Source organism: Paenibacillus ginsengarvi, from assembly GCF_003626695.1.
GTDB classification, from domain to species: domain Bacteria; phylum Bacillota; class Bacilli; order Paenibacillales; family NBRC-103111; genus Paenibacillus_AB; species Paenibacillus_AB ginsengarvi.
Genome location: NZ_RBAH01000039.1, coordinates 1 through 57523 on the forward strand (window position 1 = coordinate 1; position 57523 = coordinate 57523).

The 57523-nt window shown below is 55.5% G+C and carries 50 protein-coding genes and 1 riboswitch; of the genes, 14 read left to right on the top strand and 36 right to left on the bottom strand.

What is annotated here, in order from left to right; all coding sequences use genetic code 11:
- Positions 1-308: 308 nt before the first annotated feature.
- The 3 genes from D7M11_RS33045 to D7M11_RS33050 all read right to left on the bottom strand — a co-directional run bounded on the left by D7M11_RS33045 (position 309) and on the right by D7M11_RS33050 (position 3275).
- Entirely contained in the window at positions 309-1619 is a 1311-nt protein-coding gene (locus D7M11_RS33045; protein WP_120751544.1) for an ABC transporter substrate-binding protein, read from the bottom strand.
- 400 nt (positions 1620-2019) lie between these two features.
- The gene (locus D7M11_RS37830) at positions 2020-2145 is read right to left on the bottom strand and encodes a hypothetical protein (RefSeq protein ID WP_275671756.1); all 126 of its coding nucleotides are present in this window, start codon (positions 2143-2145) and stop codon (positions 2020-2022) included.
- Positions 2146-2324: 179 nt separating this feature from the next.
- Entirely contained in the window at positions 2325-3275 is a 951-nt protein-coding gene (locus D7M11_RS33050; RefSeq protein WP_240041416.1) for a DUF1861 family protein, read from the bottom strand.
- Between the two features lie 122 nt (positions 3276-3397).
- Between D7M11_RS33050 and D7M11_RS33055 the strand changes: the two genes are divergently transcribed.
- Both D7M11_RS33055 and D7M11_RS33060 read left to right on the top strand, forming a co-directional pair.
- A complete protein-coding gene (locus tag D7M11_RS33055; RefSeq protein ID WP_120751545.1) occupies positions 3398-4282 on the top strand; it encodes an AraC family transcriptional regulator in 885 nt (294 codons plus the stop codon).
- 546 nt (positions 4283-4828) lie between these two features.
- A complete protein-coding gene (locus D7M11_RS33060) occupies positions 4829-6550 on the top strand; it encodes a glycosyl hydrolase family 28-related protein (RefSeq protein WP_120751546.1) in 1722 nt (573 codons plus the stop codon).
- 228 nt (positions 6551-6778) lie between these two features.
- Here the strand turns inward: D7M11_RS33060 and glpK are convergent, their stop codons facing one another.
- Positions 6779-8263, bottom strand: a complete 1485-nt coding sequence (glpK, locus tag D7M11_RS33065) for a glycerol kinase GlpK (protein ID WP_205127145.1) — start codon at positions 8261-8263, stop codon at positions 6779-6781.
- Between the two features lie 221 nt (positions 8264-8484).
- Here glpK and D7M11_RS33070 point away from each other — a divergent pair, with 221 nt between their 5' ends.
- The gene (locus D7M11_RS33070) at positions 8485-8685 is read left to right on the top strand and encodes a DUF6199 family natural product biosynthesis protein (RefSeq protein WP_120751548.1); all 201 of its coding nucleotides are present in this window, start codon (positions 8485-8487) and stop codon (positions 8683-8685) included.
- Positions 8686-8709: 24 nt separating this feature from the next.
- Here D7M11_RS33070 and D7M11_RS33075 read toward each other — a convergent pair whose 3' ends face one another.
- From D7M11_RS33075 to D7M11_RS33090, 4 genes are all read right to left on the bottom strand, one after another.
- On the bottom strand, positions 8710-10443 hold the full coding sequence (locus tag D7M11_RS33075) for a glycerol-3-phosphate dehydrogenase/oxidase (RefSeq protein ID WP_120751549.1): 1734 nt from the start codon (positions 10441-10443) through the stop codon (positions 8710-8712).
- 220 nt (positions 10444-10663) lie between these two features.
- Positions 10664-11479 (bottom strand): hypothetical protein, encoded by an 816-nt coding sequence (locus tag D7M11_RS33080; protein ID WP_120751550.1) that lies wholly within the window; start codon positions 11477-11479, stop codon positions 10664-10666.
- A gap of 78 nt (positions 11480-11557) precedes the next feature.
- Positions 11558-13840, bottom strand: coding sequence for an AraC family transcriptional regulator (locus tag D7M11_RS33085; protein ID WP_120751551.1), 2283 nt, complete (start codon positions 13838-13840; stop codon positions 11558-11560).
- A 32-nt stretch (positions 13841-13872) separates the two neighbouring features.
- Positions 13873-15489 (bottom strand): extracellular solute-binding protein, encoded by a 1617-nt coding sequence (locus D7M11_RS33090; protein WP_158606965.1) that lies wholly within the window; start codon positions 15487-15489, stop codon positions 13873-13875.
- Positions 15490-15932: 443 nt separating this feature from the next.
- Here D7M11_RS33090 and D7M11_RS33095 point away from each other — a divergent pair, with 443 nt between their 5' ends.
- The 3 genes from D7M11_RS33095 (at position 15933) to D7M11_RS33105 (ending at position 18532) form a co-directional block, all read left to right on the top strand.
- Positions 15933-17243 (top strand): ABC transporter substrate-binding protein, encoded by a 1311-nt coding sequence (locus D7M11_RS33095; RefSeq protein ID WP_158606966.1) that lies wholly within the window; start codon positions 15933-15935, stop codon positions 17241-17243.
- Between the two features lie 329 nt (positions 17244-17572).
- Complete coding sequence (locus tag D7M11_RS33100) at positions 17573-18067, top strand: metal-dependent hydrolase (protein WP_120751554.1); 495 nt, start codon at positions 17573-17575, stop codon at positions 18065-18067.
- A gap of 123 nt (positions 18068-18190) precedes the next feature.
- Positions 18191-18532 (top strand): c-type cytochrome, encoded by a 342-nt coding sequence (locus tag D7M11_RS33105; RefSeq protein WP_120751555.1) that lies wholly within the window; start codon positions 18191-18193, stop codon positions 18530-18532.
- Positions 18533-18642: 110 nt separating this feature from the next.
- Here D7M11_RS33105 and acpS read toward each other — a convergent pair whose 3' ends face one another.
- The 5 genes from acpS to D7M11_RS36610 all read right to left on the bottom strand — a co-directional run bounded on the left by acpS (position 18643) and on the right by D7M11_RS36610 (position 23737).
- A complete protein-coding gene (gene acpS / locus D7M11_RS33110) occupies positions 18643-19032 on the bottom strand; it encodes a holo-ACP synthase (RefSeq protein ID WP_120751556.1) in 390 nt (129 codons plus the stop codon).
- A gap of 157 nt (positions 19033-19189) precedes the next feature.
- Positions 19190-21709 carry an O-antigen ligase family protein gene (locus D7M11_RS33115; RefSeq protein ID WP_120751557.1) on the bottom strand — a complete coding sequence of 840 codons (2520 nt, stop codon included), beginning with the start codon at positions 21707-21709 and terminating at the stop codon, positions 19190-19192.
- Between the two features lie 166 nt (positions 21710-21875).
- Entirely contained in the window at positions 21876-22685 is an 810-nt protein-coding gene (gene nadE / locus D7M11_RS33120; RefSeq protein ID WP_120751558.1) for an ammonia-dependent NAD(+) synthetase, read from the bottom strand.
- Between the two features lie 144 nt (positions 22686-22829).
- Entirely contained in the window at positions 22830-23567 is a 738-nt protein-coding gene (gene pyrH, locus D7M11_RS33125) for a UMP kinase (RefSeq protein WP_120751559.1), read from the bottom strand.
- The gene (locus tag D7M11_RS36610; protein ID WP_158606967.1) at positions 23564-23737 is read right to left on the bottom strand and encodes a hypothetical protein; all 174 of its coding nucleotides are present in this window, start codon (positions 23735-23737) and stop codon (positions 23564-23566) included. Before D7M11_RS36610 ends, pyrH begins: the two co-directional genes overlap by 4 nt.
- A gap of 181 nt (positions 23738-23918) precedes the next feature.
- On the opposite strand from D7M11_RS36610, the gene D7M11_RS33130 reads away from it, so the two are divergent.
- Positions 23919-25250, top strand: coding sequence for a beta/alpha barrel domain-containing protein (locus D7M11_RS33130; RefSeq protein ID WP_120751560.1), 1332 nt, complete (start codon positions 23919-23921; stop codon positions 25248-25250).
- 80 nt (positions 25251-25330) lie between these two features.
- On the opposite strand, the gene D7M11_RS33135 is transcribed toward D7M11_RS33130, so the two are convergent.
- From D7M11_RS33135 to D7M11_RS33170, 9 genes are all read right to left on the bottom strand, one after another.
- Positions 25331-27190 (bottom strand): right-handed parallel beta-helix repeat-containing protein, encoded by a 1860-nt coding sequence (locus D7M11_RS33135; protein ID WP_120751561.1) that lies wholly within the window; start codon positions 27188-27190, stop codon positions 25331-25333.
- A gap of 235 nt (positions 27191-27425) precedes the next feature.
- Positions 27426-28301, bottom strand: coding sequence for a carbohydrate ABC transporter permease (locus D7M11_RS33140; protein WP_120751562.1), 876 nt, complete (start codon positions 28299-28301; stop codon positions 27426-27428).
- A gap of 33 nt (positions 28302-28334) precedes the next feature.
- Positions 28335-29207 (bottom strand): carbohydrate ABC transporter permease, encoded by an 873-nt coding sequence (locus D7M11_RS33145; RefSeq protein WP_120751563.1) that lies wholly within the window; start codon positions 29205-29207, stop codon positions 28335-28337.
- Between the two features lie 13 nt (positions 29208-29220).
- A complete protein-coding gene (locus D7M11_RS37835; RefSeq protein ID WP_275671757.1) occupies positions 29221-29355 on the bottom strand; it encodes a hypothetical protein in 135 nt (44 codons plus the stop codon).
- A complete protein-coding gene (locus tag D7M11_RS33150) occupies positions 29352-30686 on the bottom strand; it encodes an extracellular solute-binding protein (RefSeq protein WP_120751564.1) in 1335 nt (444 codons plus the stop codon). The genes D7M11_RS37835 and D7M11_RS33150 overlap by 4 nt, the downstream gene beginning before the upstream one ends.
- Positions 30687-30923: 237 nt before the next feature.
- On the bottom strand, positions 30924-32117 hold the full coding sequence (locus D7M11_RS33155; protein WP_240041417.1) for a M20 family metallopeptidase: 1194 nt from the start codon (positions 32115-32117) through the stop codon (positions 30924-30926).
- Positions 32118-32166: 49 nt separating this feature from the next.
- Positions 32167-33282: an alanine racemase gene (locus D7M11_RS33160; protein ID WP_240041418.1), complete on the bottom strand. Its 1116-nt coding sequence runs from the start codon at positions 33280-33282 to the stop codon at positions 32167-32169.
- Between the two features lie 12 nt (positions 33283-33294).
- Positions 33295-34857 carry a response regulator gene (locus D7M11_RS33165; RefSeq protein WP_120751566.1) on the bottom strand — a complete coding sequence of 521 codons (1563 nt, stop codon included), beginning with the start codon at positions 34855-34857 and terminating at the stop codon, positions 33295-33297.
- A complete protein-coding gene (locus tag D7M11_RS33170) occupies positions 34838-36628 on the bottom strand; it encodes a cache domain-containing sensor histidine kinase (protein WP_120751567.1) in 1791 nt (596 codons plus the stop codon). Before D7M11_RS33170 ends, D7M11_RS33165 begins: the two co-directional genes overlap by 20 nt.
- Positions 36629-36908: 280 nt before the next feature.
- Between D7M11_RS33170 and D7M11_RS33175 the strand changes: the two genes are divergently transcribed.
- From D7M11_RS33175 to D7M11_RS33185, 3 genes are read left to right on the top strand one after another with little or no spacing between them, the layout of a single operon-like run.
- Complete coding sequence (locus D7M11_RS33175; protein WP_120751568.1) at positions 36909-37565, top strand: helix-turn-helix transcriptional regulator; 657 nt, start codon at positions 36909-36911, stop codon at positions 37563-37565.
- A gap of 46 nt (positions 37566-37611) precedes the next feature.
- Positions 37612-39219 (top strand): N-acyl-D-amino-acid deacylase family protein, encoded by a 1608-nt coding sequence (locus tag D7M11_RS33180; protein WP_120751569.1) that lies wholly within the window; start codon positions 37612-37614, stop codon positions 39217-39219.
- 33 nt (positions 39220-39252) lie between these two features.
- Positions 39253-39720 carry a RidA family protein gene (locus D7M11_RS33185; protein ID WP_120751570.1) on the top strand — a complete coding sequence of 156 codons (468 nt, stop codon included), beginning with the start codon at positions 39253-39255 and terminating at the stop codon, positions 39718-39720.
- A gap of 118 nt (positions 39721-39838) precedes the next feature.
- On the opposite strand, the gene D7M11_RS33190 is transcribed toward D7M11_RS33185, so the two are convergent.
- The 4 genes from D7M11_RS33190 to D7M11_RS33200 all read right to left on the bottom strand — a co-directional run bounded on the left by D7M11_RS33190 (position 39839) and on the right by D7M11_RS33200 (position 41817).
- Positions 39839-40273, bottom strand: coding sequence for a BrxA/BrxB family bacilliredoxin (locus tag D7M11_RS33190; protein WP_120751571.1), 435 nt, complete (start codon positions 40271-40273; stop codon positions 39839-39841).
- Positions 40274-40403: 130 nt separating this feature from the next.
- A complete protein-coding gene (locus D7M11_RS33195; RefSeq protein WP_120751572.1) occupies positions 40404-40826 on the bottom strand; it encodes a DUF3905 domain-containing protein in 423 nt (140 codons plus the stop codon).
- Between the two features lie 14 nt (positions 40827-40840).
- Positions 40841-40975 (bottom strand): hypothetical protein, encoded by a 135-nt coding sequence (locus D7M11_RS37840; RefSeq protein WP_275671758.1) that lies wholly within the window; start codon positions 40973-40975, stop codon positions 40841-40843.
- 68 nt (positions 40976-41043) lie between these two features.
- Complete coding sequence (locus tag D7M11_RS33200; RefSeq protein WP_193556339.1) at positions 41044-41817, bottom strand: prolipoprotein diacylglyceryl transferase; 774 nt, start codon at positions 41815-41817, stop codon at positions 41044-41046.
- A gap of 101 nt (positions 41818-41918) precedes the next feature.
- Between D7M11_RS33200 and D7M11_RS33205 the strand changes: the two genes are divergently transcribed.
- Together D7M11_RS33205 and D7M11_RS33210 are read left to right on the top strand one after the other, a co-directional pair.
- The gene (locus tag D7M11_RS33205) at positions 41919-43034 is read left to right on the top strand and encodes a metallophosphoesterase family protein (protein WP_120751574.1); all 1116 of its coding nucleotides are present in this window, start codon (positions 41919-41921) and stop codon (positions 43032-43034) included.
- 135 nt (positions 43035-43169) lie between these two features.
- Positions 43170-44441 carry a BaiN/RdsA family NAD(P)/FAD-dependent oxidoreductase gene (locus tag D7M11_RS33210; RefSeq protein WP_120751575.1) on the top strand — a complete coding sequence of 424 codons (1272 nt, stop codon included), beginning with the start codon at positions 43170-43172 and terminating at the stop codon, positions 44439-44441.
- Between the two features lie 69 nt (positions 44442-44510).
- Here the strand turns inward: D7M11_RS33210 and D7M11_RS33215 are convergent, their stop codons facing one another.
- The 8 genes from D7M11_RS33215 to D7M11_RS33250 form a co-directional block, all read right to left on the bottom strand.
- Entirely contained in the window at positions 44511-44891 is a 381-nt protein-coding gene (locus D7M11_RS33215) for a hypothetical protein (RefSeq protein ID WP_120751576.1), read from the bottom strand.
- Between the two features lie 89 nt (positions 44892-44980).
- Positions 44981-46198, bottom strand: a complete 1218-nt coding sequence (locus D7M11_RS33220) for an ABC transporter permease (protein ID WP_158606968.1) — start codon at positions 46196-46198, stop codon at positions 44981-44983.
- Positions 46199-46215: 17 nt separating this feature from the next.
- The gene (locus D7M11_RS33225) at positions 46216-46914 is read right to left on the bottom strand and encodes an ABC transporter ATP-binding protein (protein ID WP_120751578.1); all 699 of its coding nucleotides are present in this window, start codon (positions 46912-46914) and stop codon (positions 46216-46218) included.
- A gap of 206 nt (positions 46915-47120) precedes the next feature.
- Positions 47121-47294: an aspartyl-phosphate phosphatase Spo0E family protein gene (locus D7M11_RS33230; protein WP_120751579.1), complete on the bottom strand. Its 174-nt coding sequence runs from the start codon at positions 47292-47294 to the stop codon at positions 47121-47123.
- Complete coding sequence (locus D7M11_RS33235) at positions 47263-47946, bottom strand: HD-GYP domain-containing protein (protein ID WP_147433539.1); 684 nt, start codon at positions 47944-47946, stop codon at positions 47263-47265. The genes D7M11_RS33230 and D7M11_RS33235 overlap by 32 nt, the downstream gene beginning before the upstream one ends.
- 328 nt (positions 47947-48274) lie before the next feature.
- Positions 48275-50416: a LuxR C-terminal-related transcriptional regulator gene (locus tag D7M11_RS37615; RefSeq protein WP_193556340.1), complete on the bottom strand. Its 2142-nt coding sequence runs from the start codon at positions 50414-50416 to the stop codon at positions 48275-48277.
- Positions 50401-50652: a hypothetical protein gene (locus tag D7M11_RS33245; protein WP_120751581.1), complete on the bottom strand. Its 252-nt coding sequence runs from the start codon at positions 50650-50652 to the stop codon at positions 50401-50403. Before D7M11_RS33245 ends, D7M11_RS37615 begins: the two co-directional genes overlap by 16 nt.
- A 23-nt stretch (positions 50653-50675) precedes the next feature.
- Positions 50676-52085 carry an ATPase domain-containing protein gene (locus D7M11_RS33250; RefSeq protein WP_120751582.1) on the bottom strand — a complete coding sequence of 470 codons (1410 nt, stop codon included), beginning with the start codon at positions 52083-52085 and terminating at the stop codon, positions 50676-50678.
- Positions 52086-52288: 203 nt separating this feature from the next.
- On the opposite strand from D7M11_RS33250, the gene D7M11_RS33255 reads away from it, so the two are divergent.
- Positions 52289-53878 carry an S-layer homology domain-containing protein gene (locus D7M11_RS33255; RefSeq protein ID WP_240041419.1) on the top strand — a complete coding sequence of 530 codons (1590 nt, stop codon included), beginning with the start codon at positions 52289-52291 and terminating at the stop codon, positions 53876-53878.
- 163 nt (positions 53879-54041) lie between these two features.
- Here the strand turns inward: D7M11_RS33255 and D7M11_RS33260 are convergent, their stop codons facing one another.
- Together D7M11_RS33260 and D7M11_RS33265 are read right to left on the bottom strand one after the other, a co-directional pair.
- On the bottom strand, positions 54042-54944 hold the full coding sequence (locus D7M11_RS33260) for a C40 family peptidase (RefSeq protein WP_240041420.1): 903 nt from the start codon (positions 54942-54944) through the stop codon (positions 54042-54044).
- Position 54945: 1 nt separating this feature from the next.
- Positions 54946-55092: riboswitch (cyclic di-AMP (ydaO/yuaA leader) on the bottom strand.
- 61 nt (positions 55093-55153) lie between these two features.
- Positions 55154-56041, bottom strand: coding sequence for a helix-turn-helix transcriptional regulator (locus tag D7M11_RS33265; protein ID WP_120751584.1), 888 nt, complete (start codon positions 56039-56041; stop codon positions 55154-55156).
- A gap of 219 nt (positions 56042-56260) precedes the next feature.
- Here D7M11_RS33265 and D7M11_RS33270 point away from each other — a divergent pair, with 219 nt between their 5' ends.
- A complete protein-coding gene (locus D7M11_RS33270; protein ID WP_120751585.1) occupies positions 56261-57139 on the top strand; it encodes a phytanoyl-CoA dioxygenase family protein in 879 nt (292 codons plus the stop codon).
- The last annotated feature ends 384 nt before the right edge of the window (positions 57140-57523 follow it).

Below are 57523 nucleotides of genomic sequence, written 5' to 3' on the forward strand. Positions count from 1 at the left end.
TTAATAAACTCAAACACAATCGGCGCTTGGCAACCCGGTACGACAAATTGTCCTGTACCTTTGTTGCCTTTTTAAAGTTGGCTTCTTCCATGGTTTGGTTAGCCTAGTGGTTTGAATACACGCCCTAGTCCGAAACCCGGCAGTATCCCATTTCTTGAGGTCATTTGCTCTTGGTCTTTTCGATGTAAGCGTTGATCTTTGCTTTGGCTTCCTTCAATGCGGTGTTGACTGAAACAGAAGCTTCATCGGAACTACCCCCATTAAACGGATAGATTCGCTGCCTCGATAAGCTTATCTAGGGATACCGCTTACTTCGTGCCATCCGCGGCAATTGTCTTGTTCAGGTTTTCTTCCATATCGCGAAGCGCAGTATTAATGTCTTTTTCGCCCTTCACGACGGCTGCGATGCCTTTCCGCATTTCATCTTCGGCATTGCCATCGAATTTCGTGATCAGCTTCGGCTCGGACGCTTGCGATTTGAATACGGCTTCCAGGTGTTTCCCTTTCAATTGCGGCACGTTCTGCCCGAAAACCGTATTCAAAGTTGGGAACTGAAGTACTGGGAATCGCGCATTCTTGGCCATATCGGCCTGAACCTCTTCGGAAAGGATCGTGGAGATTGCCGCAAACGCCTCATCCTTGTGCCTGCTTGTCTGGGTGATGTGAAGAATCCAGGCGTCGGACCGCATGCCGATATTCGGCTTGTCTTTAAAAGACGGGTATTGGGCGATATCCCAGTTAAAGTCCGGCAGAGCGACCAAGGTGGGCAGCACATTGTTTGTCGGATACATGGCGATGTTTCGATCCTTAATAAATGGGTTAATGCCACCTTGGATCTTCTCGTTCCCTGGAATATCATAGAAGCTTTTCAGCATCGTGAATATCCGTTTCCATCCGTCATTATTGAAAGTTGCCTTGAGGGTCTTCGTATCAATTCCCTCAAGACCGAGCTGGTACCCTGACATCTTCGGCTGGTCGGGTTCCATGCCGCGATATTGGACGTCCCCGTCTTTACGCGTCAGCTTGATGGCAAGCGTTTGATAATCGTCCCATGTCATACCGTCCTTCGGATATGCAACCCCGAATTTATCGAAGATGTCCTTGTTGTAATACAGCGCGCTGAAATGCATCGTCCATGGCAGACCCGTCAAAACCGTCGAGTCGCTCGACACTTTAACCGAGTTCAAAGCAGCGGGATCCAGCTTCGACAAATCGAAGTTAAACTTCTTGATCAGCGGCTGAATGTCGTATTCCAGGCCCCGGCCTGTATACCGGTAGGGCAAGTTATTGCTCTGCATGACGATATCGGGTATGGTTCCTGCGGCGATCAATGCGTCAAGGGTAGTGTCCTTTTGCGCCTGATCATAAACCTCGAAGGAAATATTCGGATATTTCTTTTTGACCGGGTCTTCGAAATATTTTTTGAATTCATCCGGACCAATCCAACCGACATTGATTGCGATAGACAGCTTCACCGGATCGCTGCTGATCTTTACCTCCGGAGGCTTTCCGGTCTGATCGGTACCCGGAACCGCGGTCTTTCCGTTTCCCGAATTACAGCCGAACAACACAGAGACTGAAGTCAAAAGCATGAGCATGGAACGAGTTTTTACGAACATTCTACTAGCCACCCTTTCATCTCAGTTTATGTTTATAGCTGTTCCAATCATGAATCTACCTTGCTCCCGTTATCACACCGTCATGAATGGAACCGCTTACTTTCCCCCTTCCAAAGAAGGGATGCCCTCATCATAAAAAACATTGACATGCCGGCTTTTCGTATTTTCCGCCAAACCCCGTATATCTTCTGCTTTCATAAGAACCATTTCTTTGACAACCAATTCGTGGCCTTTTTTGTTCGGATGGTTGCTCCAGCTTAACAGCTCCGACGGGTCTGCGGTTTCTGAGTAACGCCCGAATGCGGCAAAGCTGTCAGCCAGTCCGACGCGGTATTCCGAAGCGAGCGAATTTGCTCCGCACTCCCCTGCAAGCGTCCATTCGGCTGCCCTCGAGTTGTCGTTAACGCTGTTTTCCCAAGAGCGAATGCTCGCCTCTTATCGCGGTGACGATCACGTCAATGACGACAAACGGGTGAACGGCTTTAACTTCCGCAGAGTATTGGGGATAGGTGTGCAACGTGTCCACGTTTCGGCATATCGTTACCCCGTACGGAAACCGCTTTCACAAATTCCGAAAAAGTTTGCTCCGTTTATGAAAGAACCCAATTCGTCTAGTACATTCCTTATCACCTTCCCCTCCACTGATCTTGACCTTTTACGTGGTTAACCGTTTAAAATCAGTCTATGCCTTCTTACAAGCTGCCTCTAGACAATGCGCCCATGCCCCTCGAACGGATTGTCGATCGTAATACGTCCCGTCTGGCAATCGCCGATGCCGCTGTAAAGATCGGCCTTGCCGTCCGAACGCATCACAATTCCAGAAGTAAAGGCGCAGTCGACCAATTGTGGTGCCTTGGCGGGTCCCGGCGGATAGCAGGTACGACTTCCGATCAATTGAAGGTCCGAAGACTCACGGGTGGTTGGATCGAAGATGAAGGCCATGTTCAGGTACACCTTCACTTTCCCGCCGTTCTCATCCTCATCGATGTAGCAGATGTGTCCGATGACGCCGATTTTGCCGCTGTCGAGCAGATAAGCCTGATTAACCCCTCCCCATTCGCCTTCCCCGAAAATACCGTAGATGTAAGGTGCGTTCTCGATGACGTCCGCAGTCAGCTCTTCCAGTCTGTCAAGGACCGTGAAGCCAATCATGGATTCACTCCCGTATTTGCCTACCATCCCCGCACTGCGCGGACGAGAAAAGACGCCAATCTTGCCGTCCGACAACCGAACAAGGCGAATATCCTTCATCTTGTTAGGTCCCGTAGTGAAGTAGTATAAATTGTGGAGGTCGGTACCCCGATAGAAATAACCGAAAAACGTGCTGTATTTTCCAGACTGATATTGTACATGTGTCCCACCCAAGACCAGCTCATCACCGATTTCCGAGATGTAAGGGTCTTCCAGCGTATAAATCATGCTATCTTTCACCACGGTCCATTCATCCTGTCCCGTCTCCTCGAACAGGCGAACCCAAGAACGAGCCCATTCCTCTCGACGCTCTAGCCGCCCGAACAAATAGCGCTTCCCACCCCGTATGAAAGGGATCGAAATATTGTAGACATCAAAACCGTCCACACCATAAAACACCAATGTCTCACTCTCATAAATTTTTTTTGTTTGTTCAAATTCAATTCTTTGCATCTTCCGGTTCAACTTCTCCCCCCCTGTTATAAGCATTTCCTTATCCTTCCTTTATTTATGGTAAAATAAATTAAAAATAAAAGCCTAACGCGTTTTTCGATAATTATCCCATTTTTTCTGAGGGGTCCTGCCATATGTCACAATTCCCAAGATATTTAAAAGACTATTCTACTAAGGACAGCCCGTTCCAGTTCGAGCTCTTAATTAATAGGCTGAAGAAAGGCTACCCTTCCCACCGGCAGGATTACCTGGAATTTTCATATGTCAAGAGCGGAACCGGCTGGGAAACGATCAATGGGGTAAAGCATCGGATGGAGGCGGGAACGTTTTCTTTTTTGCTGCCGTATCAAATTCATGAATTGTTCACCGATCCGGGATCGGAGCTAATTCTGTACAATTGTCGATTCAGTATGGAGTTGCTCATGGAACCGAACCAAGAAGAGTTGATGAACGGCATGGTCAATGGTACCGAAGGGCTGCCTTCCTTCGTGCAGTTCGAGGGGAAGGAGAAAGCGCGGACGGACAACCTGCTTGAGGAAATGATGGAGGAATACTCCGGCAGCGACCGATGGCGGAACAGCTACTTACAGGTTAAGCTGAAGGAGCTTCTCATTCGGTTCGACCGCTATCGGAGGAAGAATGGAATAACACCGAACGGGGAGCTCGCCTTAGGCAAATCAGCAGGAGCCGTCTGGCCGATCATCCACTATATAAACGGCAACTACCAGGAGGGTTTGACACTAGGCGGAATTGCCAAGCAGTTCTCACTGAGCATCTCCCGGGTCAGTGAAATCATTAAACAAGCTACAGGCCAATCGTACGTCCATTTCCTTCAGGATCTTCGCATCCGCCATGCGTGCAGCCTTCTCGTTTCAACGGAGATGAGCGTATCCGAAATCGCACTGGAAGTTGGCTACGGATCGTATAATACGTTCTCGCGGATTTTCCGAGGCACCAAGGGTATATCACCGTCAGAATATCGGAAAATGAAGACGAAAAAGTCAGAAACGGCACCTTAAATCACCTCGTATGCTCGCGATCCGTCTCTGGACGAAATTCATTCTGTAAGGCGCTGTTCCATAGCCACTTGACTAGCCTTGAAATATACGTCAGCAGAGCGAAATCGAAAGGCACCCGATAGTGGGGTGCCCTTCGTAAATCTTATTTATATCGTGGAAGCTTGGCGACTTAGAAACCATCTATAATATTCTGCCGAACGCTTAAAACCACGTTGCCTTTTTTATGGCCCTGCTCCACGTATAGCCCCGTTATCGCTATCAGGCGTATACCACACCGTTCGATGATCTAGCCGCTTGCTTTTTGAATGCATCACTCATCAAATTCATATTGCGCAGTCCCAATCCCAGAGTAGTAATACCGCACAGAGGTCTTTTTCTTTAGCATCTTTTTCGATATGACCTAATCACCAAGAAGGAAGTCCAAATCAACAATGGATCGATGCGTACGTCTTCTTTTACAATAGAGACTGTAAGCGCATACATAACGAAATAGAGGGATCTCTTTGCCTGAAAAACATTCAACTTTATAGTTAGGAGGACAAGGAAATGGACATGGAGACTAGCAAGCATGAACCGTCCCAAGAGCAGCAATCGAAGCTGAGCCGCAGAAAAGTGCTGGCAACGCTCGGGGCGGCAGGCGTAGCGATCGCCACGGCGGGAGTTTCGTTCAATCCGGCCGTCTACGCCAAGAAGAAAACGGCGGACAATTTCGTCGTTGCGGTCAATTCCGTCATCGATTTGCTTGAACTGGAAACGTCTTCTATCGCGGACGGACTGACAGTCCGCGTCCAATCGGTATTCGCGGTCGTTCCGGGAGGCGCGCCCGGTCCTTCCCGGCCGTTCGACGTGAGCGGGGGCGGAGACTTCATCTGGAAATCCGCCGAGCCGAAAGCGAATCACGACGGGGGCGTCGTCATCAGTCCGACCGTTCCTTGGAACGGACAGCTCGCGACTTTGGCCGGGTTTTTGGCCGGTACCGGCGAGACAGCTCCTACGGGAAACGGCTGCTGGGTGAGAACGTTTGGCGGCAGTATCAATCCGACGTGGTTCGGCGCGATTATGGACGGCGCGACCGACAACAGCGTACCACTTGCGGCGGCGATCGAGTGCGCCGTATCGAGCGGGAGACGATCGATCGTCCTGCCCAAAGGCGTATGCGCGACCTCGACAAGTCCGAACTTCGGGTATTCTCACATGTCCGTGAGAGGAGCCGGCAAGCACGATACCGTGCTGAAATATACCGGCCCCGGCCGCGGTTTTCAACTGAACGGGAGCCAGTTTGGACCCGCTGTCATTTATGGGATAACCGTGGAGGCGTTGACGGTCGAAGGCAACGGGGCGATCACCGACTTGTTCTATACGGAGAATGCATCCCACCTGGTTGTCCGCAACGTGAATTTGCGGGAAGCCAATTCGGCAACGGGAACGGCAATGAAGCTGCTTTGGACAGTGGCGAGCACGTTCGATGGCGTCACCTGTTCGGTTAATGAGCAGCCGATGACGAATAAGCCTTTCAACGGGATTTTTTTAGGCGCATCACCTTCCCGGGGTGCGAAAACGACCTGCAATACCTTCATCAATCCGATTATCGAAGGCATGACGGGGATAGGCATCCGGATCGAGGCCGCGGACCAGAATACGTTTGTTGGAGGCACGTCGGAGGTGATCGGTATCCACGGCGTCGTAGTTGCTCCCGGCTCCAGATGCAATACGTTTATCGGGCTTGGCTTCGAAGGCAATGGTACTGATGATTTAATGGACCAAGGGCAATCTACGAAGCTCATCAACTGCTATTCCGCGAGGAAACTGCATTTTGCGGTAGGCTCGCAAAATGCAGAAGTAAGCGGCGGTTTGCATGAACGGATTCAGACGGACGCGGGCGCGAGTCATACTTTGATCGAGAAGCTGACCGTCAATTACTGGAATACGTCGGCGGGCGGCGTGTTCGATAATGGTCAAGACTCGACGATCCGAGATATATACGACCACGATACGGCGCAATTCATTTATGTCAGAAAGCCTAGAACCGGCATCGCTGTAGGCGCTTCGCCGTTTTCGTTCAAGAACAGCACAGGATATATCGAACAAGTTGCCGTTCGGGGAGGTACGGTAACCCAGGTGCTGTTCAAGCGCGGCGGCGACCAGACGATTGTAGGAGGTGGAGCCAGTGGGCTCCCGGCCAACAATTTATACGCCTTGATGCCGGGCGACGAGTTGGTTGTCTCGTACTCCGCCTTGCCTGAAATGTTTGTAATCCCGATGGGCTGAAGAATAGCGTGAAACGTTGCTCCGCCGAGTATGCGGGCGCACGGGTTACTATTGGCGTCCATAACGTGTCCTGTAGAGGTTTACGACGATATGAAATGGACGTTTTCCCGTTATTACAAAGTAAGAAAAAGCCGCTCCCCGGCATCGCACTGCATACGATGCCGGGGAGCGGCCTTACTTAACGGCATTTACCTTTTACGCCAATAACCGAATAAAATCAAATCAACATTAAAGCTGGTAGCCGACCGCACGGCGCCATCCGCCATAGTTAGCGCTGCGAACGTCTTCGCTCATGGCCGGCTCGAATTGACGGTCACGTTCCCACAGCGACGCCAGCTCGCCGCAGCCGCTCCAGAAGCCGACGGCAAGCCCGGCCAAATACGCCGCGCCCTGAGCCGTAGTCTCCTGCACCTTCGGGCGCGTCACCCGGACGCCGAGCATATCGGCCTGAAACTGCATCAGAAAGTCGTTTTTCGTCGCCCCGCCGTCAACCCGCAGCTCGTTTAGGCGAATGCCGGATTCCCGCTCCATGACCCGCAGCACGTCCATCGTCTGGTAAGCGATCGATTCCAGCGCCGCCCGCACGATATGGGCTTTGCCGCTTCCCCGGGTCAGGCCGGTAATCATGCCGCGCGCGTCCGCATTCCAATACGGCGTGCCGAGACCGGTAAAAGCCGGAACGACGTACACGCCTTCCGTATGCTCGACAGACCTCGCCATTGCTTCCGTCTCGCCTGCAGACGTAATAAGCTGCAAGCCGTCGCGCAGCCATTGGATGACCGCGCCCGCCGTAAATACGCTTCCTTCGAGCGCATACGTCGTTTTATCGCCGACTCCCCAGGCGATCGTAGTCAGCAGCCCGTTTGCGGAAGCGATCGGCTTCGTTCCCGTATTTTTCAGCATGAAGCAGCCGGTGCCGTACGTATTCTTCGCCATGCCCGGCTCGTGGCAGCCTTGCCCGAACAGCGCCGCCTGCTGGTCGCCGGCCGCCCCTGCGATCGGGATCCGAATAGAGGCAGCCCCTCCGAGCAGCGCCGTTTCGCCGTAAACGCAGCTGGATGGCTTTACTTCCGGCAGCATCGCCGCCGGGATGCCGAATTTGGCCAAAATGTCCCGGTCCCACTCCAAGTCGTGAATGTTGAACAGCATGGTGCGTGACGCATTGGATACGTCGGTAACATGGGCCCGGCCTTCGGTCAAATTCCAGATAAGCCACGTATCGATCGTGCCGAACAGCGCTTCTCCCGCCTCCGCCTTCTCGCGCACTCCCGGCACATGATCGAGGATCCATTTCAGCTTCGTGCCGGAAAAATACGGGTCGGTGACGAGCCCGGTCTTCATCCGGATCGTATGGTCCCATCCTTCGCGGCGAAGCTGCTCGCACATCTCGCTCGTACGACGGCATTGCCAGACGATGGCGCGGTGTAGCGGTTTGCCGGTCGCCTTGTCCCACACAACCGTCGTCTCCCGCTGGTTCGTAATGCCGATCGCCGCGATATCCGCTGCATCGAGACCGGAAGCCGCCTCCAGCATCACCTGCCGCTGGGTGTTCCATATATCGTCCGCATCATGCTCGACCCAGCCGGCCTGCGGAAACCATTGCCGGAATTCCCGCTGGGCTTGGGCGGCAATCCGGCCGCCCTTGTCGAACAAGATCGCGCGGCAGCTCGTCGTCCCTTGATCGAGCGCCATCACATACCGTTTCATAACCATCCCTCCCATTCGTTTGCTCGTTATAGGAATCACGATACCATCCTTCGAGACGGTTGGAAATACGGGGGCGGAAAAAACGCCCCAGACGAAACTTTTAGGCTGCGCTTCACGTATCTAAATATATGAATTACTGCTGTGTGAAAGTATAATTAAAGCGCATACATCATGGACGGGCTTCTTGGCGCTACGAGAAATCAGCTTGCGAGTGCGAGGTGCCGCTAATGATTTTGCTGCAAATCGTCCCGTTTCTGTTTATCGGAATCGGGCTGCTCAGCCTATTTTTCCCGCAAAAAGCCTTGTTCTGGAACGCCGGCTGGCGGCGCCGGGATGCCGAGCCGGGCGAAGCCGCCCTCCTGATGAGCCGGATCGGCGGCCTGCTTGCCGTCGGCATCGGCATTTTCTTGCTGTTCGCCGATTCGTAAGGCCTGCCCCGCAGCAGGGCGGTGTTATAGCGCCGTATCGCTGAGCTCGGGGAACGTCGTCACCTGATGGATCGCTTCCTGCACCTGCTGACGCTCGCTCTCTTCCTCCTCTGCGCTCCAGCCGAGCAGCCGCGCCATCAGGCTCACGACCGGGTCGACCAGCGTTTCGGCCCGCTTCCGGTCAAACGTTACGAGCCCGGTCCGGCGTTGCAAAAAGTCCGATGCGGAAACCGTCATCTCATGCATCGTCGCGTAACGAAGCTCCGCCTCGAGCAGCCGCAGGTCGACCTTCGGCTGTCCCAAAACTGCCTGTTTCCCCGCCTTCGCGTTCCTTGCCTCCGAACCGGCCGCCGTTTCTCCGTCCAAACCGTCGTAGGTGCCGAAAATGACCGCTATGTTGGAACCGTATCGCCCTAGCAAATATTCGGTGTCCCTGGCGGACACGCCCGCCTTCGCGCCGCGCTCGATCCATTGTCGGCGATACTCCCCATAGGAAGCGGAGCCGCTGCAATCACCGCCGCTAATGTCGTCCCGATCCGTTTGGCAGCCGGTCTGCGGGCGTCCCTCTTCCTTGTGCAGCTCCCGTTCGACCAGATCGACCACCTTCTCGGCCATTTTGCGGAAGCCGGTCAGCTTGCCCCCGGCAATCGTGATCAAGCCCGAATCGGAGTGGAATATTTCGTCCTTGCGCGATATCTCCGACGGTCCCTTGCCTTCCTCGCGAATTAGCGGTCGCAGTCCAGACCAGGACGACTCTACATCAGCCGGTTTCAGCTTCACTCCGGGAAAGGCGTGATTGACCGCGTCCAGCAGGTAGTCCCGGTCTTTGCGCGTCGTCCGCGGCTCCTCGATTTTGCCGTCGTAGAACGTATCGGTCGTGCCGATATACGTTTTCCCTTCGCGCGGAATGACGAAGATCATGCGCCCGTCGGGTACGTCCAAATAAGCCGATTGCTTGACCGGCAGCCGGGCGTGATCGACAACCAGGTGAACGCCCTTTGTCAGCAGCAGCCGTTTGCCCTTCACCTCGTGATCGTCCGAGCGGACGCGATCGACCCACGGACCAGCCGCATTGATGATTTTTTTCGCATATATCGAATAGACCTGGCCCGTGCGCACATCCTCCACCCGTACGCCGGTTACCCGCCCGTTTTCGTACAGGAACCCGGTCGCCTTTGCGTAGTTGACCAGCTTCGCCCCGTGGCCGTGCGCCGTTTTGGCGATTTCGACGGTCAGCCGGGAATCGTCGGTACGGTACTCGTAGTAGAAGCCGGACCCTTTCAGCCCTTCGGTTTTGAACAGCGGCTCCATCTCCAGCGTTTTGTCGCGGCTGTACATGATGCGGCGCTCTCCGCGCTTAACGCCGGCGAGAAGATCGTAGACGTATAGGCCGACGGCGGACATGAAGTAGCCGTACGTGCCGCCTTTGTAGATCGGCAGCATCATCGGCGCGGGAATGACGATATGCGGCGCTTTTTGGTGCAGCAGCGCTCTTTCGCGGCCGACCTCCATGACGAGCTTCACCTCGCCCTGCTTCAAATAGCGCAGCCCCCCGTGAACGAGCTTAGTCGAGCGGCTGCTCGTGCCCCAGGAAAAGTCGCGCATTTCAATGAGCCCTGTATTCAGGCCGCGAAGGCTCGCATCCCAAGCGATCCCGGCTCCGGTAATGCCTCCCCCGATAACGAGAACGTCCAGCCGCTCGGCGGACATGATCTGAAGCTGCTGTTCCCGGCGGCTGGCGGAAAATGGTTGTTTCATGTCAGGTGCCTCCTAAAACGACGGCGCAGGTTCGGGTGCGAGGTTTTCGCGCGCATACGCAAAAACCCCTTCGCATGATAAAACGATCTGTTACGCGCGCGTAACAAAGCGTCTATCAGCAAAAGGGGTCTCCTCATCTCCGCCCGATTGTTGATGCCGTCCATTAATTGTTCTTGCTATCAAGAGTATCATACCCGATGCGGCACTGTAAAGTACCAGCCTATAAAGCCGAACCGCGCAAGGCGCTTATGAAGTCGTCACAATCATAAACGAACCCGTACAACAGCGCCACCTGCCAAAGAGCAATTTCTTTGGCTCGTTCCCCACGGGCCGTCTCTTTATTTTCGATAGCGGTTACCGCCTGCCGAATAGTCGAACACATAATTCCATGGCGAATCATATCGAACATCCCTCCAGGGGACGTCCAGAGGCAACCGTTGATCGTAAAACCGGTGTAAACAAGGTGATTGACGTTCAGGTGCCGGCACAAGTGGAAAAGCTCATGGGACGTTTCCGCAATCGGCTCGTCGCCGATCGGCCCAGCTTGCCGATGAAAGCTTATTGCCGCTTTTCCGTGTATAATGTCGCCCTGGTTGTGGTTACCGGGAAATACATTTGCCGCACGGAAAGCGTTCAGCTCTTTCAGCACTTCGTCTGCTTCCACGCGTTCACGGTCCGGCCCGGTGCCGGAAAGCTCTTTGACAAACCGATATCCGGGGTAAGAGCTGCTGTAATTCCCGCTCGATACGACGTGGATGAGCTTAATCGGGCTGCTGCGGACCGCCGCCAGCAGTTCCGGGAAGATGGCATCGCAAATATCGTATGAACGCGGCAAATATTCGACCGCCCGGTGCCAGCCCGGGAACTGTGCATTCGTCCCGCAATCCCATGCGTGCATAACTACGACGGCCGTGCGTCCGGGATTGAGCTTCAAGTTCGTTTTCTTCCAGCCACCGTAGCCTTCAGCGGGCACATCCCTATTGAAATCGGCATCGAACTGCTGGTAGTAGTTGGTTGGCACAGTAATAAAGCCCATAGAAACAAGATCTCCTTAGGAGCTATTACGTAACGGCTCCTTTAAGTTGGTGTTACTCGATCGGGATGTTTGCAGGCGTTATCGATACGGAACGTTGGACTCGGCTAAACTCTTCCGATAGTCCCCCGGAGTCGAACCGACCGTTTTTTTGAATGTGCGGATAAAAGCAATGGATGTTGTATAACCTACCTTGCCGGCAATTTCCTGAACGGGATCGTCGCTTTCGCGCAAAAGCTTTTTGGCATTCTCCATCCTTGTCCGAACCAGAAAATCCATAAAGTTTTCCCCAAACTCTTCTTTGAACAGCTGGCTTAAATATTTCCCGCTTATTCCGAATTTGTCGTTCAAGTAAATCAGCGAAAGATCGGGATTCCCATAATGATGTTTGATAAATCCCCTGACTTCCAATAATAGGATATGGTTGCTTTTTCGCGTACGGTCCAGTTCCATCTGATTCCAAAGTTCGTTCAGCAAATCCGTAAAGCCCGACGCGACCTCTTCCAGCGTCTCGGCCGAATCCATCATATCGAGAATATTCGGCATAAACTCCTGCTCCCATTTCTTTAGCCAGTCCGCAGACAGTTCCATCATGACGCGGCGCATGTAAAATACGGTGTAGTTGATCAGGTTGTTCAGGTCGTCCTTCGTAAAGACGCTGCTGCCAATCTGTTCAAAGAGCGCCCTGCATTTTTCGGCCCATTCCCTCTCGCCCCGCTTGAACGCCTGTACGAACGATTGCACAATCAGCACATGGTTGAAATTGAACATTTCCCCTTGCTTGACACGTATCAGATCGTGTGAAGCGATCATCCGATCTTTGCCTAAGGAAGCTTTGAATTTGAGGCAGTGAAGGGCGGACTCATAAGAAAACGATACCTGATATATCGTTTCCACTTCGGTGCCCATGCCGAAGGTGGCCGTAAACGGCAACCTCGATTTCATCCATTTCCCCGCGTGCTCGCATAGTCTGGAAAACAAACCGCTCGCCTTGCCGGATATTTGCAAAATTATTGCCAGCCGGCGATCGTCAACCCATTCCATCCAGATGGAAACCGCAAGTTCCGCGGCAAGCTCGCCGAGGCTTTTCTCCACGACGAATTTAAGCAGTTGCTGATCCTCGGGGGAATATCGCGAACAAAATGCAAGGTAACCATCGATTTCGGCTACGACTACCGCCGTAGTTTTCCGCCCGTCGTCCGTTCCGGAGCCTTGGCGAAACCCTGCAAACTGTTCCGCAAGCAAAGGCTGCTTCCCGGCCAGAAGGTCGAGAAAAATTGCACGCTTCGTATAGATCAGGCTTTCTTCCGCCTGCTTTTCAAATCTGCTTGTTTCCTCGGTCATCGCAACAATGGCCGACTCGATCGTTTTGAATTCGTCAAGCCGATTCGTGCGCAAGCCTTCCTTCGGTTCCTTGGTCTTTTTGAGCCGGTCTAGTATTCTCTCCATCGGCCTATAGTTTCTGCGACTGATGAAGATAATCCAAATAATTCCGATGATGACGGAAACGAGCCCGGCACCGATCAAGCCATAAGTAAAGGCAGACAAGGACCCGAGAAGCCCGATATATTTGAATCCGCCACGAATCTCGAAAGAAGTGTACCGCGAAGTCAGGCGGGTTAAGTCATCGCGGGAGAAACCATCCTTCGGATCCAGACCGGCCGCAACCATCTTTTGTCCCTGCGCGTCAAACAAACTCACATAATTCAGAGGGGATGCGGACATTTCCTCGATCAGCGACTGCAGCCGCTCCATGCTAACGTTCGCAACGATGAAGCCGGCAGGCGATAAATTGATCTTTCTTGCAAGCGAAATGACGTTTACCGGACGGCCGGACACGCCCTCATACACTCTCAAGCCGGACCAGCTATAAGGACGAGTTTCCTTCTGCAATTCTTCCAAATAAGACCTGTCGCTAAAATGCTCCATTTTCAAAATCGAATTTTCGAGAACCACATCGCCCTTGCGTTCCGGGTCGCGGACGACATAAATGGACTCGATCAAGGGGTGATCTTCCCGGATCTGCCTTAATTTAAGAGCTACTTCATAGGAGGAGAACCCGATTTTCCCTTCCTCCATAATAAATTGTTGAATATCCCGGTTTGCAAAAATTTCGCGCGTCAGAGTTTGATCGATTTCCCGCAGTGACTTGTCGATCGTCTGCAACACATCTCTAATAAAAGCTTCGTTTGCTTTCGAAGCCTCTTTTCTGGAAAGGTCGCTCACAGCCTTAAAAGAAATCAGCAGCAGTACCGTTACGATAATAATAAATACAGGCAAGTAGGATAACAGCAACCGATAAAACCAATTTCTGTGCAGACCGGACTCCTCCCTTGAAAGCTCCTCAATCCTGCGAACAAACATCCCGGGAACGGCATGACCACGGCTTCGCCCTGTTATTTAATAATTACACCGGCCGCTTTGATTTGTTCCACATACGATTCAAGGAGAGCTTTTCCGCCCATTTCACTCATAATGGTATCGAGTGTCTTTCTCCATTGTTCCGGGGGTAGCTCGCCCAAGGCGATTTTGGCCATCGTTTCATTTTCCAGCATTGCCTGAGCTTTGAGATCGACGCCTTCGGGCGGAGCAACATTGGTTCCGATGCTGTCGGAGATCGGATAGCTTTTGATCTTCTTAATGGTCTCGCGGTCTTTATCCGTTACCCTCGGGTCGACAACTTCCAGACCAATCGTTTGCGGTTCATCCTGATTGAACACCTGATAAAGCGCCAGCCAGTTTCCTTTGTCCTCGATATCTTTCTTTACATTGCCGGGCAAAATGGTGATTACATTGCCACTACGGGTGTAATGAACGCCTTCTATGCCGTAATGCGTCAACAAGTAACCTTCCTCGCTTGATAAATAGTCCAATATTTCAAAGGATTTCCTAACCTTTTCCGAATTTCTGGCTGCTGTTTTCGTAACGATGACTCCGAAAGAAGGAAGGCTTTCTTGGTAGAAGGGGACACCCTCGTTCGGGTTAAAAGCAGTCCAGGACGCCCCGGGGTATATTTGCTTGCTGCGGCTTGCCCCCGATGCCGGAACGCTCTCCAGTCCGAACGTCCCGCTCGTATCGCGGATGATGCCGACTTTGCCTTGTATGGCCTTTTCTATATGCGCGGTTCCTTTTTGCAAAAACCAGTTCGGGTCTACGGAGCCGTCCTCGATCATTTTGCGGATATCCCGCAATACGGCTTCCGTCCGTACATCCATCTGGAAGTGGACAAGCGCGTTGTTTTTCATATACAGAGTTCCTTCGATCCCGTTTGCCGCAAATTGTGGCCAATCGAATGACGTCCCCACTCCGTTGGCCGACAAAGAAAACCCGTATGTGTCGTTTATTCCGTTGCCATCGGGATCGCCAAATGTGAAAGCATGGGCGGCTTTCATGAACTCGTCCAGATTGGACGGAACTTTAAGACCGAGGGTATCCAGCCAATCCTGACGGATGAAATAGGAAACTTGCGGTCTTCTCATTACCGGAATCGGAATTCGTTGAATTTCCGTCTTTGATTTGTCCAGGGCAAACCGTTTGAATACGACATCCGGTGTCATCCATCTAAAATAATTCGGCATTTTCTCGGGGCTTACAAACTCGTTTATATCCGCGAGTATTCCGTTTTTTTTGTATTCGAGCGCCTGTATGCCGCCGCTGAGGATAAGGTCCGGCGAATCGTTGGACGCCAGGCGGACATCGAGCTTTTTGTACCGTTCCGTCCCTTCCCCCACGTCATAAGTCAGTATCAGCTTTACATCAAACTTTTCCTCGATCGTCCGTTTGACGAAATCCTCGTCCTCGGGTGGAAGCCTGTTGCCCGTATTCGAGTTGTAGCTGAAAATCTCGATGGTTTCGCGGCCCCCATTATGGGCTCCTCCGGTTTTTGACTCAGCGCCGTCTTGATCCGGCGACGAGCCCGACGTATCGCTTTGCCTGCTGCAGCCACTCGCAGCGCCAATGACTAAAACCAAAGTTGCGATCAGCACAGTCCATGCAAATTTATACATGCCCATGAAAGACATCCCTTTTTTATATACTGTTCGCTCTTCTTCCTTCGCCAGTCTCGCAATTCCCCTTCAAAACAGGCTGCATGTGCTGATTTTAACTTATCCAGTTGCCTAGAATTACTTTAATCCGGACCGCCGAATCCCGTCAATAAATCGTTTCCCCGCAGCAAACCGAATGGCGAAAATCGCCCGTATCCCGGCGAAGCCCTGCGCCGAAAGACACCAGTACGGCGGTCTTCCGCCCATCCTTGTCCTTCGAACAGCATCCCCCCCTCCGGATATGCCGCATGAGCGTTCGCGCGTTTTTCGCCGTCCGGTTTGCGGCGGGAAACGGTTTATTGACGATTTTTTATAACTCGGATTAAAGTATGTCTACGGTCCGCCGGCTATATGACACCGACTGGCACGCGGCAAGAAATAACAAAACACTAAAATATCGGAGGATTCCCATGTCCAAAAAAATGTTATACGCAAGCTTGATCGGAGCGCTGACCCTGACGGCCGTGGCAGCTACCGCCTGCTCCGGCGGCCAAAGTCCGGGATCGCAATCTCAACAGCAGACGCAACAGCAACAGCAGAAGCAGCCGGAGCCGGTTGAGCTTCATCTGTACTCCCTCAGCGGACAAAATCAGGAATGGTTCGACAATACGTACGGCAAATATTTATACGAAAAATTCCCGCATATCAAGTTCAAGGTCCATTTCCCGGCACAAGCGCCGATAGCTGATTACATCGGTGCGAAAGGACCGCTCGATATCGCTTTCGGTAGCTATACGAATTACCATACTTCCCTTCTGGATCTTAATTTGCAAAGCGATATCAGCGATCTGATTGCGAAGCACAAGGTCGATCTGAACAAATTTCAGCCGACGACGATCGAACTGCAAAGGCAGCTCGCCAAAGGAGGCATATACGGGCTGCCCGCTTTCATCGGGACGTCCGGCCTGTATTACAACAAGGACCTGTTCGACAAGTTCGCGATCCCGTATCCGAAAGAAGGCATCACGTGGGATGAATTGTATGACTTAGCCTTAAAGTTGACCCGCAAGGACGGAGATGTTCAGTACTACGGTTTCGCCAATAGCACTGCCGGCTATTTGCAGGTCAACCAGTATTCGCTCGATCTGGTCGATCCGAAGACGCTCAAGGCCGGCTTCGAAACGGACAGCTGGAAAAAGATCGTACAGATGCTTACGAGATTTATGACGATTCCGGGCTACGATGTGACGCAGGCAACGGTCGGCAATTTCAATACAAAAGGGATCGTCGCCATGGCTGCCGATTATAGCGGCTGTTGCGGATTCACTCCCGGCGATGGCATCAAAAATTGGGGCGTCATCAAAATACCGGATTTCCCGGATATTCGCGGAGTTGGACCTCAATCGTACCCGAATTACTGGTTCATGAGCTCGATAAGCAATAATCGCGAAACCGCCTTCGAGGTAATTAAATTTATCGTTTCAGAGGAATTCCAGGCTTCGCTGAACGCCAGAGGGTTGGCCACTTCGCTGAACGACTCCAAGCTCCAGGCTGGCTACGGCAAAGATCTTTCGAAATACAACGGACAAAATGTAACCGCCCTGTTCCCGAAGCATGCCAAAATGTCCAATATAACCGAATACCAAGCAATCGCCGCCGGCCAGCTGAACACCGCGCTGACGAACATCGCCACCAAGGGAGTAGACATCAACACCGCCCTGCGTGAAGCCGCCGAAGCGACGAACAAGAAAATCGAAGAAACCAAGCAGATGAAAAAGTAAACAAATCAATCTCCCGATCCAGCTTCGAAATAATACGGCAAATTAAATGTAACACAAATGAAATATTGTTTTCATGTTCCTTTAATGTACAACGCCTATACTACATATCGACCCCCTTTTTTCATATATATATTTGGCAGAACCCTAGGCCCGTTGCCGATGGGTTCTCTTTTTTTGCCCTAGAGGCGCTCAGGACCCGCTTGCGGCGGGATTTTTTCTGCATCCAAGAACAAATGTTCCCTATCGTATGATATAATGAGGAGATCAGTCAGCGAACCTGCCGTTACTTGTAAAAACCATTCATACCGCTTGACGAGGGGAGAACCATCTTGCTGCAAAAAACGCACAGCGTGGCCGGGCTTATAGCCGCCGAAATCATTCTTGTTCGTGAAGGAATTCCTTTTCTGTCATGGGAAGCTGCCGGGGCGATATTGCTCGGTTGTCTGGCCGGCACGCTCGCCGATGTCGACAAGCCGGGATCGACGATGGCGAAGGTGCTTTTTCCGCTGTCCGCACTGCTGAAGCTGCTGCGGGTCCGCCACCGGACGCTCACGCACTCGGCCCTGTTTATCGCGCTTCTGGCTTTGGTCGCGTCGCCCTTGCCGCCACTATACTATTGGGTATTCATCGCCGCCTATGCCTCTCATACGCTCATCGATCTGCTGAACGAGAATGGCGTCCAGCTTCTGTGGCCGATCAAGGGAAAAATCCGCCTGCTGCCGAAGCCGATCGCTATCGACACGGGCTCGGCCGGCGAAACGGCGTTCCGCTGGATCATCGCACTGGTCAGCTTGTGGATTCCGTTCTCGACAATCCGATTTTAGCGGGCATGGGGTGTCACGGAATATTCGCATAATGTTCATGCAGGCGCCTCTTCTGCATCAGCTTGCAGCTCGCGCCGGTATGCTATGATGAACATATATGTTGAAAAAGGGGGAGCCGCGTCAATGAACATTCGCCACGTAAAGATGGCCGTTGCAGCAGTCGCGCTTGCGGCCGTTCTAAGCGGCTGCGGAACGAAGGATAGCGGAGGGACGGAAACATCCGCAGCGGGCCCCGGCGGAAATGCGGAAGCCTTGTACAAAAAGTCGTGCATCTCCTGCCACGGCGACCAGCTGCAAGGCCGCATCGGCCCGGGCACCGACCTCACCAAGGTGGGCGGCAAAAAAAGCCGCGACGAGATCGTAACGCAAATCGCCAAGGGCGGAAACGGGATGCCTGGCTTCTCGAGCAGCCTCAGCGAAACGGATATAGGCACGCTGGCCGACTGGCTCGCCGCCAAAAAGTAAGGTGCTGCGCGCTCGCGGCGCGTACGGCGGAAGCATAAACAGCCGCGTCATAGTATTGCGCCACTTCAATTCTCATGCAAAAAGCGCCCGTCATAGGGCGCTTTTCGTTGTTACTCCGTCTCGGCAACGGCGTATGCCCCGGCGGTCGTAGCCGAGTGCGTAATGCTTAAGTGCAGGCGCAGCGGCTGCGCCCGGCCGAGCCGCTCCCAGGCGGCGCCTGAGAGCCGGCATTCCGGCTTGCCGCATTCATCCGGCAAAATGCTGATGTCCTGAAAGCCGACCTCGCGGCCGATGCCGCAGCCGAGCGCCTTCACGACCGCCTCCTTGGCGGCGAAACGTCCGGCGACAAACTCGGCAAGCCGCGCCCGCCCGCGCCGGGCGGCCAGCTCCCGCTCTTCGGGCGTCAGCACCCGCTCCACGAAGCGCTCCCCGTGGGACTGCTCCAGCAGCCGCTTCACTCTATCGATATCGAGCAGATCGATTCCGACTCCAGCGATCATAATACCGCACCTTTCCATTCGCCGCACGTTTGCTTATGCGCTCCAGTTCGTTTCCATCCATTATAAAATACGGCGGCGAGCTTCGTCCAATCGGACCGGTCTGTTAGCTCCGCATCCGCGAAAATGCCCCGGCATACAGGCCGGGGCGCAATTGGATTTATAACGCAAGCGATACGATCGCCTCAATCTCCTGCTTCTCTTCCGGATAACGCGCCGTAAACCTGTCATAGAGGGCCTGATCCGTTTTTCCGGATTTTTTCAATGCCGCCAAATACCAGCGCGTTCCGGCTTGGCTTATATTCGCACTCACCTGCTCGTTTGTCGTAGCGGCCAGCAGATCAGCCGCCTTTGCCATATCGCCGCGCATGTAATACAGTTGCCCGAACGTAAGCGCCAAGCTCGGAGTCACCTCGAACACGCTGCCCGCCATTTGCCCCTCCGGCAGCGACTCCAGCTTCGCCAGCCTGGCTATAATTTCCTCGTGCAGCCGAGTACCCGCGGTCCAATGCGAATCGGCCTCCGTCTTCATACCAGCCTGCCTCGCGCTGTTTCCGAGATGCAAATGCAGCGCCGCCGCCCTCTCGTACATGTCAAGCACCCAAGGATACCGCTTTAGCCCGTCCTGAATGAGCGCGGCTGCTTCCGCCACATTATTTTTCAGCATGTAATGCTTATATTCGGCCTCGAAGACGGACCTGTCGTACGGCTCGAACGTGCGGATCGAGGCCAGCGTTTTCGAAGCTTCGTTGTAGTACATATCATTTTTCGTTTGTTCGTACACTTGCTCCAGGAAGTCCACCTTCGTCATGGCGTAATACGTATTGCCGGGCTGGAGCCGAAGTGCCTTGTCCAGAGGAACGAGCACCTCCTCCAGCTTTTTCCCCTCTACGGCCAGCTGCAAGGAGCGGGTATGCTGATTATCCGCATTCCAGCGGATGAAAGAAAAAATCAGGAACAGTGCCGATACGGCCGTCAGCGCGGCGGGAAAAGCATACTTCCATTTGTCCGCCTTCTTCGTTTTATCGGCCTTGTCCGCCTTACTCGGTTTACTCTCCCCTGCGCCGAAGCGCAGCCTATGGAGCGGTCCGGCAAAGCCGGAGGCGATTCCGCCCAAGCTTAGGAACACGAGTGCCGATACGTACACATAGCTCATTTCGAAGTCCATCAGGCTGTGGATCAAAATCGCCACAACCACGGCGTAAAACAGCAGGCTCTTTTCCCCTTCGGCAGAACGTTCGGCAAAATACGTTTTGGTGAACAACACGAGTATCGAGCCCAAAAAAGCGAGCAAGATCAGCAGCCCGACAGCACCCGTCTCTACCATGTATTGAAGCAAAAAGCTGTGCACCTGATTGACGGTATACGGATTATTCGCGTATTGGGGATACAAAACCGACCAAGCGTTGCCGCCCGCTCCGAACAGCGGATAATCCTGAAGCACCTTGAACGTATCCCGATATATTGTGAGCCTTTCAAGCAAGCTGTGCTGCTGTAGATTGATACTCTTCACCCGATCCGCCAACGCTTCGGGGAGCACGCTCGCGATCGAGGATTGGCCGGCCACAAGGAACACTCCCAGCAACAAACCGATGACGATCAGGCCCGGCAAATACAAATGAGCATGCTTGCCGCGGGAAATGCGGCCGACTCCCTTATCCAGCAAAGGCATAGCGAACCGATGCAATAAAACGATAACGACCGCGGTAAGCGCGGAAACAGCGAACAGAGTACCCCAGCCGCCAAATGACAACGAATCAAAAAACGGGAGTGTATCCTTCACTTGAAAATCGGGTCCACGCCGAGCCTCCATCGTATCGAGCACCTTCCATGCGGTATCTCGTATTTTGTCCGTAATGAGGAAGGAAGCGGCGCTGCCGATAACGAGATACGCAAAAAAACGGCTTTGTTTCTCAAAAGTCAAAAAGGGCAGAAAGGCCAGGACGACAAAAGGCAGCAATACAAGCCCGCCGCGAGACAATGTCAAAAAAAACGACAGCAGCACCGGAACGAGCATAAACGCATGAGCGGCGGTAACGTACCATTTCCGCGAGGAAACGATCGAATACAAGCCGCACAGCAGAGGAATGATCAGAAACCCGGCAAATGCGTTTGCATACTGAAATACAGACGTCAATCGCAGCTCATCGCCTTGCCTCATGACCGCGTCGTAAAAATAGACGTTTCCGAACATATTGAGCAAGCTGAACAGCACAACCGCATAGGCCGAGCAAACAATCCCGTACCGGAGCGCCGCATGGCCGAACCGGTTCCGGGCCGCATACAATCCGATCAGGAAGAAGACGGCGTACATCACATGAAACAACAGCAGATTGGATGCATGGTGCCGGGTAACGGCAAATAACAGCGAGAGCAAATAGCTGAGCGGCAATCCCCAGACGGCAACGGCGTATAGGTCTCTTACTTCCCTCCATTGCCATCGCTTGAACAAATAAATAACGAGCACAGTGGAGATAATCGCGGTCCACATCAGCGAGGAATAAATCGGTCCTTCGTATTTCGCGCTTGCGCCATAAAACAGTGCGGTTTGAAACGGGGCGATCAACAAAAAAGCCAATACGAAACCGATCGTGCACCAATACAAAAGCGAGTGATGCTCTTGCATTTGAGCGCGTTCGAGCCCCTGCTTGTACACGTTTTTATTGCCGACAACAGCCATGTAACCTCCAAAACATCCATAAATTGGGTTTTATATCATCATATCACGCGCATCCCAACCCGTCCAGACTTTATGTCAAAGGCTGTCGGCATCTGTCAGCTGCAAACGAAAAAGCGCGAAAGCCCCGCAGGACCTTCGCGCGCGACGCACCTCCCGGCAGCCGGCATCAAATGCCGGGAATCGGAGAGCGCTTGTGCTCCGTTTTCAAATATTGCTTCTCCAGCTTCTCCCGGGCGGCCGGATCGATCTCCTTGCCTTCCAGGTAGTCGCTGTTGTCCTCATACGTAATGCCGAGCTCGGCTTCGTCCGTCTGTCCGTCCCAAAGGCCGGCGGTCGGCGCTTTGTCCAGAATCGGCTGCGGCACGCCGAGACGGGCAGCCAGCGCGCGCACTTGCCGTTTGTTCAGCGAGCTGAGCGGCGTAATGTCGACCGCGCCGTCTCCGTACTTGGTGAAAAATCCGGTAATCGCCTCGGAAGCGTGATCTGTCCCGACGACGAGCAGGTTCAGGTCGAATGCGAGCGCGTATTGCATCACCATCCGCGTGCGCGCCTTCACATTGCCTTTGCCCCCGCGGCTCAAGTGGCGAGACATCCCGAGCGACTTGAAGGAATATTCGACCTCAAGCGCGATTTCGTCAACCGCCTGCTCGATATTCGTCTCCGCCTTGTGCGTCAGGCCGAACGCCTCGGCTACCGAATAACTGTCGGCGATGTCGGCTTGCTCGCCGTACGGCTGGAAGACGCCAAGCGTGATATAGTCGCGGCCGGTCTCCTTCGTCAGTTCGTCGGTCGCCATTTTGCACAGCCCGGTCGCCACCGCACTGTCCACGCCGCCGCTGATCGCGATCAGCAGTCCGGTCGTCCGGCTGTCCAGCACGTATTGCTTCAAAAAATCGACTCTTCTGCGAATTTCCGCATCGACATCGATGACCGGCTTCACGCCCAGACGGGCGATAATGTCCTGCTGCAAACTCATACCTTCACACCTTCCCTTGAGTTAGGAGCTTTTAGCGTATCCCACGCGTTAGGCTTTCTAACATCAAGTATAGTCCACCGTGCTCAGATTTCAAGCAAAACGTGTGAAAAGACCATAAATCTAACATCGATCATCCCCTAGGTTTCATTCCGCATAACACGTCTCGACACCGGCGGTCACGATCGTGCCGATGCTTTCTCCTTCGCAAATACGTCTCATCGCCCCTACCCGGTCGAAATTGAAGACGTGAAGCGGAATGCCATAGTCGCGGGCCAGCAGGAAGGCGGAGGAGTCCATCACCTTCAAGTCGCGACGGATCACTTCCTCATACGGAAGCTGCTTGTACAACCTCGCCCCCGGGTTACGCTTTGGATCGCTGTCATACACGCCGTCCACACCTTGCTTCGCCACCAGTATCGCCTGCGCGTTCACTTCCAATGCCCGCTGAACGGATGGGTAGTCGGTCGTCACGTAAGGCTGCCCGTTGCCCCCGGCAAAAATGACAATGTACCCTTTCTCCAGATGATGAATCGCCCGCAGGCGAATGTACGGCTCGGCAACCGCATTAACAGCAAGCGCCGACATGACGCGGATTTCCCGGTCGGACTTCGCCTTCAGCACGCCGCGAAGCATCAGCGAATTAATGACGGTCGCCATCGTGCCGATATTGTCCGCCTCCGCCCGCTCGATGCCCCAAGCTTCCGCCATATTGCCGCGAAAAATATTGCCGCCCCCGATGACGAGACATACTTCGATTCCGAGCCGGGTTACCGCAAGCACTTCGTCCGCAATGTGCGCGAGTCTCCCATGATCGAAACCCGAGGCCTCCTCTCCCGCCATCGCTCCTCCGCTTAATTTGACCAGCACGCGCTTATACCTCATCCACCGGCACCTCCGTTAAAGTACAAAAAAATAACGCCGAGTCCGGACGACTCGACGCTTGACCTTGTTATAACGATATGCGGGAAACGGAAACATGAAATCGCGACCGAGGACGACTTATTCGCCCGATCGTGAATCGTTTTCCTTGCGCGGGCCTCTTTCATCGGCATCGCGTTTTCGCCTCCCTTTCCCACTCTTTTATGGATCATATCCGATCGCGAATGAGGATGCAACGCTTTTCGCCTAGATAATTCAATAAACTATATTTATATAGTCGATAAAATATATAAAGTTTATTTTATCAACGTACAGGAATACAATAAAACCAAACGACGAAAGGGTGAACCTTGCATGAATAACGTTTCCATTTCCCCCGCAGGCCTTGAACCGAATCTGCTGCGCGAGCAGTTTTCTTACGACCGCCCTCCGCTGATCGCCTTTGACGGAGTAAACGTCCCGATGGATCGCCCGGACGATCTATTCATTACCGATACGACGTTCCGCGACGGCCAGCAAGCCCGTACCCCTTATACCGTTCGGCAAATTACGGAGCTGTTCGATCTGCTGCACCGTTTGTCCGGACCAAAGGGCGTCATCCGTCAAACCGAGTTTTTCCTGTACAGCGAGAAGGACCGGCAGGCCGTCCGGGCTTGCCAGGAGCGGGGTTACGAGTTCCCGGAAATTACGGCATGGATTCGCGCCGTGGCGAAAGATTTTCAGCTCGTTAAGATGATGGAGATCCGCGAAACGGGCATCCTGACCTCCTGTTCGGACTACCATATTCATCTCAAGCTCGGCTTGAATCGCGAGCAAGCGATGGAGCAGTATTTGTCGGTGGTCCGGTCGGCGCTTGACGCCGGCATTCACCCCCGCTGCCATCTGGAGGACGTCACCCGCGCGGACGTGTACGGCTTCGTCGTTCCATTCGTGCAGCAGCTGATGCGCCTGTCAGAGGAAAGCGGCATCTCGGTGAAGGTGAGACTGTGCGATACGATGGGTTACGGGGTCAGCTACCCAGGCGCTTCGCTCCCTCGCAGCGTGCCGCGGCTGCTGCATGCGCTGCGGACGGAAACGGGGATCGCGTCGTCTCAGCTTGAATGGCATGGGCATAACGACTTCTACAAGGTGCTGACGAATGCAGCGACGGCGTGGCTGTACGGCTGCTCGGGCGTCAACGGCACACTGCTCGGCTTCGGCGAGCGGACGGGCAATACGCCGATCGAAGGGCTGCTGTTCGAATATATGGGACTAACGGGAGATACGTCGGTCGATACTCGAACCGTGACTGAAATCGCCGACTATTTCGAGCGGGAGCTCGGCTATTCAATTCCGCCGATGACGCCGTTTGTCGGCAAATCGTTCAACGTAACGGCGGCCGGTATCCACGCCGACGGCATTATCAAAAACGAGGAAATTTACAACATTTTCGATACGGACCGGCTGCTGAACCGGCCTCTCGGCGTGCTCGTCACCGATAAGGCCGGAACGGCCGGCGTCGCCCATTGGGTAAACCGCTATCTAAAGCTGTCCGGCGAGAAGAGGATCGACAAACGCAGCGAAGGCGTGCAGGCGATGTATGAGTGGGTCGTTGCCCAATACGGGGACGGCCGTACGACGAGCTTGTCCGACGAGGAGCTGCTGGGAGCGGCGCGTCGTTATTTGCCCGGACTGTTCCCTGCGTAACCAAACGTGTGCTGCGGCGTGTTTGCAAACACGCCGCAGCATGCATTCGCCTTTTCCGGCAACTTGTCATTAGGTAGGCTCTAAATCAGATCGAAGGTATGATTCTCGCTTATCGATGTATGAAGCCCCAGATCGAGAATCCCGGTTGAGCTTTGGGTCATTGTCGCGAATAAAATTTGATTGTTTTCAACCCGATTGAACAGTGCTGTGTTAGAAGCGATATGGATCGCATCGATGGAGCCGTACCGAATTTCGTATTCGCTCGTGCTGTCAGGCACTGTGCTCCAATTCGGGCTGCACTGCGCCATTTTATTCACACCGCTGTACGACGTTATGGCCCTCTTCTGGCCGATTCCCGTTCCTTTCGTAATAAACACCAGCATATCCTTGTATGCCTGATCTTCTGCGGACGCTTCGTCTGCCAATTGAATTGTACCTGCTGTAGCCGCTTTCGCTGTTCCCGCGTGCTTGAGGCGGTTGCGAACGCTGTTGCCGTGAATATGATTATAGCTGGAGGCGGAATCTAGCAAAATATCCCCTTTGTTGCTTCCTTGCCCGCATTCCTCGATTTTATTGTTGGCTAACGTGCAATGGCGCGCATCCGTTACTTTTAACGCAGGGCCGCGAACGTTAAACAACTGGTTGTTGGCAACATGGACAGCGCTGGACGCTTGGACATCAATCCCGCTATTATCCGCTCCGCTGAAATCGATATTTTTCACCATATTGCCTTCAACAAGAACGTCGGTACATAACCGGACAAACACGCCCGTTCGACTGACGTTGATCATATTTCCCCTGATTTTCACCTCCGACGCGAATTGGGATTGGATGGCACGCTGCAAGCCGAGAAAGCGATTGTCTTCAATCTGCACATCGTGAATAGGGCCGTTCATCGCGTTCAAGATTAAAGCTTGCTTCGCATTGTCTTTAAACAGGCTAGAGGCAATACGGATTCGAGCCGCTTCATCACCGGCATTTGGTTCGATATCAATCCCGGACTGCGGATTGGTCCCATTCGTTTTCTCAAAAATACAATTAAGCAGCACGACGTCATGCGCGCCTCCGACAGTCAACCCCTGGCGGCGGTTGTTGTAAAAATGTACATTTTGAACCAATACGTTACTCGAGCTTTGGACGCCTAATGTGGAAATGAGAGCGCCGTCTCCCCAACAATTCGCAATATACAGATCCTGAATACAGACGCGATCCGAACCTTTGACCGCGATGCCCATTCCCCCTTCTCCCGTTGTACCCAGATGTTCATCACGCTCCCCTATAACGTTTCCGCCGCCTTTTACGGTTACATTTTTCCTTCCGTATATATTGATAATCTGAAAGTTACTTTTGTCTGTTGGCCGCGCTTTTAACGTTGCATGTTTGTTAATAATCATCGTCGTGTCGTCCTTCACGTTAATGCCCGCATACTGTTGTCCCGGCAGCTTCGTATCCGCATTGATCAAATAAGTACCCGCCGGGACGTTTACCGTAACCCCCCCACCCCCGATCGCCTTGTGAAACGCGTCCGTATCGTCGGTCACCCCGTCCCCTTTCGCCCCAAACCAGCGGACATCGACGAATCCCGGTTCCCGGAAACGTTTGAATCGCGCTCCGGAAACGGAAACGACCACCGTTCCGGTATTATCGGCGGATATCGTATCGGTAGCATCGTATAGAAACGATCCTTCCTGCCCGGCGTCGATGACGATATATACAACACCCTCCAGCGGGTTTGTCTCCGCCCGCAGCTCCGCTATCGTTGTTGCAAAAACGGAATCCGTAAAAGGCTGCTTCTTTTTCTTGCTGTCTTGACCATATACCGAATTCAGAACCCCCGCTCCCTCCACTTGGATGGAAGAAGCGTACACCGCCGCAGCGGCACCAGTCATGCCGAGCGCGGCCAGCAGGGTCCTCCTGCTAATTTTACGTTCGTCGGGCATCTTGTCTTCTCTCCTTTGTTTTCGATTTGTAAGTGCTTTCAAAAAGCGGAAGCAAACTAATTTGCAACCGTATTCAATTCCGATTTTATTCAAATCAAAAGTTTAATTCCAGTTTAAAAAAACTTGCAATTTTACCAATCGTTCGATGGGTGCAAAAAAAGACTGCGAAACAGCAATCCCGAGCCGGGAGCCGTTGCAGTCTTTCGCTACATGAGGGCATGTTTCACAGGGCGGCTTAACCTTTTACCGCACCTGCGACCATCCCTTTCATAATTTGCTCTTGGAAGATAAGATAGATGACGATTGTCGGAACAACGGCTATAGCCATCGCGGCCATGGTCAAACTGTAATCCGTCCCGAACCCGTCGGAAAAGATCGACAAGCTGAGCGGCAGCGTTTTGAGCGCTTGCTTGTTAATAAACACGAGAGCGAATGCGAAATCGTTCCAGAACCGCAGAAAGGCGAGAATGGCGACCGTAGCCATGGCCGGTACGGCGAGCGGGAATATAACCCGGAAGAAAATTCCCCAGTAGCCGTTGCCGTCGATCATCGCCGCCTCTTCGACTTCCTTCGGCACCGAGGTCAAGTAAGCGGCGACCACGAAGATGGCGACAGGCAGCTCGAACGCCGTATAGGGCAGAATCAATGCCCAATGCGTGTCGAGAATCGCCATTTTTTTCATCATAATAAACAGCGGAACGAGCGTACTGTGAATCGGAATCAGCATGCCGAGCACGAACAGCGCCATAATCGGCCCCTTCAGCTTGAACTGAAGCCTGGACAGCACGTAAGCGGCCAGCGTTCCTAGAAACAGCGTCAGCACCATCGCGACGACGGTCACGATTACCGAATTCGTAAGCGCGGTGCCGATACCGGCTATTTTCCACGCCTTCGCAAAGTTTTCAAACTGCCAGACGGAAGGCAGCGAGAACGGCTTGCCGTAAAAATCCTGATTCGTCTTGAACGAACTAATGAACAGCCAAATAAGCGGATACAGCGTAAGCAGCGCATAGATGGCCAGCAGCACGTTGCCTGCCCATGCCTTGCCCGTCCGGAACGCGCCTGCCAGCGGATTCGGGCCTCTCGCGGCCGGGTTTGCGGTCTTTAGCATACCCATCATGCCTCCCCTTCGTTTCCCCGCTACTTACGTTTTCCGTTTCATGAGCAGCTGGCTGCCGACGACGAGCAGCATGCTGATGATCATAATCGTCGTCGAAACGGCGGAACCGTACCCGTAGCGAAAAATATTAAACGTATTGTTGTACATATAAGTTGCCATCAGCTCGGTCGATTGGGCCGGACCGCCGCCCGTCATGACGTAGATGAGATCGAACGCCTTCATACTGCCGGAAATACACAGCACGATCGCGACCTTGATCGTATCCCAGATCATCGGAACGATAATCATATACAGTCTGCGGAAGCCGACGGCGCCGTCAATTTTGGCCGCATCCTCCACTTCGGAAGAAATATTTTGGATCGCGGCGACGAACAATATGAGGTAGGGGCCAATGTTCGCCCAGATGATCGGCACGCTTACGGAATACATGTTTACTTTCGGGTCGCCAAGCCAGTCGCGAATCCACGAGCTGAGTCCGGCTTGTTCGAGAATATAATTCAGAATCCCGATTTGCGGGTTATAAATATAACCCCATATAATACCGATAACGACCGAGGCGAGCACCATCGGCATGAAAACCGCCGAGCGGACAAACCGATGAAAAAAGGAGGTTTTCCACAGCACCAGCGACAGCACGAGCGCAATCGGCACCTGGCCGAATATCGAAGCGGCCACGATAATCAGATTGTTTTTGAACGCCCGCCAGAAGACGGGGTCCTTCACGGTTTCGAGGTAGTTGTCGAAACCGACGAACTTCATCGCCCCAATGCCCTTCCAGTCGAAAAATCCGTAAAACGCCGACCAGAAAATCGGCACGATTACGAAGATGAAATAAAGCGCCAGGGCGGGAAGCAGACCCACAATGATAAAACGTCTTGTTCGGTTCGCTGTGGTCATGGCTTGGCCTCCTTTAATGGCTGATTTGGCGCGCGCCGTTTTCGCCGCCCGGACCGAAAGCCGGAACCGGCTTTTCTGCGGAAAAGCCGATCCCGATTTCCCGTTTCCTTTCGAACCGGCTCAGCGGTCGAAAGCGGTGTTTACTCACTTGCCGATTGATCTTGCCTGCGCGTCCTGCAGCTTCTTCGCGATATCTTCCGGTTTGCCGCCCATGAGCAGCTCCTGCAATCCGTTGTTGATCGCTTCCGCGCCTTGCGAGCTGAGGTAAGCGTCATATACCGGCGTAAATTTCACGCTTTTCGTCAAGTTATAGGCTTTGTAGAACAAGGAAGTCACTTTCGACGGGTCTACTTCCATTTTGTAGTTGACGATTTGGTTCGCTTGGGCTACGGCTTGCATGCCTTCCGGACCGCTGATCGTGTATATCAGGTCGAGAGCGGCGTCAAGCTGCTTGCCGGTTGGCTTCTTGCTGACGGCGAAGCCGCCTCCCGCACCGCCGGAGAGCGTGTTCGGGTCGCCTTTGCCGCCCGGAACCGAAGGAAGTACCGCAACGTCGATCTGATCGAGCTGCTCCTTCGTGCCCGTCGCCGCCATATTCGTTAGCGCCCAAGCGCCGTCGATCATCATCGCCGCTTTACCGGTGATGAAATATTGCTCCATCTGCGTGTTATCCAAGCTGTTGAAGCCTTGCTGGAACGCGCCTGCATCGGCCAAGCCCTTCAAGAGACCAAGCGCCTGCACGAACTCCGGGTCGGTGAATTTGGCTCCGTCCTGTTTGACCGCTTTGAGGAACCAGTCGGTGCCCGTTACCCGGTCGGCCAGCGAACTGAGAATGCTGGATTGCGCGAGCCATGCGGCTTTGTTGCCGAGCGAGATCGGCGTAATGCCTTTATCCTTGAACGCTTTAACCGCCGTGAGCAGCTCGTCCCACGTTTTCGGCACTTGAACGCCATTTTTCTCGAACAGCGTTTTGTTGTAGAAGAACAGCGATGTTACGGATGCGTTTACCGGTACGGCGTACACTTCGTTTTTGAACGAAAGCGGATCGAACGCGCCCGGGGTAAAGTTGTTTTTCCATTCGGTCTGTTTATTCAGCAGCGGGGTGATCGGTTGAATCAAACCGCCGTCGTAAAATTCCTGGATCATCGAGCCGGAGTTGGTGAAGAAGACGTCCGGCATTTCATTCGCTGCAGCGACCGTCTTCAGCCGCTGGCGGTACCCGTCGGGAGGAATCGCTTGGGCATCAAGCTCGACTTCCGGATGAGCAGCTTTGAACTTTTCGATCTGACCACGAACGGCTTTGGCGCGGAGATCGTCTCCGGAATAGTTGTGCCATACCGTCAGTTTCACTTTTTGCGCCGGCGCTTCTTTGGCATCTCCGCCGGTTTTCGTTCCGGAATCGGCCGGATTGCCGCATGCGGCTGCAAGTGTGGACAAGACGACTACGGAAGCGAGACTTGCCGCGATTTTTTTATTCATCTTGAAACCCCCTTCTTTTTAAGTACAGCTTTAGTATATACACCCGGCGTTCGTAAAGGCAGGGGACATTCTACGCTTATAGGGTAGACAAATTCCGGTTTTGCATTCGGGGAAGGCCGTAGGATGGGATGTTGCGAAAGAGCACTGTCCACCGCTACGACGCAGCTTCTTATGCAAAAAAAGGCCCCTAACCGCAATAGCGGCAAGGAGCCCCGTTCGAAAGTCCATTCATGTTGATCATTCCCCGAAATGCATCGCCGTATGAACAAAGACAGCCGCCGCCCGGACGACCTCGGCAAGCTCGACCCATTCGTCCGCCGTGTGCGCTTCGGCAATATCGCCGGGCCCGAATACGAGCGTCGGCACTCCGACGCGCGTCAGCTTGCTGGCGTCGCTGCAATAGGGAGCCCCGACGGCCACACGGCCGGGCGCGTACGTATTCGACGCCGCCATCAAAGTGAGGACGAGCGGATCGTCCGGCGCGACCTCCATCGCAAAGTCCGTCAGAAACGGGCGATGGACGACAACCGACGCTCCGGAAGGCCAGCCCTGCTCCCGTACGAAACTGGCGACACTGTCGCGCGCATCGGCCCAGACGTCTTCCCACTCCTGACCGGGCGCGGTGCGGATGTCCACCGATACCAGACAGCGCTCCGCTACCGTATTCGGCGCAACGCCTCCCTCGATCATGCTGATGCACAGCGTCGGCGCTCCGGTCAGCGGATGCCGCGAGGCGGGAAAGCGCTCGGCGGCGTACCGCTTCAGGAAGGCGATCACATCCGCCATGCGCTCGATCGCATTGACTCCCTTCTCCGGCGTAGAACTGTGCGCGGCCGCTCCGATCGTCTCGATTCGGAAGCGCAGCACGCCCTTGTGGGCGATAATCGCATGCAGCTTCGTCGGCTCGCCGACGATCGCCGCGTCGCATCGAAGCCCGCCGCAACGGATAAGCTCCGCCAGTGCCGAGACGCCCTTGTACGTAATTTCCTCGTCGACGACGGCGGCCAGACGGACAGTGACGGCAGGCAGCATATCGCGTTCCTTCATCGTTTCGAGCGCCACGAGCATGGCAGCGAGCGAAGCCTTGGTATCGCATGCGCCGCGTCCGTACAGGCGGCCGTCCCGCACTTCCGCGCCGAACGGATCGAGCGTCATGCCTGCCGTCTGTACGGTATCCATATGCGCCTCCCACAACAGGCAGCGGTCGGTCCGTCCCGCAAGCGTGCCGATCACGTTGTCCCGGTCCGGCTCCACAGACTGTACCTCATAAGGAAGCCCCAGCCTCTCCAGAAAGCGGCGCACATAGGCGGCTACTTCTTTCTCGCCTTGTCCGCCCTGAAACCCCGGGTTGACACTCGGTATCCGCACGAGATCCGACAACACTTCCCGGACGCGCGACTCGTTAATATACTCCAAGTAGCTGATCGTCATGAGTCTCTTCACCCCCCATAAGCTCTAAACGAAAACTACTAAAACTCCTCTAGTAGTTGCAGCCGCGCGCATCGACCGGAATCGTCCGCTCTACTTGTCCGCCGCGCACGCCGTTAATGCGGTCGCACAAATTCGGAATGACGCACGAATGATTCGGAATGATTTCGATCCGATCGCCGACGGCAAGCGAAGCCGTTTCCGGATCGAATTGCAGGAAGCCGTGCTCTTCGTTGAGGCCCGTTATACGAAGCTCGGGGCGGCCGACAACGATGCCGAAGCCGTCCCGGTTATGCGCCTTGTCGCTCGTCAGCGTCTTCGTCCCGGCGTCGATCGTAGCCCGGCCGGGCAGCGGCGTGCTGACCACGGTCGCTACAACCCTCAGCGCGCAATCTTCTTCGGTAGCGAAGCCCATCGCAACGCCCGAGACGTCGAACAAAATATAATTGCCCGCCCTCACTTCGGACACCCCGCTTAATTCCTCGCACAGCAGCGCAGCAGGCGAGGAGCCGGTGCTGACAATATCCACTCCGATGCCGGCTTCCAGCAAAGACGTCTTAACCGCCTGCATCGTCTCCGACTCCCGGCGCACAGCGGCTCGAAACGAAGCTTCGTCCTTATTGCCGTATATGGTGCCGAAATAGCCCATAATGCCGCGGATGTGAATGCCGGGCAGAACGGCAATCTCGCGGGCGAACGAGACGGCGTCTTCTCCCGGCTGGCGTCCGCCGCGATTCAGTCCGCCGTCGATCTCGATCAGAACCTGCACCGGCTTCCCGGTCGTTTCTCCTACTCGGGATAATCCCAGCGCGCCCTGGACGCTGTCGACCGTCGCGAGCATATTCGCCTTCAAGTGAAGCCGGGCGAAGCGCTCCAGCTTGTCCTCGCCGATGATCGGATAAGCGACCAGTATCGAATCGATGCCGGCTTCGGCAAACACCTCGGCTTCCGACAGCTTCGCCACGGTGATGCCGATCGCTCCGGCTTCAAGCTGCTTGCGGGCAAAATAAACCGACTTCGTCGATTTGATATGCGGACGATGCGCGATTCCTTGCGCTTTCAGCTTCGCAGCCAAGCGGGCAATGTTGCGCTCCACGATATCCAGGTCGACGATAACCGCAGGTGTAGGCAGTTCCGGGTACGTATAAGACATATGCAATCTCTCCATTTGCTGTATAGTTTATTCCGCTGACGATTGCCGGTATTCCGTGGGCGTCTGCCCGGTGTACTTCTTGAACTGCTGGCTGAAATATTTGATATCCTCATAGCCGACGGCCCCCGCCACCTCGCTGATCTTGAGCGGCGTGCTCTTGAGCACGTGAGCGGCCCTGCGCATCCGCTCCTGCGTGACGAACTCGATATAGCTTTGACCGGTTTCTTTCTTAAACGCGTCGCTGAAATGGTTCGGTGTCAAATGGACGAACTTCGCCACCTCCTGCAGCGTCAAGTTGCGGTCCAGCCGCTCGCGGATGTAGGCGATGGCCCGGTGCACATAGGAATATCGCGTATCGCTCATCGTTTCATGGAAAGCCGACATAATGGAAGCGAGCAGCTTGAACAGCTCGTCTTCGGGGGGAAGCCCGTCCTCGAACGAATAGGCGGGAACCTGCGCCGGCTGACCGCTGGGGGCGGGGCCGCCTCCCTTGGCCCGCTCCAGCCAGCGATGCCCGGCGATAGCCACAGACTGCAAGTAGGCCCGGAGCGACTTCGGCGTTACGGACGGATCGTCCATCTGCTCGCGTACGAGCCGGTGAACGAAGTGACGCAACTGCGTCGGAACGTTGCTCATGAGCAGCCCGGCCAGCTCTTCTTCCTCGCGCTGCGGGCAGACGGTAGCGCCTCCGCTTCGCGAAGCGATGTCGCGCAGTTCGCAAACGCCCTGCTCGCGCAGCAGCAGCCGGTAAGCATAAACCCGCTCGGCTTCGCCGTACGAGCGTGGAAGCTCCTCGGGGTGGGTAACGCTTTCCCCGGTGGCGGCGAATACGGAGCATTTCAGCGTTTCGCAAACGCGCCGGACGGCGCGCTCCAGCCCGCTTCGTTCGGCGAAGCCCGGTCCGGCGCGGGCCACCAGCACAATCCGGTCGCTCTTCAGCAGCGAGACGGACGGCAGAAGCTCGGCCAGCATATTTTCTACCGCGCCGAGCAGCAGCTCCGCCGTCTTGCCCTCGCCCCAGCCCGAAGCCGAAACGATAAGCACACGCAGCGGCATCTGCGGCTCAGCCGTGCTTCCCGTCACGCCGCGCTCTTTCATCCAGTTCTCGATGAGCGCCAGCTCGGAGCCGCTTTCCTGTCTGCCTGCGAGCAGCCCTTCGAGCAGCTCTCTGCGCAGCGCGGCCGTCTGCACCAGCTCTTTGCGCTGTGCTTCCCATTTGTCCGTAATGTTCATCTTCGCCTTGAGCGCCGACTTCATAATTTCTTCGGGTCCGCTAGTTTTCAGCAAATAGTCGGTCACCCCTTCGCGCAGCGCCTGCTGGGCATACGCAAAGTCGTCATAGCCGGTCAAAATGACGATTTCCGTACTCGGGGCAATCTTCTTGATCTGCCTGGCCAGCTCGATGCCGTCCATCCCCGGCATGCGGATATCGGTAAGCACAATATGCGGCTTCTCGGCCGGTATACGCTCCAGCGCTTCCTCGCCGCATTCGGCGGGCTCCAGCAGCGTTAGCCCCAGCTCCTTCCAATCGATAACCGTGCACAAGCCTCTGCGAATTATCGCTTCGTCGTCAACGATCATGATTTTCATAGTCGCCCGCCTCCATAATCGGAATCGTAAACGAGATGCGCGTGCCGGCGCCCGTTTCGCTCTCAATCTGCAAGCCGGTTCCGGTACCGTAATGAAGCTGCAGCCGCTGATGCACATTGCGCAGCCCGTACCCGGAGCGGCCCGGCTCGGGACTGCTCGTTCCCGAAGCCGCATTCAAATTGCCGCGAATCTCGTTAAGCTTTGCCTGATCCATGCCGATACCGGTGTCTTCCACGACGAACGTCATCGAATCGCCATGGAACTCTCCGTGAACGTACAGCTGCCCCCGCCCTTTCTTCTTTTGCAAGCCGTGCATGATGCTGTTTTCGATGAGGGGCTGCAGCAGCAGCTTTAGCATCGTCTCATCCTGCAGCTTCGGATCGATATAAAACCGGGCTTCGAATTTATCCTGAAACCGGATCGCCATAATTTTTACATAATTTTGCGCATGGGCGACTTCCTGCGACGCTTTGCAAAACTCCTCGCCCTTATTGAGCGAGAAACGAAGAAAATCGCTAAGCGCGCCGACCATTTCGGCGATTTGGCCGTCCTTGTTCATCAGTGCCATCCAATGAATCGACGATAGCGTATTGTACAAAAAATGAGGATTGATCTGCGCCTGAAGCGCCATAATGTCGGCTTCCTTCTTCTTCGCCTCGTTCTGCTGCACCTGTTCCTTGAGCCGCTGAATCCGCTCGCTCAGCTTGTTGAAGCTGTGCAGAAGCAGTCCGACCTCGTCCGCGCTTTTCACCGCAAACGGCGGGATCGCCTCGTCCGGGTTCATATCCTTAAGCGTGGCGGCGAGTCCCAGCAGCGGCCGCGTGACTCGTCGCAGGAACAGCAGCACGAAGACGATGGAGAAAAGCAGCGCCACGCCGATCGCAACGGCGGTTACCGTAAGCACGTATTCGTTCTGGGACGTATAGGTGCGGGTCGGAATGACGCCGATCAGCTTCCAGTTCGTACCCGCGATCGTGCGGTACAATACCGTATCCTCTCCCCGGCCTTCCGAGCTATACGTAAACGTGCCCTCCAGCTCGTTTAGCGAGGCCAGATCCGGCATCCGCTCCCGCAGCGGCCGGTTCAGCCAATCCGGCGAATCGCCGGACAAGATGACGCCGTCCGGGTCGGCGAGCAGGACGAAGCCCGACTGCTCCCAACCTGCATTTTTCAAAATGCGACGCATCTCGTTCTCGTCCAGACTGATTGACAACACGCCGATATTCCGGAACTTAGTTGTGCTGCGGATCGGGCGAACGAGGGAAACGACCCGTTTCAGCCCGTCGGCCGTCGTTTGGTTTTCGTATAGCGAGGTCCACCATTTCATGCCCGAGTCCAGCTTGGACTTGCCTTCCTCCAGCTGGCTCTGCAGACCCGACCGCAGGATGGTCGTATTGGACAGCGACGGATAATCGTATGCGGATAGAACCGTAATATTGGATATATAGGTTTTGGAGAAGACGAGATTGGTCAAAAATCCGATATTTTGCGTAAACAGCGAAATGTCTGCCCGCTCGTTGTCCAAATATTGCTGAATATCCCGCTGCCCGATAATAAACACGGACATGTTCTCGACGTCCCGAATCATGAATTCCAGCTTGTCCGCCATCTGGCGGAGCGTGTTCGTCCCCGACTGCTTCGCTTTCTCTTCTGTCAGCGACGAGGCGATCCGGTAGGATACGACTCCGGTGGCGAGCAGCGGCAGCACAACCGCGACGAGCAGCAGCAGGCTCAGCTTGCGCTGCAGCGATTTGTCGAACCAGCGCCTCATGGAAAAGGACCTCCTTCGTTTGGCTGCCGCCCTTGAATACGAAATACATATAGGTGTAAAGCTCGGGTAGTTTGCATGGAATAGTTGCGTTGCGTACTCATTCTAGCATAATTCCATTTACATTCCATACTTTTTTTAATGCAAACTAAATTTTTGTTTGATTCTTTCACGGCAAGTGTGATACCATTTCCCCGCAAGCTATCGATACGGCTTATCCGGTTCGCGTAACCGGCTGCGGCGCGTTTCAGGCGTCCGCCCGAGAAGGAGGTTGTTGCCGCGCATGGAATCGGTGCAACAGGAAATGGCGTTTTTATCCGACCTGGTTCAAGGGATCGCCGCCCAATTCGGCGATGCATGCGAGGTCGTGCTGCACGATTTGTCGCGCCCGTATGAAAGTACGATTATCGCGATCGAGAACGGTCATGTGACCGGCCGCAGCGTCGGCGATCCGGGCACCAATCTGGGGCTTGAGCTGCTGCGCGGCAATCACGTGAACGGCAACAAATTCAACTACATTACCCAGACTAAAGAAGGCCGCATTCTCCGCTCCACGTCGATCTACATGAAAAACGCCGAGGGCAAGCCGGTTGGCGCGATCTGCATCAACTTCGACATTACGGCGCTCATGATGGCGGAGAAAACGATCAACAGCCTCACGATGACGGGCTTGCAGCCCGAAGTGAAGGAATCGTTCGTCACGAACGTAGGCGATTTGCTCGAAGCGCTCATTCAAGAGGCGCAGGAGCAGATCGGCAAGCCGGTCGCCATGATGAGCAAGGAAGACAAGATCCGGATGATAACCCTGCTCGACCGCAAAGGCGCTTTTCTAATCAAGAAGGGCGGAGACAAAATTTGCGCGTATTTGAACATTTCCAAATATTCGTTATACAGCTACATGGAGGAAGGCAAAACCGAATTCGGGAAGCTCGCCGAATAAACCGGAACTGCCCCCGCTTACATCATCCCCGGGAGGACAAACGCATATGCTCGATCTTATTATTCGCGGCGGCCGCATAGCGGACGGTACAGGAAATCCTTGGTTTTTCGGCGACGTCGGCGTCAAGGACGGCCGCATTGCCGCTATCGGCAAGCTGGAGCAGGAAGCGGCCAAAATCGTGGACGTCCACGGCAGCGTTATTGCGCCTGGGTTTATCGACGGCCACTGCCACTCCGACCTGATGATCTTCGATTACCCGCACAGCGACATCAAGCTGCGCCAAGGCGTCACGACCGAAGTCGTCGGCAACTGCGGGCTTGCTCCCGCCCCTTACGTCAAAGACCGCGCCGACATGCTGCGCACCTACGTGCAGCCTGTGCTTGGCCATACGTCGTGGGATTGGCCGTGGGAGACAGTCGGCCAGTACATGGAGCATCTCGCCGCTAACCGCCCTTCGGAAAATGTCGCTACCTATGTCGCCCACGGCGCGCTGCGTATCGCGGTCACCGGGTTCGACAATCGTCCCGCGACCCGCGAGGAGCTGGAGCGGATGAAGCAAATTTTGGACGAGGGGATGCGCGCCGGAGCGATCGGCCTGTCCATCGGACTGCTGTATGCGCCGGGCAGTTATACGTCCCGCGAAGAGCTGGCCGAGTTATGCTCGGTGCTGCCGAAGTATGACGGCCTGCTGTCCACGCATATTCGCGGCGAAGGCAACAACCTGATCCCTTCGGTCAAAGAAGTGATCTGGATTGCCGAGAAGGCCGGCGTTGCGCTGCATATCAGCCATCTGAAGGCGGCCGGCAAGGCGAACTGGGGCAAGGTGCTGGAGGCGATCGAGCTGATCGAGGACGCTCGCGCCCGCGGCATGGACGTGACGTGTGACGTGTACCCGTACAACGCAGGCTCGACGACGCTTACGACCGTTCTGCCTCCCTGGGCGCTCGAAGGCGGCATCGAAGGAACGCTTGCCGCATTCCGCAACCCTGTCTTGCGGGCGCGCATCCGCGAGGAGCTGGGCGAAGAACAGACGACCTGGGACAACCTTGTCTGCTCCACCGGCTGGCAAAGCGTCATCATCTCTGCCATGCATACCGAGCGCAACCGCGGTCTTGAGGGTCTCTCGATCGCGGAAATCGCCGAGCAGCGCGGCCAGCATCCGGTCGACTGCATGATGGACTTGCTGCTGGAGGAAGACGGCCGCATCTCGATCGTTTACTTCCACATGTCGGAGGACGACGTCAAGCAGGTCGTTGGCTACGAGAAGGCGCTCATCGCCTCGGACAGCCTGACCTGCGAAACGGGCAAGCCGCATCCTCGCCTATATGGCACGTTCCCGCGCATTTTCGCGAAGTACGTGCGCGAGCAGAAAGTGCTGTCGCTTGAGCAGGCGGTGCGCAAAATGACGTCGTTTCCGGCGCAGCGGTTCAAGCTCGGCAAACGCGGATTGCTCGTACCCGGCTACATCGCCGATATTGCCGTGTTTGATCCGTACGCCATCTGCGACAATGCGACGTTTGAGCAGCCGCGGCAATATCCGGACGGCATTTCGCACGTTTTTGTCGGCGGCGCCGAAACGATCAGCGGCGACAAGCATACGTCCGCCCGCCATGGCGGGCTGATCCGCGCAACCGCCTGCTGCCAGCATCACTAATATCACCATTTACAAAACTGGAGGTTTTCTACTATGGGACAAATCGAAAAACGACTGGAAGAGCTCGGAATCGTGCTTCCACCCCCGCCGCAGCCGCGCTTCACTTACATTCCGGCCAACCGGACCGGCAATCTGCTGTACTTGTCCGGCCAAGACGCACGCGACGCTAACGGCGTGCTGATCCATGAAGGCAAAGTCGGCAGTGATCTGACGATCGAACAGGGCCGCGAAGCCGCCCGCCAAGTCATCATCAACTGTTTGGCCGTGATGAAGGGCTACCTCGGCGATCTCGACCGCGTCGTTAAAATCGTCAAGCTGCTCGGTTTCGTGAACAGCGCGCCAGGCTTCGGCGATCAGCCTTTCGTTATGAACGGGGCGTCCGATCTGCTTGTGGACGTATTCGGCGAGAGGGGACGCCACGCCCGTTCCGCGATCGGGACGAGCGATCTGCCGTTCCATACGCCGGTTGAGATCGAGATTATCGTTGAAATCCGCGACTGATTTGAGCTTCGCTCAAAACTTATAAATTCTGATGTTATAAGCAAAGCCCCCTCGCGAACCGTCGTAACAACGTCGGCATTCGTAAGGGGGCTTGCTTGTCGTAAGACGATGTTTCGTCTTAGCGGCAGAAACGGTCGAACGCGCTGGTCAGATCGGCGGCGATCTGTTCGGCGGAACGGTTCTCGATCTGATGGCGCTCGATCATATGAACGAGCTCTCCGTCCTTCATCAGGGCGATCGAAGGCGACGAAGGCGGGTACGGCGCAAAATATTCGCGCGCCTTCGCCGTTGCGTCCTTCTCTTGGCCGGCGAATACGGTGAACAGATTATCGGGCGTAATGTCGTGTTCCAGCGCTTTGGCAACGCCGGGACGGCACTGGCCGGCGGCACAGCCGCATACCGAGTTGACGACGATAAGCGACGTGCCTTTCGCCGCTTCGAACTGCTCCGTTACGTCTTCCGGCGTAAGCAGTTCCTGGATACCGAGACGAGTCAGGTCGTCCCGCATCGGTTGGATCATATCCCGCATATATGCTTCGAATGACATGGCCATCGTGGCTTCACTCCTTTAAGATTCGCTGCGAATCGAAATCGAAAATGTGTACCTTCCCCTTATTATACATCTCCGACCCCGGGAAGCAAAGCCCCTCGGCCATGACTTCGGCAGGTTTCGTGCGGGCAAGTTACGCTTCCGGCTCCCCGCTGCTTGTCCCGTTCTCGGCATCGTAAGCCGTATTTTGCTCCGGATGCATAAAGCGCTCGCCCGAAGCGGACGGGGCGATCCCTTTCTCGAAATAGTCGCGGTTTTCCGCCGTCCGGAAACCGATATCCTTGAACGGGTGCACCCACCGGTCCCCCGTCATGACCATCGGGTCCGTGTCCTTCGTCCACTGGCTGAGCGGGGATTGCGGCGATTCGTATTCGTGATCCCCGATCGTGACGCCGAATTCGTTCACGAACGGCTTCCGCGGCCCTCTTCCTTCCGTAAATTGCGGCAAAAAGTTAATCTCGAACGGATCGAGCGATTCGTCCTGAGGTCGATTGCCCGGACCACCGCCCGCCTTCTCCCGCCCTTTGGCGTCGTGCTTATTCGATTCTGTCGTCATAGGCTGGCTCCCGGCTACACGGAAGGCCGGTTCGGACCGCCAAGCTTTTTGTCGGCTACCGAATCCTTCTTGGCGCGGCCCTCTTCATTTTGTTCGGCCTGACGCCGCTGCGCGGGTGAATCCTGGGTTCCGGCTCGTTTTGTCGACATGCAACATGTCAGCTCCTTTCGCACTTCGGACACTTTCCGATATAACCGCCTTATGCTGCAGACGGCGCTTAATGTTGGAAAGTGGTCTTAGTATGCGCCCCGGCCGAGAAAATAATGCCAGCGGCGACCAGAGCAAGCGCCCTCCACTGATACGCCGTAAACAGCAGCACGGTAGGAGCCGGAACTTCCCAGAACGAAACGAGCAGCAAACCCGCTCCCATATATAACGTCGCGATCCGGAACCACTCGCCGGTACCAGCCTTCCCCCGCCGGAACCCTAGCAGCATAAGCACCGCCAAGGCGACTATTATCGTATAGCCCGATATCGGATGATAGCGAAACTCGGGGCTGCTTACAACGATCCCCCACGGCTTCGTGGTCGCCTCACCCGCCCGCCAATCGATGGCGGCATAAACGATGACGGCGACGATCGTCCCGAACGAAACGAGATCGAGGAATATTCGCAGCGGTATGCCTTTGCGCCGGATGCTTACGACCAGGTAAACCGCCGCGGCCGCTGCGGCCAATAGCGCTTCCCGGGTGCCTCCGTTCAGGATAAAGATGGCGAGCGGACGGTCCCATATCACCGACGGGGCAAACAGCACATGCCCGAATTTCCACACAAGCAGCACGATAAAAGCCGCATTTTGCACCAGCTCCGCCGCTTCCTTCGCAGCCGGGCCGTAAAAGCGCGATACGAGGCGCACCGCGACAATCAGGGCCGCACAAGCGGCAATGACGGCAAGCAGCGACGTTTGAATCGTAAAAGGTCCCCATGACAGCTGGGCTGGCAAACCATACCACTCCGTTTCCGATGTATAAGTAAAGGACTTCCATTGCATCTTACGTATAAGACGGGGTTGCGGAACCACTCTCGCTTGGTGAACCGCTTGTTCTTTTGCCGTACTCGGCACAATCGTCGCTACACGGAAGGAGCGCACCCATGAACGTATTTCGAATCATACCGGTACTGTTCGCCGCCGGATGCGGCCTGCTGCATCTATACGAAACTCCGTTCCCCCCGGCATCTGCCGCTTCGGCGGCGATCCTCGGCAACACTTCAGTTCTGCCGACAGCGCGTGCGGATACGGATTCGCCGCTAAGCTCGTTCTCGCTGCTTAGCGACATCCACGTGCAGGCAGACGATTCCTTGTCGCAGCAATTGTTCGTGAAAGCGCTTAAAGATCATTATAGCATAAAGCCGGACGCGGATAGGATCGTTTTAAACGGAGATTTGACGAACGGCTGGCAGGGCGATTACGAGACGCTGCGGCGGCTGCTGGACAACACTCCGCACGCTCCTGTCCGGGCCACGATGGGAAATCATGACTATTACGGGATGTGGCGGCACGGACACGGCTACGATTATAAGCGGCTGAGCCGGAATTGGAGCAGCAGCAGGGCAATCGCTCAGTTTACCTCCTTTTTCGGCTATGCGAAGCCGTATTATGCCGAAGATGTCGGAGGCGTCCCGTTCCTGTTTATGAGCGGCGAAGCATACCGGGACGCGGACGAATCCGTTGCCGAAGATGCCTTTCTGTCCGATGCCCAGTTGAACTGGCTGGAGTCGAGACTGGAGGACCACCGCGCGAGGCTCACCGCCAAAGTTAAGGATAAGGGCAACGCGAACAAGCAAAACGGCGAAATTGTCGCCGTTCCTCTCGTACCGGCGCTCGTCTTTTTGCATCAGCCTTTACCGCATACACTGGACGGAACTTCCCATGAGCGCGGCGTCGTACAGCACGAGCGGCTGCGCTCCATATTGGAACGATACCCGTTCGCCGTTCTGCTGTCCGGCCATACGCACTGGGATGCAGAGAGCACAAACCAACTGTGGCGCGGCAAGTTCACCGCCGTAGGCAGCGGTTCGGTGCGCTTTGCCTACGACTCCGAAAACCGGCCGATCCGGCCGCTCAAAAGTGAAAGCTTGTTCATCGAAGTTTACCCCGGCCGTCTCGTCATCAGGACTATCGACCATCGTCACGGGCAATGGGCCGGGGAACCGGCAGTCGTTGAGCTGCCTAACGAAGCCGAGTTTGAGCAGCCAAGCCGCAAGTAACCGACGAAACGCACAAACGCATGAGGCGAGCGCCTTCCCCGGCCCAGCCGATGCGTTTTTCTTTTGCCGCGAAACACGATACAATGTTCGTAACAATGCGAGGCACGCGGCCTTCGCCAAAGGAGATTAACGCTAGTGGAGTATGATGTAATCGTTGTTGGCGGCGGCCCTTCCGGCCTGATGGCTTGTATATCCGCATCCGGCGCCGGAGCGAGCGTGCTGCTGGTCGACAAGGGCGACAAGCTCGGACGCAAGCTGGGCATCTCGGGCGGCGGACGATGCAACGTCACCAACGCCAAGGAGCTTGACGAGCTGATCAAGCATATCCCCGGCAACGGCCGGTTTTTGTACAGCGCGTTGAACACATTCGGCAACCGGGATATTATCGATTTTTTTGAAGGCATGGGCATTAAACTGAAGGAGGAGGACCGCGGCCGGATGTTTCCGGTAAGCGATAAAGCGAAGACGGTCGTTGACGCGCTCGTCAACCGGGTACGCGAACAGCGGGTGGCGGTTCGGACGAATAGCCCCGTAGACCGCATCGAGTACGATGGCGGACGAACGAGCGCGGTACGGCTGAAATCGGGCGAACGGCTGCGCTGCCGCTGCGTCATTATCGCTACCGGCGGCCGCTCGGTGCCGCATACGGGCTCCACCGGGGACGGCTATGTCTGGGCCGAGGAGGCGGGGCATACGATTACGGAGCTGTATCCGACCGAGGTGCCGATTACTTCAAGCGACGCCTTTATCCAGAGCAAGGAGCTGCAAGGCCTCAGCCTGCGCGGCATTCATTTGGCCGTATGGAACGAGAAAGGCAAGATGCTGGTCGAGCACGAGGGCGACATGATCTTTACCCATTTCGGCATATCCGGCCCCGCCGCTTTGCGATGCAGCCAGTTTGTCGTGAAGCAGTTGAAGAAGACGGGGGAACGCACCGTCCCGATGACGATCGATCTGTTCCCGGACCGTTCGTCCGACGAGATCTATGCCGAGACGATGCGGCTTGCCCAGGAGGAGGCGAAAAAAGCGGTCAAAAACGTGCTGAAAGGCTTTTTTCCCGAAAAGCTGATCCCGATTCTTCTAAAGAAAGCCGGGATCCAGGACGACCTAACGTATGACAATATTCCGAAGCAGCCGTGGACGGAGCTCGCAAGACTCGCCAAAGCGTTCCCTCTGCGCGCAAACGGCACATTGTCCATCGAAGAAGCTTTCGTCACCGGGGGAGGCGTCCACCTGAAGGAAATCGATCCGAAGTCGATGCAGTCGAAGCTGATGCCGGGGCTGTTTTTTTGCGGCGAGGTGCTTGATGTTCACGGCTATACAGGAGGTTATAATATTACGGCCGCCTTCTCCTCCGGGTATACGGCCGGAAAACATGCGGCGGACGAAGCTCTGACTCTTCCCTGAAAATAAAGCAGCGGACGTTCCTTCCTGGTGAAGGCCGCCCGCTGCTTTTTCTCGTCCGATCTCGCTCTTCTAACGCGCGGAAAAATGGCTGTAGTCGTCTCCGGACGGATCAAACGCCTCGGATGTTGCAGCGCCGTCGCCGCTGAAGTACGATTCGGACCAATCCTCGTTGACGAGATGGGCCGGAATCGGGACAGAGTCCAATTCGTACGCCAGTTTATACGAATCCGCATCGGCGGCGGCCCGTTCCGTACTGAGCAGCATACCGCCGCTGGCCTGGGCGATCTCGAGCGCCGAGGTCAGATCGTTTTTGTCGATGTACACCTGGACGCCCGGCTTGCCGTCCAGTTCCGTCGCATGGGCATGATAGCCAAGCTCCGACAAAGTGTCGAGCGCCATGACGGCAGCAGACGAATCGGAAAATTCAAAGTAGATCGGTGCTTCACTCATAAACGTCCCTCTTTCGGATCGGATTTGCATACAGCCCTTAGGATCGTCCTCGCATCGTCTCCTTATACGCACGAAGATCAGGCGCAGAGCTACCAGGCGTTCAGCAGCTCTCCCATCACATATCCGATCAGCCATCCGGCCGGGATCAGCAGCAGTCCCGCCCACAAGCCGTAAGCCGTCCATCCGAGCGCGAGTCCCGCAGGAATATAAACCGGTACGAACATCCACGGCGTCGCCTTGCGGATCGCTTGTCTCCGGTCTTCGTCCCGCCAGCCGAACATCTTCATGAACGAAGACGCCAGCACTTCCTTGCCGTACAGCTTGACCCAATAGGCGAGCAGCAGCGAGACGCCTATGAGGAACACCCATTTGACCGCGACCGGCATAAGCAGCAGCCCGAAGCTGCAAGCCGCCGTCAACTGCGCATACTGCTTGAGCTGGGTGCCGCTGCGGAAAAACGATTTGACGATCGCCTCCGCGAGCACGCGATCAGGCGATCTGGTGCGAAACAGATGACGCGAATTGCGGAAAACAAGCGGCTTCGTCCGCTTCAGCAGCCGGGACGGCTTCGGCACGACCTGGCCCATCAGCAGCGCGGCGTATTTCATCCGTTGAGCCGATTCGTAAGCCGCATCCCGGTAAAAGGTGCCGCTTAAATGTACCCGTACACGGGCAAGTGCGGCCGTCGAGCCGATCAGCGCCACGGTCAACACCGCAGCAGGCAAGCCGCCGCCCGCGAGACCGCCCGCAAAGACGAACAGCACACCCAGCAAACCGTAAGCGGCGCTATTCGCCATCCACCCGGCTATTCGCGGCAGCTTCAGCGCAAGCAAGCGCTCCGCCAGCAGCCGAAACGCCCCCGCCGCTGCCGCAAGCAAGGCGAGCAGAACGAGATGAAGCGCTCCGAAGCCGTGCACCTTCACGAGAAAAGGTGCGATCACCCCGGTAACCAGGGCCGCGAGCAGCACGCGCACAACCAGCGAATAGGCGATGCCGAGGCGCTTTAGTTTGTCCATCCAAGCTTTGTTCTGAATCAAAAACAGCTGATCCGCCTCTTCCATGAACAGACGGAGCGAGCTTAGGCCGCTCGCCGCGTACAAGACGGTCAGCCAGACAACGGATGGAATTGCCGCCCCCCATGCCGGCATATCCCGCCACCACGATACGTATTGATACCCGGCAACGAGTATCGCCGGAATGACGATGTACAGCGCTACCGTCCAGTCAACGGCCATCTTCCATACCCGGTACTGGAACCGCCATTCCGAGTTCAGTCTTCGGCCGAACAACCGATTTGCGTCGATCATGCCGCACTTCCTCCCGTTCAAGTGAGTGTATGGAAGCAGTCGAACAGCGAAGCCCCCGGCATGCCGCATTGCCGCCGGATCGATTCCAGGTCGCCCTGGGCTACCGTCTCCCCGCTGCTTAGCAGCACGAACGAGTCGCATATTTTTTCGGCGGTATCGAGTACGTGGGTGGACATCAGAATCGCCGCCCCGCGCTGCCGTTCCGCGTTCAACGTGTCGAGCAGCTCCTTCGTCGCCTTCGGGTCGAGGCCGATGAACGGCTCGTCCACGATATAAACATCCGGCCTGCTCAAGAAGCCGATGACGAGCATCGCCTTTTGCTGCATCCCTTTCGAGAACGAAGTGGTCAGATGATGCCGTACCTCGTTCAGCTTGAATCGTTTCAGCAGTTCCTCCGCCCGCTCCCGGAACAACTCATCGGTCATGCCGTGCGCCGCCGCGGCAAGTTCGAGATGCTCCCACAGCGTAAGTTCCTCGTACAAGATCGGCTGCTCGGGAATATACGCATGGGAGCCCTCGGGTCCGCAGAAGCGGACGTCTCCCTTCGTCAGCTTGATGAGCCCGAGAATCGCTTTGATCGTCGTGCTTTTTCCGGCTCCGTTCGGCCCGATCAAGCCGACCAGCTGCCCGGCTTCGAGCGTAAACGTGATGTCGCGAATCACATCGTCCCGCTCTTCATAGCCGCCTTGCCCGATATGGACATGCAGCAGTTCCATCAGGATCGCCCTCCCGCCTTTGTATGGAAGCTCCGTTTTGCGGTTTTGCCGTTTGGCATTCATATGTATTATGTACTACTGTTGGATCGATGCAAAGTTTCACAACAAAAACCGAAAAAACGCCCGGCTGCCCCCCGTAGTCCATACGAAGCGGCAGCCGAACGTGATTGCGCCAAACGCGCTCATTTTATTTTTATCGATTCCTTCTACATCGTTTTCATCCGCTCGGGCGAGCAGCGCCGGATCTGCTCATACTCGTTCAGCTTTTGATCCAGCAGCTGACTGACCCTCACCACGCATTTATGGGTCAAGCTCCCGTGTCGTTCGGCCAGCCGGTGCATCACCCGTTTAAGAGTTTCGATTTCGTGCAGCACCTGCATAGCGCGATTCCCCCTTCTCCGGTCCGCCTTGCAGCCGATCGCGGTACAGCCGGTTCATTAGCTCGGCCACTTCGCCGTCGAACAAAATGTCGCTCCACCGGTACAGCTCCTCGAGCGCTTCCTCATGACTGAGCCGGAACGAAGAATGCCGGTCGGTCAGCGTGGCAAACGTGTCGGCGACTCGCAGTACGCGGGCGTTTTGCGAGATCGATTCATAAGTCAGACCGAAGGGATACCCCGTTCCGTCCAAATTTTCATGATGATGAAGAACCGCTTCCCCGTCCACCGCAAAGCTTTCGATTAAAGGTTCCAGAATGTTCGCGCTATGCTTCGGATGCTCCTGCAGACGCAGCATTTCCCCTTCATACAGCCGGTAACGGTTATCCAATACATCCGCATCTATGTGAAGCTTCCCGATATCTTGCAGCAGCGCCGTCCTATACAGCCGGCGTACGTCCTCGTCGTTATCGAACAATTCCTTCGCCAGCAGCCTGGTGTAATAGGCGGTCATTAAACTGAGCTTGTAGGTCGGAAGATGATGCCGCTTCAATCGTTTCAGTAAAAAGGCCGTCTGCGGCTCGTTACGCGCGAAAGCTGCCGCCTCTTGCTCCAAACGTTCCCCATTCATAGTTCCATCCCAATTCCGATTCACTGGCGATCCACTCCTTTGATTGTCCGCCAATCCTCCGCTCGCCTTGTTCTATCTTTTTTTAAACCTTCGCTACCTGCCGAAAATCCGTAGAGTTTAGCTTTGTTGTCTATCTCTATTTTCCTTTTTTTTGAAGCAAAAAGGTATCCCCGACTCTTCTTATCTTTGCAATCGGCGGGAGGCGGTCCTGTCCTACTACATTCCTAGTGGGAGCGGCGGCTTCTGAATCGGCTTCCTATTGAAGCGGCGGCCCGGGTAGTAGAAACGCAAAAAAACCGTCCCGGCTCAGCGGCCGGAAGACGGTTCTGTTTCTTTGATGCGAGTTCCAAGCTCAGCGATTCCAGCCGGACTTGTATACGAGCGCAATCGCCTGCGCCCGATCGGTAACGCCGAGCTTGTGGAAAATGTTCGTCATATGGTTTTTGACCGTATGCTCGCTGATCCTAAGCTCCTCCGCGATTTCGCGGTTGCTTTTGCCGAGCAGCACGTGGCCGAGCACCTCCTGCTCGCGCGAAGACAGCGAGGACATCTCTGCCGGAAGCCGAATGTCGGGCCGCTCCGGCACGGCGGGTTCCTTGGTCGCCGCAGCCTCTTCCGCAAACGAAAATTCCTTCTCCACCACTTCTCTCGATTCAATAAAAGAACGGAATGCCTTGCGAAGCTTCGGAGTCACCGTACGCAGCGAATCGACAGCTTCCAGATCGCGGCCGAATTGAAGATACGTATAAATCATTGCAATGATCTGGCCCCCGGCGCCATACGCCGGTCCGGACGACTGCGTCCTGCCCTCTCCGACATCGCCCGTAATCGCATGAAAGTCGCGTATGATCGCAAGCTGCTCCGGGCTCGGCAGCAGATCGTCCCCAAGAAACGAGGGCGGGTACGGGTAAATGAGGCACGCCTCGCCGATCTGCTTCAACTCCGCGTCGGACAGCTTCAAGGAACGGGCGAACGGCAGCGCCAGCTCCTGCGCCTCGTGGGTCATCTGGTACATATACGCATCCCAGTAACCGAGCGCCCGGTTCAGCAGCTGGACGGCATCCCCGCTATCGATTCTGCCCTTGCCCCACAGCCGGTACAGGACGGAGGAAGCCGCCTGCGCCACGATCGTCATATAGTCCCGGTACAGCACGTATTGCTCGGTATGCTTCAAGGCAATGCACCAGACGCCGAGCAGCTCCTTCGCGTAATAGAGCGGGCATTCGAGCATCGGAGGCGTGTCCGCCCCTTCGTACAGCTCGGTTTCGGGGGCGGACGTTCCGCCTTCGCGCCTTGCCCACCGCCCCGCCACCTCCTTCACCAGCTTCTCGGCCTGCTGCCCGCCGAGTCCTCTGGACACGAGCTGGACCTTGCTGCTCGACTGCTTCAGAACGACACAGCAAAAAGACCCTTCGACCAAATTCAGGCTCATGTCCACCAAAATGTAACTAAGCCGCTTCGCATCCTGCGCCTGATTAATCGCCCCGCAAGTTTCCACGAAGGTGGACAGACGGGTGAAATTCGTGTCGCGATCTTCGCGGACGGTTTCGAGCGTAAGCTGCTTCGACCAATTCGCCCCGTACGCCTGCACGAACGAGCGCGCGTTTTTGCCGAGAGACGGCTCCGTAACGCTCCCTCCGAACAGAATGCCGGCCAGCTCGCGCTCCCGCATAACAGGCACGCAAAAAAACGCGGTCGGATAAAGACCGCGCTCCGCGAACACGAACGTTCTCGGATCATGGTCCGTATACTCCCAAAAAGCCGGCTTGCGCGTAGTAGCCACTTGTCCGACAAACCCTTCGCCGAGCGAAAACGACAACCCGCTTACGGACTCGGCAGCCGCTCCCGCATAGGCGCCGATCGTAAACCGCAGCCCTTCCGTCTTGGCCGCATAGCCGGCGAATTCCAGCTCGTCCGAGGCGGCGACCAGCCCTCTGATCCGCTCGGCGGGGGAACCGCCGCCGATCGTCATTCGCCGCAGCAGCTCCATCGAGCGGAGGAACGACCGCTCTGTATATTCAGGCTTCAGTACGCCCTCGGCCACGGCCGCAAGCCGCCCGATCTGGGCCACCGCCTTCTCGGTATGTCCCGGCTCGGCAAGCGAAACAGCTCCCCATAAACGCGTCCACGGGATGTCCGTCTCGCCGGACACCTCATGACTCATCGCCTGAGCTATCGCCTTTTCATCGACAAGACAACCGCCCCATACGTAGCAGATCTGCTCCTTGTTCGGAAATATAGGCGCCATCAGCAGCCATACGCCCGGAGCGACTCCCAGCACGACTCCGTGCCGCGTCCCCGCGTAGCTCTGGATCAGCTCGGACTGGCAAGCCTTCAGCTTGTCCCGGCACATCGCCATCTCCGGGGCCGAGGCGATCGTGCCGGACGGTCGCGTTAACCATTCCCCACGATCGTTCGTCAGCATAACCGATAGTCCGCTTTCCTCCGCAAAAAGATCCTGCAAGCTTTGCGCCAGGCTCAGATGACGTTCCATTGCACGTCCAGATCCTCGGAATAATGAGGCTCGATGTAACGGTAAATGGAACGCGAACCATTGCCCGTCTTCTCCAAAATGGCCAGCGAGACGAGCCGGCACAACACCGGGTCGAGATGCTCCGTTTTGCGTCCGAGCCGCAGGGAGATTCCTTCCGCCGTTTCGATGCTGTACGGGTTATTTTGAAAAAACCGGGTGCACTCCATTTGCAATTGCCAAGTATCTTCTTCAGTCATCGTATGCCTCCCGTCTGGCGATATCAGGACAATCTCATGAAAGGAGCCTGCGTCGTCGTTTCCACGACATAGGGCTCGGATATAACACCGTTTGGCGATTTGGTTACTTGCATATATTGGTACGCGCCGTCGACCCACGTCCGAATGACGCCGTTGGACGTTCTCTCCAGAAACGCGGACACCTCCGGCCCGATTTCGCTAAAATTGCACAGCACGAGCATCGTCATGCCCAGCGCCTTCACTCCTGCCGCATCGGCGGCGAAATATTTCGCGATATATTCCTTGCCCCGTTCCGCCAATATCGTGTTCAGATCGTAATAGGCGAACCAGTTGCCGCCCCCGGACACAAGCGCCGTTATTTTCTGCTCCACGATGTTCCGGTACTCCGCATTGTTCATCCTGCTGACGTCCAGCACGTTCGCTTCGCAGTTCGGCGGGTACGGACGCGTGTAATGCTCGATAAAATAAATTCGTTCTTCTTCGGCCATGCCGCTCATCGAAAGCCCTTGAAGCGCTAACATTTTGTCCAGATCGTGCGGCGTCAAAAAGCTCGACAGCATCGCCATCACTTTTTCCCCATCCCGGATGCGGTTAGCAAGCACGGAAGCGATGAAATATTTATAGTTCGCCTTACTGTTCGTATCCAGCAGGTAAACGCTTCCACGCGTCAAGCCTCCTTCCAGCAGCTCGTCCAGCGCGGCTACGCCGGTCGGCACCCTGGACCGCCCGTTCAACAACGCCAAATCCTCGATCATCGACCTCGCCGGAATGAGCCTGATCCCGTTATCGGTCAATCGGTACACATGCTCGCCTTCGCGGATGCGCCTGCCGCGCATCTTCAATATTTCCAGCATGCGCACGCGGTATTTGTCCATATGCGGCTTCAGGCTCAGCTTCATAAAGCCGTCGGCGATATACGCTTCGAAGCCGCTTTGCTCGTCCGCCGCTTCCCGCTCCTTCACCAGCAGCGAGGTAAGCTCCAGTTTGCGGAGCAGGTTGCGCAGCTTGTACAGCATCCGGCGATGCTCCTCTTCGCTTGCGGCCCCGTAGCGGAACAGGCTGATGCTGTCGACGACGATCCGTTTGCAATTCAGCTCGCGGATCATGCTCTCGATCAGCCCTCCGGGCTCGATCATTTGCTCGAGAAAAATATCGGGCGACATGCCGACCACACGAAGCAGGCCCTCTCTCTCCAGCTGTCGCAAATCCCATTCGAAGGCTAACATATCGCGGTACAACTGCTCCGGAAATTCTTCGAACGTAATGTATATGCCGGCTTCCCGGTCCTTCAGCGCCCCGTAATACAGAAACTGCATGCCAAGGGTCGTCTTGCCCGTACCGGGAGCGCCTTCAACTACAATGGTAGATCCTCGCGGGAAACCGCCGTGAAGCAATACGTCCAATCCGCGAATGCCTGTAGGAACTGTTCCCATCCTCGATCACCCTGCGAGTTATTTAGTGTCGCTTGCGTTCTCCATTTTACCACAGAAACAGGCAATGCGGAGCATAAGTATAACGTCTATTCGTGTATTGACATTATTTATGCATTGTCCGGGGAGCGCTTGTTTCGGCACAATGGAAGTAATCTTTTTTCGGCTCAAGAAAGGAATCGATGCGAATGGCGATTTTAAGTCGGTTGCGAACGACGGCGGCGCTGGCCGCCGCCTTGATCATAACGAGCGCGGGCGTCTCTGGGCTTGCGGAGGCTGCGCGGTTTCAAATGTCCTACCTGTATGCCGGGCCTGCCGAATATATTTCCTATGTCGACCGGACTGACGGGGCGATGCAGGTCGTATCGCCCAGCTACTTCGATCTGGGCCCGGACGGGAGCCTGCTGCTGACGGACATGGTCGATCCGTCCTTCGTTAGCGATATGCATAAACGGGGCATCCGGGTTGTGCCGTTTCTTAGCAATCATTGGGATCGTGATACCGGCCTTCAGGCGCTGGCGAAGCGCGAGACACTCGCAACCCAAATCGCGGCAGCCGTAAGTAAGTACGGGCTGGATGGCGTGAACGTGGATATCGAGAATGTGACGGAAACGTCGCGGGACGATTTTACCGACCTGGTGAAGCGGCTGCGTGAAAACTTGCCTGCGGACAAGGAAGTGTCCGTCGCCGTTGCCGCCAATCCGACAGGGACTACGAAAGGATGGCTCGGCTCGTACGATTATGCCGCGCTTGCCAAATACAGCGATTACTTGATGGTGATGGCTTACGACGAATCGTCCACCGGCGACGCGGACCCGGGGCCGGTGGCGAGCCTTAGCTTCGTCGAGCGGTCGATCCGGTATGCGCTGCGTTATGCGCCGCCCGAGCGGATCGTTCTCGGCTTGCCGTTTTACGGGCGCTACTGGAAGACGGACGGGACGGTAAATGGCGAGGGCATACCAGGGCGCAGCGTCCCTGAGCTCGTCTCCCGTTACGGCGGCACTACCGTCTATGATTCAGCCAGCGAATCGGCGGTAAGCACGTTTACGATACCGGAGAGCGAAACCCAGCTCCCCGTCGTCAGCTATAAGACCTTAAATCCTGGCATGTATACCGTCTGGCATGAGAACGAGCAGTCGATGAAAAAGAAGCTCCAGCTCGTAAGCCAGTATGGGCTCAAAGGCACCGGAAGCTGGAGCCTCGGGCAGGAGGACGCGAGTTCCTGGAGCTACATGACGCTATGGGTAAACGGCGCTTTCTTCGCCGATGCGCAAAACCATTGGGCGCAAAATGAAATCGCAGCGGCGGCCGCGAAAGGCTGGATGACCGGGACGGCCGAAGGCCGGTTCAGCCCGGAAACGTCGCTGACGCGGGCCGAAGCCGCAACGATCCTGACCCGCTCTTTGCTGCCCGGGCAAGCCGCGCCCGCCGGTGCAGCAGGCTTCGCCGATGTGCCCGCAACGCACTGGGCGAGCGGGGCAATCGCCCTAGCGAAGCAAGCCGGCATCGTCGATGGCGCAGGGGTGAGCGTGTTTAAGCCCGATAGCTCGGTGACACGGGCTGAGATGGCAGCGATGCTCGCCAGAGCGCTGAAGCTGTCCGCCCCTCCGGGAGCGAACGCGGCTTTCTCCGACGTCCGCGCGGACAACTGGGCGTATCCGTACATTCAGGCGCTCGTCGCGCAGGGAGCTTTGCAGGGCTACGAGCCGGGACGATTCCGCCCGGACGAGCCGATCTCCCGCGCGCAGATGGCGGCGATTCTGGATCGCCTTTCCTCAGTCATTCCGGCGAAATGACCGGCACACGTCTGCCCTTAACCGCATCAATCGTTATGGCCGTTAAACGATTAACGGCCTAAAACGGCAAACAACCTCCGCCGATGCGCTCTTCCGAGCGTTTTGGCGGAGGTTGTTTCATTTTAACGATACGAATCGAGTCCGGCAGACGTTATCGCTTCAGCTAGAGCACACGCTTCGCCCCTATGTATTTCGATCCCCAGTAAGAGCTGTACACGGAATCGATCTTCGTCCCCGACGACGTCGTCGCGGATACGAACTGGCCGTCTCCCAAGTAAATGCCGACATGCGTCGTCGACTTGCCGATTTTGAAAAAGACGAGATCGCCGGTTTGCAAGCCGATTACCGATTGGCCCACGTTATCGTACATATCGAGAGAGGTCCGCGGCAGCTCGACGCCATACTGGTCGAAGACGTAATTGACGAACCCCGAGCAGTCGAATCCTTTCGTCGTCGTGCCTCCCCATACGTAACGGATGCCAAGCAGATTCTGGGCGGTGCTCGCCACCTTGTCCGCGACCGTCGGGGTGTAGGCTGCTGCTACCGCAGCTGCTGCCGGGGCGGGAGCAGGCGGAGCATACCAGGCCGGAGCATGGTATTTCCCATCCTGGCCGATGATGGCGATGTCGTTGTCGGCGTCCCATTGTACGATAGAACCGAGCAGTTCCGATACGGCCCGTACCGGGATGAATAACGTTCCTTGCTTGTTCATCGCGGCGGAGGTCAGCTTAACCGGCTTGCCGTCCACCTTCCATTCGTTCTTGCCCGTCTCGGCTTCAATGGTCTTCGTATGATCCGCATTTTGCATGAGGACGGCAATCTGCCCATTGTTCATGCGCCAGTCCAGCTTGTAGCCCATCGCTTCAAACAGCGGCCGGGCCGGTACGAGCGTCTGCCCGCTGACATCGATGAACGGCTGTGTCTCCGGGAAAGCTACGAGCGCGTCGTTCACCTGAACCTTCACTTCCGATCCGGCTCCGTTCGCGGAAGCTTGCCCAGCCCCCAGAACCGAAACGGACGCCCACACGGCACACGACAAAAAAACGGTTTTCCACAAACGTTTCAAACAGTTCCCTCCTGCTGCCTCCGAGGTTAGTTGACGGGTTAGGGAAGAGGATTTCCCCTGCCTCGCTATGGAGCTAAAGGCATTCACCCCGAGTAAATCGTCCCCCGTACCGGATATTCGGTATATCCGGATTCGGCAAGTTTATAATTTGGGTTTAAGGGTAGCACAACATTTTTCAGCGGGTCAACCCACAAATATTTACACTGCTCCTACAGCCCCTTTTGACCGTAACTGATCTGCAGCTTGCGGTATGCTTGCGGAGACTCGCCGTATACGCGGCGAAACAGCCGCGCAAAGTAGGACGGCTCCTCGTAACCGAGCTTCTCCGCGATCGTATACACGGGAAGGTCGGTGAAGGCGAGCAAATGGCCGGCCTCGCGCAACCGCGCCGTCTGCAGGAAGCCCATCGGCGTTTCGCCGGTTCGTTCCTTGAACAGCCGGCACAAATAGTTAGGGGTCACGTGAACCGATTGCGCCGTTTCCGCCAGCGTGACCGGCCGGTGCCAGTTCGACAGCAGAAACCGCTTCGCCCGCTCGACCGTTTCCTCCGCCGTATTCGGCGTTTTCTCCGCCTGGACGATGCTTGCCACGATCGTTTCGACCCGCGTCAGCAGTTCCGCCACTGTAACAGCGAAGTGAGACTTCAGAAGCGGAATGTCGTACAAAGCGAGAATGCGTCGGTACCCTTCCTCCAGCATCGGCCGAAACCGCGGCGGAACCGTCAGCGGAGCCGAGCGAAGGGCGCCGCCGATCTCGATCGCCCGGCTCTCTTCGATCATATCGAACAAGTTCATTTCGGCCGGTTCGCCGCATTTGTTGCGCAAAATAAACGTGCTTTCCAAATTCGTGAGAGGGCCGTCCGTTCCGAAATGAAACTGGTGCGGCTCATTCGGATGAATGACGAACAGATGTCCCGGTTCGACTACCGACGCCATATCGCCGACCGTAAACATCCCTTTGCCCTCTAAAATATACATGACGTGAAAGACCGGATGCACGTGACGCTTCACAAAAGCGTCGTCGCGTCCCGCCATCAGATTCGTCGTAACATGATCGATCGTGAACGATCGACCTCCCGCCTCGAGCCGGAAGTCCATCTGCCTTCTCCTTTGACTGGTTCGAGGATACGATGATCCCCTCAGCTATCGATATAGTTCGATATCCCGCGCCATATTCCTGCCTTCGGCACGACCGCCTGCCAAAACGAACGAGGATAATATCGTACGGGTTCCGGGATAGATTGTTCCTTCAACCGCAGCCGCCGTTTTCTTATACTGAAATCGTTACAGAACGATATACGGCGGAGGGGAACGAAGATGGCGCTAACGATGGAGCAAGTGATCCGGTTTCAGACGGAAGGATATTTAATCGCAGAAAACGTATTTACCGAAGAGGACATGCGGCCGTTAATCGAAGAGATCGAGAGCTTTATCGAGGAACGCGCGCAGCAGTTTTATAAGGAGGGGCGGATCACCAATTTGTACCCGGACGAACCGTTTGAGAGACGCTTCGCGCTGCTGTACGAGCAATGCCCGGACATCAACCGGAAATTCGATATTATGCACCTGCTCGGCCCGGCCATGTTCAACTTCCTGACGAACCCGAAGCTGCTGGACGTAGCCGAATGCTTGCTCGGCAGCGAGCTTTCCTGCAATCCGATCCAGCATCTGCGGTCGAAAATGCCGTGGAAGGGAGAAGGCGAGCAGGCCGCAAGCATGGAAAATGTGCCGTGGCATCAGGATGCCGCCGTCACCGCTCCCGAATCGGAGGCTTCCGAGATTTACACGTTCTGGCTGCCGCTGATCGATGTGACCCGGGAAACCGGCTGTATGGAAATTATTCCTCATTCGTTCAAAAACGGCTATTTAAAGCATCAGGCCGAAGGCGGCACAACGATCGTGAATGAGCTTCTCCCTACGCTCCCGGCGATTACAGCAGCGTGCAAGAGAGGCAGCATCGTCATCATGAACAAATATACGCCGCACCGGGGGACATCGAACCGTTCCGACTTTGTGCGCTGGTCGCTTGACCTCCGCTATCATAAAACCGGGGCGCATTCCGGCCGCGACTTCCATCCTTCGTTCGTCGCCCGCAGCAGGCTTGAGCCGGACAGCGTCTTGACCGACGCAAACGAGTGGCGCCAAATATGGAAAGACGCGCTCGCGAAGCCTGCGCAGAAGGCGCACCGGGTGTAATAAATCGGTCCCCCAAAAGTGACGTGGCACTCCGCAGATTCGACCTGAATATTCATGGCAAAAGACGCCTCCATCCCCACGTTTACAGTGGTTTTGGAAGTCTTTTGCCTATCATTTGGGATTGTTTCGTTCGGCTCCCCTTTGGGGACAGCCCTTTACGTCTATTCGGTTTTGGACGGGAATGGTACTGCGACGGCTGAACCAGCGGACACTGACGGAAAGAGTAGATGTCGGTGTCAGGAGTAAGTCGGTTTATAATAAGAGTCTTTGAGGCCACTAGCGTTGCAAAGACTCTATCACACTATGTCAGGTCGTGCTGAATTGAGGAAAAATTCATTTCATTACTTTATTTTACATTAACTTTTTCCGGGAATCCGCCAAAAA

What these genes read in the sequence shown, in the direction of transcription:
- D7M11_RS33045 (WP_120751544.1), bottom strand. Translation starts at nt 1,619, where the DNA reads ATGTTCGTAAAAACTCGTTCCATGCTCATGCTTTTGACTTCAGTCTCT.
- D7M11_RS33055 (WP_120751545.1), top strand. Translation starts at nt 3,398, where the DNA reads ATGTCACAATTCCCAAGATATTTAAAAGACTATTCTACTAAGGACAGC.
- D7M11_RS33060 (WP_120751546.1), top strand. Translation starts at nt 4,829, where the DNA reads ATGGACATGGAGACTAGCAAGCATGAACCGTCCCAAGAGCAGCAATCG.
- glpK (WP_205127145.1), bottom strand. Translation starts at nt 8,263, where the DNA reads ATGGTTATGAAACGGTATGTGATGGCGCTCGATCAAGGGACGACGAGC.
- D7M11_RS33070 (WP_120751548.1), top strand. Translation starts at nt 8,485, where the DNA reads ATGATTTTGCTGCAAATCGTCCCGTTTCTGTTTATCGGAATCGGGCTG.
- D7M11_RS33075 (WP_120751549.1), bottom strand. Translation starts at nt 10,443, where the DNA reads ATGAAACAACCATTTTCCGCCAGCCGCCGGGAACAGCAGCTTCAGATC.
- D7M11_RS33080 (WP_120751550.1), bottom strand. Translation starts at nt 11,479, where the DNA reads ATGGGCTTTATTACTGTGCCAACCAACTACTACCAGCAGTTCGATGCC.
- D7M11_RS33085 (WP_120751551.1), bottom strand. Translation starts at nt 13,840, where the DNA reads ATGTTTGTTCGCAGGATTGAGGAGCTTTCAAGGGAGGAGTCCGGTCTG.
- D7M11_RS33090 (WP_158606965.1), bottom strand. Translation starts at nt 15,489, where the DNA reads ATGGGCATGTATAAATTTGCATGGACTGTGCTGATCGCAACTTTGGTT.
- D7M11_RS33095 (WP_158606966.1), top strand. Translation starts at nt 15,933, where the DNA reads ATGTCCAAAAAAATGTTATACGCAAGCTTGATCGGAGCGCTGACCCTG.
- D7M11_RS33105 (WP_120751555.1), top strand. Translation starts at nt 18,191, where the DNA reads ATGAACATTCGCCACGTAAAGATGGCCGTTGCAGCAGTCGCGCTTGCG.
- acpS (WP_120751556.1), bottom strand. Translation starts at nt 19,032, where the DNA reads ATGATCGCTGGAGTCGGAATCGATCTGCTCGATATCGATAGAGTGAAG.
- D7M11_RS33115 (WP_120751557.1), bottom strand. Translation starts at nt 21,709, where the DNA reads ATGGCTGTTGTCGGCAATAAAAACGTGTACAAGCAGGGGCTCGAACGC.
- nadE (WP_120751558.1), bottom strand. Translation starts at nt 22,685, where the DNA reads ATGAGTTTGCAGCAGGACATTATCGCCCGTCTGGGCGTGAAGCCGGTC.
- pyrH (WP_120751559.1), bottom strand. Translation starts at nt 23,567, where the DNA reads ATGAGGTATAAGCGCGTGCTGGTCAAATTAAGCGGAGGAGCGATGGCG.
- D7M11_RS36610 (WP_158606967.1), bottom strand. Translation starts at nt 23,737, where the DNA reads ATGCCGATGAAAGAGGCCCGCGCAAGGAAAACGATTCACGATCGGGCG.
- D7M11_RS33130 (WP_120751560.1), top strand. Translation starts at nt 23,919, where the DNA reads ATGAATAACGTTTCCATTTCCCCCGCAGGCCTTGAACCGAATCTGCTG.
- D7M11_RS33135 (WP_120751561.1), bottom strand. Translation starts at nt 27,190, where the DNA reads ATGCCCGACGAACGTAAAATTAGCAGGAGGACCCTGCTGGCCGCGCTC.
- D7M11_RS33140 (WP_120751562.1), bottom strand. Translation starts at nt 28,301, where the DNA reads ATGCTAAAGACCGCAAACCCGGCCGCGAGAGGCCCGAATCCGCTGGCA.
- D7M11_RS33145 (WP_120751563.1), bottom strand. Translation starts at nt 29,207, where the DNA reads ATGACCACAGCGAACCGAACAAGACGTTTTATCATTGTGGGTCTGCTT.
- D7M11_RS33150 (WP_120751564.1), bottom strand. Translation starts at nt 30,686, where the DNA reads ATGAATAAAAAAATCGCGGCAAGTCTCGCTTCCGTAGTCGTCTTGTCC.
- D7M11_RS33155 (WP_240041417.1), bottom strand. Translation starts at nt 32,117, where the DNA reads ATGACGATCAGCTACTTGGAGTATATTAACGAGTCGCGCGTCCGGGAA.
- D7M11_RS33160 (WP_240041418.1), bottom strand. Translation starts at nt 33,282, where the DNA reads ATGGAGAGATTGCATATGTCTTATACGTACCCGGAACTGCCTACACCT.
- D7M11_RS33165 (WP_120751566.1), bottom strand. Translation starts at nt 34,857, where the DNA reads ATGAAAATCATGATCGTTGACGACGAAGCGATAATTCGCAGAGGCTTG.
- D7M11_RS33170 (WP_120751567.1), bottom strand. Translation starts at nt 36,628, where the DNA reads ATGAGGCGCTGGTTCGACAAATCGCTGCAGCGCAAGCTGAGCCTGCTG.
- D7M11_RS33175 (WP_120751568.1), top strand. Translation starts at nt 36,909, where the DNA reads ATGGAATCGGTGCAACAGGAAATGGCGTTTTTATCCGACCTGGTTCAA.
- D7M11_RS33180 (WP_120751569.1), top strand. Translation starts at nt 37,612, where the DNA reads ATGCTCGATCTTATTATTCGCGGCGGCCGCATAGCGGACGGTACAGGA.
- D7M11_RS33185 (WP_120751570.1), top strand. Translation starts at nt 39,253, where the DNA reads ATGGGACAAATCGAAAAACGACTGGAAGAGCTCGGAATCGTGCTTCCA.
- D7M11_RS33190 (WP_120751571.1), bottom strand. Translation starts at nt 40,273, where the DNA reads ATGGCCATGTCATTCGAAGCATATATGCGGGATATGATCCAACCGATG.
- D7M11_RS33195 (WP_120751572.1), bottom strand. Translation starts at nt 40,826, where the DNA reads ATGACGACAGAATCGAATAAGCACGACGCCAAAGGGCGGGAGAAGGCG.
- D7M11_RS37840 (WP_275671758.1), bottom strand. Translation starts at nt 40,975, where the DNA reads ATGTCGACAAAACGAGCCGGAACCCAGGATTCACCCGCGCAGCGGCGT.
- D7M11_RS33200 (WP_193556339.1), bottom strand. Translation starts at nt 41,817, where the DNA reads ATGCAATGGAAGTCCTTTACTTATACATCGGAAACGGAGTGGTATGGT.
- D7M11_RS33205 (WP_120751574.1), top strand. Translation starts at nt 41,919, where the DNA reads ATGAACGTATTTCGAATCATACCGGTACTGTTCGCCGCCGGATGCGGC.
- D7M11_RS33215 (WP_120751576.1), bottom strand. Translation starts at nt 44,891, where the DNA reads ATGAGTGAAGCACCGATCTACTTTGAATTTTCCGATTCGTCTGCTGCC.
- D7M11_RS33220 (WP_158606968.1), bottom strand. Translation starts at nt 46,198, where the DNA reads ATGATCGACGCAAATCGGTTGTTCGGCCGAAGACTGAACTCGGAATGG.
- D7M11_RS33225 (WP_120751578.1), bottom strand. Translation starts at nt 46,914, where the DNA reads ATGGAACTGCTGCATGTCCATATCGGGCAAGGCGGCTATGAAGAGCGG.
- D7M11_RS33230 (WP_120751579.1), bottom strand. Translation starts at nt 47,294, where the DNA reads ATGCAGGTGCTGCACGAAATCGAAACTCTTAAACGGGTGATGCACCGG.
- D7M11_RS37615 (WP_193556340.1), bottom strand. Translation starts at nt 50,416, where the DNA reads ATGGAACGTCATCTGAGCCTGGCGCAAAGCTTGCAGGATCTTTTTGCG.
- D7M11_RS33245 (WP_120751581.1), bottom strand. Translation starts at nt 50,652, where the DNA reads ATGACTGAAGAAGATACTTGGCAATTGCAAATGGAGTGCACCCGGTTT.
- D7M11_RS33250 (WP_120751582.1), bottom strand. Translation starts at nt 52,085, where the DNA reads ATGGGAACAGTTCCTACAGGCATTCGCGGATTGGACGTATTGCTTCAC.
- D7M11_RS33265 (WP_120751584.1), bottom strand. Translation starts at nt 56,041, where the DNA reads ATGGACTTCCGGCTCGAGGCGGGAGGTCGATCGTTCACGATCGATCAT.
- D7M11_RS33270 (WP_120751585.1), top strand. Translation starts at nt 56,261, where the DNA reads ATGGCGCTAACGATGGAGCAAGTGATCCGGTTTCAGACGGAAGGATAT.